This window comes from Salicola sp. Rm-C-2C1-2, from assembly GCF_040196175.1.
Taxonomy (GTDB): domain Bacteria; phylum Pseudomonadota; class Gammaproteobacteria; order Pseudomonadales; family Oleiphilaceae; genus Halospina.
This window is the reverse complement of record NZ_JBEFNF010000004.1, coordinates 173,015-229,320: the sequence shown is the minus strand read 5'-3', so window position 1 is coordinate 229,320 and position 56,306 is coordinate 173,015. Positions and strand designations below refer to the sequence as shown.

Sequence of the window (56,306 nt, the reverse complement as noted above, 5' to 3'; positions counted from 1 at the left end):
CACCCAGTACCTGTCTCCGCGCAATTCCGAAAACTTCGACATCAACATGAGTCTCTCCCTGGAGGGTATTGGCGCGGTTCTGCAGTCCAAGGATGGCTACACCAAAGTCAGCCGGGTTGTGCCCGGCGGCCCCGCGGCCGAGGAAGGTTCGCTGGGTACCGCCGACCGGATCGTGGGCGTAGCCCAGGAAGACGAAAAGATGAAGAACGTCATCGGCTGGCGCCTTGGCGAAGTGGTTGACCTGATCCGGGGCCCCAAGGGCTCCGAAGTACGGCTGGAAGTCATCCCAGCAGGCACCCAGAACGATATGAACACCCATGAGATCACCATTGTCCGGGATGAGGTAAAGCTCGAGGAACAATCCGCTCAGAGCGACATGCTTGAGATGCAGAATGGGGGCGAGCCCTGGCAGCTGGGCGTCATCGACATCCCCACCTTCTACGCGGATCTCAAAGCGGCGCGCCAGGGCGACGAGAACTACCGCAGCACTACCCGCGATGTCCGGGATCTGCTCCAGGAGCTCAAGTCGGACGGCATGGATGGGCTTGTCATCGATCTGCGCGGCAACGGCGGTGGTGCCCTGTCCGAGGCCAACCAGCTGGTGGGGCTGTTCATTGAGAACGGCCCGACAGTACAGGTTCGTGGCTCGGACGGTTCCGTTCAGGTGTTTGAGGATAACGGCAGTGATGTCGCCTGGGACGGCCCTGTAGTGGTACTGGTCAACAACCTCAGCGCCTCCGCTTCCGAGATCTTTGCTGGTGCCATGCAGGACTATGGCCGGGCACTGGTTGTTGGCGCACAGACCTTCGGCAAGGGCACCGTTCAGGCCATTCGGCCACTGAACCATGGCCAGCTCAAGATCACCCAGTCCAAGTTCTATCGGGTTTCCGGTGCCAGTACCCAGAATCGGGGCGTGGTACCGGATATTGAGATCGAGGACCGTATCCAGCGCGAGAACGTAGCCGAATCCGCTCTCGATGGCGCTCTGGCATGGGACGAGATCGACACTCTGGACTATCACCGCTATTTCGAGTTCAGTAACGTGCTGGAGACCGTTACCGAAAAACACCAGGCGCGTTTCTCCAAAGTGCCCGAATACAAACTGCGCCAGCGCGAACTGGAAATGCTTAACGAACGCCGGGACCGGACCTGGGTCAGCCTCAACGCCGAACAGCGCCGGGCGGATCTGGAAGCGTTCCGTGACAAGCAGCTCAGCATCGTGAACCGACGCCGCGAACTGCAGGACAAGGAGGCCTTCGAGTCCTGGCAGGCCTACGAAAAGGACGCGGAATCCCGCCCGGCCATGGCCCGGCGCAGCGATCTGGCAGACGAGGGGCCGGATTTTGTGGTGCGCGAAGCCGGCGCTATCCTTACCGACCTTCTGGCCCAGAGCGAGGAGTACGCCAGTATCTATAACGGGACCCCTGAAAAGGGGGCAGTGGCCGAGGAATAGAGCGGAGCAGGCGCCATGGCGAGCGACGACGAGAAATCCGAAGCGCTGGAAACCTTCCTGAAAGACTCATTGCATGCTCTGGAGTCGCTGGAAAAAGTTCAGGAACTGGACGACGAGGCCCAGGGTAGATCCAGTTTTCAGGATGCCACAGCGCCTGACCGGGATATCGCCAACGACGACGAACCCAACCTGCTTGATCGTCTGGCCGGTTACACCGGCTCCGCTTACAAGATCGCCCGGCGTACCACCGGCAACTCACTGAAGGTGGGCAAAAAGCTCATGGGCAGCCAGGACCAGCTGCGCATGATGCTGACGGCGGGCGAATCCCTCCGTGACCTGCGCGAAGTGGCGGGCCTTACAGTCAACGACCTGGCGCAATCGCTCAACCTGCGGGATAAGAGTCTGCTGGAAGCCGTTGAGGACGGAACCGCCGCCCTCCCCTTTGAACTCATCCTGCGCCTGGCCGCCGTGCTCGCACGCAACGACCCGGTTCCGTTCATCCTCAAGTACACCCGAGCCTACAGTCCGGACACATGGCGGGTCCTGAACGACTGGGGCGTAGGTCGCCTGCCGCTGCATTTCGAGCGCGAGCGTGAATTCATCAATATCTACCGGGGGCACGACGAAGCCCGGGAGCTGTCGGACGAAGGCTTTAAGCGCGTGCTGGAATTCACCCGCAAATCCTTCGAGATGTCGCTGCACTTCGTGGCCGAAGAGGAGGCGCGCCTCAACGAGGCCCTGAACGACCTGGACGCCGAACGCGAATCCACCAGTAAAGCCAACAGCAACAACAACCGATCCGACCGGTCAGGTCAGTGATTGCAGTGGCGCCATCTGATTGCCCGGCGCCTCACACACCCCCGTCTCCGTCACGATTACATCCACTAGTGATGCCGGCGTCACATCAAAGACCGGATTGAACACCGTCACCGAATTGGGCGCCAACCAGCGTCTTCCAGAACGCCGCAGCTCTTTACCATCGCGCTCCTCGATATCAATCCGATCACCACTGGGTGTCGCCCCATCCAGAGTTGAGGACGGGGCCACCACCATCATCCCCACCCCAAAATGCCGCGCCAGTATCGCCAGCGGCAGAGTACCGATCTTGTTCGCCACATCCCCGTTCGCCGTAATCCGGTCCGCCCCGACCACGACCCAGTCCACCTGCCCCTGCGCCATCAGCGTCGCCGCCGCGCCGTCTACATTCAGTGAGCACGGCATCCCCTCACGCTCACACTCCCAGGCCGTCAGCCGCGCCCCCTGCAGCCAGGGCCGGGTCTCATCCATATGCACGCAACCGAGCACACCACGGCTGAACAACTCCCGAACAACACCCAGCGCCGTCCCCTGCCCACCAGTCGCCAATGCCCCGGTATTGCAATGCGTCAGAATCCGCCTCGGCCCGCCACCCCCGCTCAGGATGCGGTCCGCACCAAGTACGCCCATCGCATGGTTCGCCGCCGCATCCTCTTCATGAATGCGTTGCGCCTCCGCCTCCAGAACCCGCACCAGCTCAGGCGCATCAGCCACCTGATCCAAGCACCCGCGCATGCGCTCCAGCGCCCACACCAGATTCACCGCCGTCGGCCGCGCCTGCGCCAGCCAATCAATGCTGGCCCCCAGCCGTGAATACCAATCCGACGCCCTCGCACACCCCCGGGCCGCAAGAACCACCCCATAAGCCGCCACAATCCCGATCGCCGGCGCGCCCCGCACCTGCATCTCATGGATCGCCTGGTAAACCCCCTCAACATCCGAATGCGCCCGCCATACCTCTTCAGCGGGCAACAGCCGCTGATCCAGCACCTCCAGCACCTCGCCATGCCATATGAAAGGGGTTACCTGACCATTTGTCATCAAACAGATTCCTCAATTAAAACGATAAAGCTGAAGCTGCACTCGACGGCGTACGCCATGGCCGCCGGCAACAAGCCAACAGTCTGGAGACCACGCAAAGCCATGGGCCCCAAAGCCACCATCCGTTATACTTTCGAGTCTGCAGCCACAGGGCACCACTCACAAGTCCCTGAAAGCCGAGACCCTAAACCAGCAACCGAGCACGCCATGAGCCAGATGCAACCAGTCGACCAACTCATCAGCGCCCGCTGGCTCCTGCCCATGACCGACCGGCAGGTTCTCGAACACCACAGCGTCGCCATCCAGGGCAACCAGATCCTCGACATCTGCCCCACAACCACCGCCCTGGAGCACTACCAGCCCAACGAGCACCGCGACCTCGGCGACCGGCTCCTGATGCCGGGGCTTATCAACGCCCACGGTCACGCCCCCATGACCCTGCTGCGCGGCCTCGGCAACGACCTGCCGCTGATGGAATGGCTCCAGGACCATATCTGGCCCGCCGAGGACCGCTTCGTGAACGAAGCCTTCGTCGCCGACGGCACCCAGCTGGCCATCGCCGAGATGCTGAGCACCGGCACCACCTGCTTTTCGGACATGTACTTCTTCCCCGAGACCATCGTGGAGACTGCCCAGCAGCATGGCATGCGTATCCAGGCCGCATTCCCAATCCTGGACTTTCCCACCCAGTGGGGCAGTGGCCCCGAGGAATACATCCAGAAAGGCCTGGCCCTCCATGACCGTGTGCGCAACAGCAATCTGGCCACCATCGCCTTTGGCCCGCATGCGCCCTACACCATCTCGGACGAGCCGCTCAAACGCATCGCCACCCTGGCCGAGGAAGTGGACCTTCCCATCCAGATCCACCTGCACGAAACCGCCGGCGAAGTGGACGACAGCATTCAGACCCATGGCCTGCGCCCGAGCCGGCGCCTGGCGGAACTGGGCCTGTTCTCACCCCGCACCCACTGCGTGCACATGACCCAGGTGGACGATCACGACGTCAAACTGCTGCGCGAAAGCGGCGCCCATGTGCTGCACTGCCCGGAAGCCAACATGAAGCTCGCCAGCGGCGCCTGCCCGGTGCAGCGCCTGCTCGACGCTGGCGTCAATGTGGCTCTGGGGACCGACGGCGCCGCCAGCAACAACAACCTGGACATGTTCGGCGAAATGCAGAGCGCCGCGCTTCTGGGCAAGCTGAGCACACTGGAGGCCGGCGCCACGGACGCCTACAGCGTCCTGCGCATGGCCACCATCAATGGCGCCCGCGCCATGGGCATTGATGACCGGGTAGGCACACTGGAGCCCGGCAAGCAGGCGGACATGATCGCCGTGGACCTGGGCGATCCGCTGGTCCAGCCCGTCTATGACCCGATTTCTCACCTTGTTTACAACACCAGCGGCCGCCAGGTCAGCCACACCTGGGTGGCTGGCGAGCTCAGAGTGATTGAGGGTGAGCTGCAACGCATGGACCTCCACGGCCTGAGTGAGCGGGTCAACCAGTGGCAACGCCACATCGCTGAAGCCGACAAACACTGAGGACAGTGCCATGAGCCCGAACGTTGACCAGAACGAAATCGCCAAATTCGATGCCATGGCCCAGCGCTGGTGGGATCCGGAAGGCGAGTGCAAACCACTGCATGAGATCAACCCCCTGCGCCTGGGCTACATTGAGCAGCACACCGGCAGTCTCAACGGCCAGACGGTACTGGACGTGGGCTGTGGTGGTGGCCTGCTCAGTGAGGCCATGGCGCGGCGTGGCGCGACTGTCACCGGCATCGACCTCAGCCGGGAAGCCGTGGGTGTGGCGGACCTGCATGCTCTTGAGGCCGAATTAACCGTGGATTACCGCGTAGAAGAGGTTGAAGCCCTGGCGCAAGAGCAAGCCGAGCGTTACGACACCGTCACCTGCCTTGAGGTTCTGGAGCACGTGCCGGACCCCGAAGCCACTATTGCCGCCTGTGCCCGCCTCCTGCGCCCCGGCGGCAGCCTGGTGGTGTCGACCATCAACCGCAACCCCAAGTCCTGGCTTTTCGCCAAGGTGGGTGCTGAATACGTGCTCAAACTGCTGCCCCGCGGCACCCACGAATGGAAGCGCTTCATCCGCCCCTCGGAGATGGACCGCTATTTCCGCCATGCCGGCATTGAAACCCGCAACACCACGGGCCTGGCCTACAACCCGGTCACCGGCCAATACCGTCTGGGGCGGGACATTGACGTCAACTACTTCATGCACGGCATCAAACCGGAGGCCGACGCGTGAGCCACTTCAATGCCATTCTCTTCGACCTGGACGGCACCCTGCTGGATACCGCACCAGACTTCATCTGGTGCCTTAACACGCAGCGTGCCCGCCACAACCTGACGCAGCTGGACGAGCACAGCATCCGCCGCGTGGTCTCCAACGGCGCGCGTGGGCTGGTCCAGCTGGGCTTCGGGCTGCGCCCGGAGGATCCCGGCTACGACGAATGCCACGCTGAGCTGCTGGCACTGTATACCAGCCACATCGCCGTCTGCACCCGGCTCTTCCCGGGTCTGACCGAAGTCCTGGCCCACCTGGATGCCCAGGGCGTACCCTGGGGGATCGTCACCAACAAAGCCAGCCAGTACACCCTGCAGCTGCTGGAGGAGATGGACCTGCTCCAGCGCTGCGCCAGCGTGGTCTGCCCGGATCACGTCACGCATACCAAACCCGACCCGGAGCCGGTATTGCTGGCTGCCGAGCAGATCGGTGTGGCGCCGGAGCACTGCCTCTACGCCGGGGACCACAGGCGTGATATCGAGTCCGGCCTGGCAGCCGGCATGACCACTGTGGCCGCGCGCTACGGCTATCTGGGCGCGGACGAGAACGTCGCGGAGTGGAACGCCCACCACATCATCGACCACGGCACTGAGTTTTTCACCATCCTTGATACCCACCAACCCGACACGGATTCCGCATGAGCGCAAAGACCGTCGAAAACTATCAACCGTCACCGGCCCTGTTGCAGGACCGGATCATCATGGTAACCGGCGCGGGTGACGGCATTGGCCGCGCCGCTGCCAGGACCTATGCGGCGCACGGCGCCACCGTCATCCTTCTGGGACGCACCATCAAGAAACTGGAACAGGTCTATGACGAGATTGAAGCGGCGGGTCACCCCGCCCCTCTGATCCTGCCGCTGGATATCGAGGGCGCCAAGGCGGAAGATTACAGCCAGGTGGTGGAACGCCTTGAAGAAGACTTCGGGCGCCTGGATGGGCTACTTCACAACGCCAGCCGTCTGGGCGACCGCACGCCTCTGGAGTACTACAACCCCGAGGAATGGGAGCGGGTCATGCGCACCAACGTCACCGGCGCCTTCCTGCTCACCCAGGCCATGATCCCGCTGCTGCGCGCAGCTCCGGACGCCTCGGTGATTCTCACCTCCTCCAGCGTGGGCCGCAAGGGGCGTGCCAACTGGGGGGCCTACGCCATCTCCAAGTTCGCCACCGAAGGCCTGATGGAAACCCTGGCCGACGAGCTGGACGACCAGCGTAACGCCGTGCGCGTGAACAGCCTCAATCCCGGCGCCACCCGCACCTACATGCGCCACAACGCTTATCCGGCGGAAGATCCGGCCAGCAATCCCGAGCCAGAAGCCATCATGGACGCCTACCTGTACCTGATGGGGCCGGATTCCAAAGGCGTCACCGGCGAACAGTTCAACGCCCAGATCAAGCGTTAAGCGCCGACCGATCCTCGCCGCCAAAGGCCTCGAGCAGCGCCGGCACCACCCGTGCCAGTTCCAGCGTCATCAGGCTGAAGGCGGCATCAAAACGGGCGATGCGGTCATCCCCGGCATCATCGTCAAGCTTTTCCTTCAGATCATCGCTGAACCGCAGCCGGCGCAGTGTCAGCTCATCGTCCAATACCAACGACAGCTGCTTCTCCCAATCCAGAGCCAGACGGGTCACGCTCATGGCATTGTCCAGATGGCTGCGTACCTCATCGCCACCCAGATCCACACCCTTGATGCGCACCACACCGCCCTGCTCCTCATCATCCCGGAGCTCACATTCATCCGCGACCACCAGCCCGGCCGGCGGATGCGCCTCGCCACGCAGCCACTGGGTCATGGTGAACGCCGGGGACTCATGCACAGCCGGCGGACGAACCGGCATGGAACCCAGCGTCTCACGCAGCTCCGAAAGCAGCGTCTCCGCCGCATTGCTGGCGGCCGAATCCACCACAACCAACTCCTGAGACGGTGCAATGTAGGCGTGAATAAAGCGCGACTTGGTGAATGCCCGTGGCAGCATCTCCAGCGTCACCTGCTCCTTGATCTCAGTCTTGTCCTTGCGCCGCAGCGGCTGCCCCCGCTCCTCCTCAGCCGCCGCTACGCGCTCATCCACCTCCTCGCGGATCACCGCCGGCGGCAACACCTTTTCTTCGCGGCGCAGACAAACCAGATAGCACTCCCCAGACGTAAACACCAGATCATCACCATCGCGGCCAAGGGGCGACACCCACCCCATCCGCTCCGTATCCTGGGGCCCACAGGGCTGGAAAGCACGCTTCGCCAGCGCCTCCTCCAGGGCCTCGGCGGACCACTCAAAGGCTTTGGTGATACGATAAAGACGCGCGTTACGAAACCACATGAACCAGATCCCCGGCATTGACCAAACAGGGCCGGGATTATCCGGGGGAACCCAATACCATGTCCACAGGCACCAGCCTTTATTTCTACATCACCGACAACTGCGAACTCTGCGAACAGGCCGAACAGATCCTCGTCCACACACCACTGGACACGCCCATGCCGGTGGATGTGGTCGACATCAGCGAGTCTCAGGAACTGGTAGCAAACTACGGCGAGCGCATCCCGGTTCTACGCATGGAACCCGAAGGCAAAGAACTGGACTGGCCGTTTTCGGCAGAAGATGTGATCGCGTTTCTGGGCAATCACTAAAGAATCCCAAGACGCGATCCGGGGCAAAGAGTGGGGGAGGCTTTTATGGGAAGCTCGATCGCCACGGATGGCGATCGCGCAGAGTCCAAGGATGGATTCATAGCGTTTCCCATAAAAGCCTCCCCCACTCTCTGCCCTGGCAATCGTGTTAGAATAAGACTAAGCAAATCTACGGGAGAATAGAAAATGTTAATGGTCGTCTCACCCGCCAAAAAACTCGACTACGAAAGCAAACTCCCCACCAGCAGCCACTCCCAGCCCTGGTTTCTGGAACACAGCCGGGAACTGATCGACGATCTCAAACAGCTGGAACCCCACCAGGTCAGCAACCTCATGGGCATCAGCCAGCAACTCGGGGAGCTTAACGCCCAGCGCTACCAGCAATGGCACACCCCCTTCACACCGGACAACGCCCGGCCGGCGGTGTTCGCGTTCAAAGGCGATGTCTACGAAGGCATGGCACCAGAGCGCCTCACTGAAAACGAACTGGACTTTGCCCAGCACCACCTGCGTATCCTCTCAGGGCTCTACGGCGTGCTGCGCCCGCTCGACCTGATGCAGCCCTACCGGCTGGAAATGGGCACAAAATTCCAGAACGCCCGAGGCAAGGACCTGTACGCCTTCTGGAAGAACACCATCACCGGCAACCTCAAGCAGGAACTCGAAGAAGACGACGGCGTACTGATCAACCTCGCCTCCACCGAGTACTTCAAGGCGGTGGACCACAAGAAACTGGGTGCCCGCATCATCACCCCCCAGTTCAAGGACTGGAAGAACGGCCAGTACAAGATGATCAGCTTCTACGCCAAGAAGGCCCGGGGCATGATGGCCGCCTACATCATCCGCAACTGCCTCACCAACCCGGAGGATGTGAAAGGCTTCGATACCGGTGGCTACGCGTTCAACGAAGAACTGTCCAGCGGCGACAACTGGGTGTTCACCCGGGGATGAGTCGCGCCCGCTCAGATCGGCGGCATCTCTCCATCCAGCCGATCCAGGTGCCAGTCCTCGGTGGGCTTGTTCAGGGGCAGTTTGAGAGCAACCACATCCTCCTCGTGATCATAGCTCACTGAGAACCCAAGGGCCCGGGCCATGCCCGCCATGGCCTCGTTGCCGGGCAGCACATGACCCACCATCTCAAGGGTGCCACGGGCCTTGCAGTAGCGGATCATCTTCTCCATCAGAATCCGGCCCAGGCCCTCGCCCCTCAGATCATCGCGCACCATCACCGCAAACTCGCACTGGATGTTGTCCGCATCCGTCCAGACCCGCACGGTGCCCAGGGTGCGCTCGGTACCGCTTTCCAGCCACTCGGTGGCGATGAACACCATCTCCCGGTCGTAATCAATCTGCACCATCCGGGCGATGTCGTCGTGGGAGAACCCATTGCGGTACTGGAAGAACCGGTAACGGATGGTCTCTGGTGACTGACTTTCATGGAACTCCAGATGCCCGGGTTCATCCTCTGCCCGAATGGGTCGTACCAGAACCTGGCGGCCAGACTTCAATGTGACCCACTCCTCCAGCTCCCGGGGATAGGGCTTGATGACCGGCCTCACGGGCTCTCCCAGATCAATCGCTACATCACAGGCCACCGCGCCATCGTTGTTGAACAGCAGCGGCAGGATCTCCAGGCCGCGGATTTCGGGAATATCGCTGTTGATCTGAGAGAGGGTCACCAGTACCTGGCACACCGCACGGATGTCCTCCTCCGGCTGGGTGCTGTACTCACGCAGAAGCCGATAGGCGTTACTGCGCGCCAGCAGCGCACGCGCCAGGTTCATGTTCAGCGGCGGCAACGCCACGCGCCGGTCCGCCATGATGTTCACCCGCGCGCCGGCGGAGCCGCACACAATGATCGGGCCAAACACCGCGTCCCGCGTAATGCCCAGGCTGAAGCCAATCCCGCCCAGGCCGGCGTCCGTCTGGTGCATGGCAAAGCCCAAGAAGCCACTGTTTGTGAAGTGCTTGCGATACTGCTCCATGAGCGTCTGGCAGGCGTCGGACACCGCAGCCTCGTCATTGAGCCGGCGGATGGTGTAACGGTAACGCCCGCGCCCGGAGGTCTCCTCCAGATAGGGATGGCAGCCGCGCTCATGCAGCAGTGTGATGTTCACCGGGCCACCCCACTCGCGGAAGGCCTCCACCGCCTCTTCTTCATCATCGCAATAGGCCGTCTCCAGCGTCTGGAGGCCGTAAGCGCTCATCAGCTGGCGAGCCTCACGATTGGTGAGGTGGTTGCGGCGGCTGCGGATCACCTTCTGCACCATCTCGTGCGCCTCCTGCCGGTCCATCTCCGGCTCCGGCCAGGACTCCGGCGTCTCCGCCAGAAGCCGCTGACCACGCTGGTGCTTCACGAAGTGCATGAACGCGCGAATGGCCTTCTCTGGCGAGAAGAAAGTAGGCACACCCGCCTCGTAGAAAGCATCCCGCGCATCCAGAACGGTACTCTGCCCCAACCAGCAGGTGAACACATTCAGCCGCTGGCGCCGCGCCACCTGCATCACCGAATCCGCGATATGCAGCGTGTCTTCCAGCAATGTGGGCGTGTACATCACCAGCACATTGGCAATGCCGGGGTCCTCGCCCAGAACCCGGAGCACCTCTGCATAAAGCTGTGGTGATGCCTCGTAGCCAAGATCCAGCGGGTTGCGCACGCTCAGGTAGCCGGGCAGGCGCTGCTCCAGTTTGGCCACCGTCGCCTCGGAAAACTCCGCCAGTTCACCGCCCTGGTAGATCAGCCGGTCAACGGCCAGCACCCCCGGGCCAACGCCGTTGCACAGCACCACCAGCTCCTCCCGGCGCACACGGCGCATACGCGACAGGCTCTCGAGGCCATCAAACATTTCGTCCAGCCCATTGACCCGCAGAACACCGGCACGCTGCAGCGCTGCATCGTAGATGGGGTCAGTCTGGGTGATGCCATCCGGCAGGGTGTGCGCCAGATACTCGGATTCCGGGTAGCGGCCGCTTTTCACCGCGATCACCGGCTTGGAGCGCGAAGCCGCCCGCACGGATGAGATGAACCGGCGTGGGTTCGGAATATGCTCGATGTGCAGCAGAATAGCCCCGGTTTTGGGGTCTTCCGCCAGATAATCAATAAGGTCGTCATGCGCGATATCCATGCCGTCGCCCAGGGTCAAAAGGCGCGAGAAGCCCACGCCCCGGGCAAAAGCCCAGTCGATCACGGCACTCGCCACCGTGCCGGACTGCCCCACAAAACCAATCTTACCCGGCAGCACCCCCATGTGGGCGTAGGTGGCGTTAAGCTGGGTATCCGGCGACATGATGCCGATAGTATTGGGCCCCAGAATCCGGATACCGGCTTTTTTGGCGGCATCCCGCACCGCGTACATCAGTGGCTCGCCATTGCGGCTGTAGGAGCGCGACATTCCCCCGGTCATCACCATGGCCGTGCGAACTCCGCATTCGCCCAGCTGGCGTACCAGCTTGGGCACCGTCTCCGGGGGCGTGCAGATGATCGCCAGATCCGGCGCCCAGGGCATGTGCTTGATGCGCCGCTCACAGCGAATGCCGTGCACCTTGTCATAACCGTGGCGGTTCACCACCAGCAGCTGGCCCGGATAATCTCCGGCCATGAGATTGCGCAGCACCATACCGCCCAGGCTTGTGGCCCGCTCAGAGGCCCCGATAACCGCTATGGAGCGTGGGTTGAACAGCGCATTGAGATGCCGGGTGGACATAAGCCCCTCTTCCAGATCCTTTCAGGATTCCCGATTGCCTTGCCACATTCGCTCTTGCGGCTCACAATCATTGACCAAAGTGTAACCTGCATGGCGAGGCGCGACGATGGCAACAGCTTACTTCCATCACCCGGACTGTGAAAGACATGACATGGGGGACGACCATCCAGAAAGCCCCCGGCGGCTCAGCGCCATCCGCGAGCATCTTCAGCAGACCGGGCTCTGGGAACAGCTGAGCCTCAACGAGGCGGAAGAAGCGGCTCACGATGAACTGCGCCGCGCCCACCCGGACAGCTACATCAACCAGCTTGAGCAGATGACGCCCAGCCAGGGCCGCGTCATGGCAGACCCGGACACCGCCATGAACCCACACACCTTCCGCTCCGCCAAGCTCGCAGCAGGTTCGGGGATCCAGGCCGTGAACCAGGTCCTGACCAACCAGGCCCGCAACGCCTTCTGCGCCGTCCGCCCACCGGGCCATCATGCCGAGCGCAGCCGCACCATGGGGTTCAGCTTTTTCAACAACATCGCCGTTGCGGCTCAGCACGCCCTCAGCTTTCATCACCTGGAGCGGGTCGTGATCCTCGATTTCGACGTGCACCAGGGCAACGGCACTGTGGACATCTTTCACCATGACCCACGCGTGCTGATGTGCTCCAGTTTCCAGCACCCGTTCTACCCGTTCACGCACAGCCACGGTATGCCGGGCCATATCCTCAACGTGCAGCTGGCTCCGGGCACTGACAGTGCCACTTTCCGCAAGGCCGTTACCGAAAGCTGGTTCGAGGCAATCACCGCGTTTGATCCGCAACTGATTCTGGTGTCAGCCGGTTTTGACGCGCACCAGCTTGACCCGCTGGCCGAAGTGAACCTGGCAACCGACGACTACGCCTGGCTCACACAGCAGATCACCCGTCTGGCCGGCGAGCTGTGCCGCGGGCGGGTGGTGTCAATGCTCGAAGGCGGCTACCATCTGCAATCGCTGACCGAAGGGGTCGAGGCGCACATCCGCGGGCTTCTGGCGGCCGGGAAGTGATCGCTACGGGGTGATTGCCGCCTCATAGCGGTTACTGAAAAGGCGCTCCAGCGTGCCATCGCGGTGCATGGCTTGCATGGCCTCGGCAATGGCTTGCGCCGCCTTGTCGCGGGACGACGTATGCGCCATGTAAATCTTGCCCTGCAACGTCTCCAGCGACAGTAAGGTGCGAACCGGCGAACGCTCTTTGCTGAGATCAACGCCACTCGGAATGGCAACATCGGTGGCCACCAACGCCCTGAGGCGCCCTCGATGCAACAGGTTCAGCCCGTGCGCGACGTTGTTCACCGGTACTTTGTTGATGGCCTCATTGGCTGCAAAGACGTGGCCGTACCAGGTGCCGCTGAGATACCCCACGTTCTCCCCGTTCAGATCACTCAACGCCTCGATGGACTGATCATCGACGCGCCCTAAAACCAACGCCTCGACTTCCACAAGATCCGCCACAGGCCGACCTATCTCGCTGATGCCAGGGGCTACGAAGGTGGGCACAAAATCCGCGTCTCCGTTCTCCATCTCAAGGATGGCCCGGCTGTGCGGGCGGATCTGATAACGGATGGGGATGTCGATACGCGTGCGGATGTCTTCGACCAGATCCACCAGAAGCCCCCGCCGCTCCCCCTCAGGGGTGCGCTCCGCCCAGGGCTCAATAGCAGCCAAGCTGAATACCACCGGCTCCATCGGTTTGGAGCCAACCTGCTGGCCAACGCCATGGAGCGAGACCAGCATCAGGAGCAAACCGTACAACAGGGCGCGCCGCATAGTGGCTCCATTCCTATAGCATGCCCTGCAGTAAAGCACAGAGACTGGAAGCCGTCAGCCCCTTATTCAGCCAGCGTCGCGCTGGCGCAGAAAGTCTACAGCCTCCTCGCGGATGCCTTCCCAGCCTTCCTTGATGGTGCGCAACAAGCCAGCGATCTCATCCAATTTCTCCACGTCATTGCGGACACTGGCCTCTAACAACCCGCGCTCCATGTAGTCATAGAGCGCTTCCAGATTGGCCGCCAGTTCACCGCCCTGTTCAAAGTCCAGAGCGCCACGCAGCCCACCAATGATCTCCATGGTTTTACCGATCAGGTTGCCCTTGCCGGCGTAATCCTTAGCCTGGATCCGATTCTTGGCCATATTGATGCGCTCCAGCGCACCGTCCAGCAACAGCTGGATCAGCTTATGCGGGTCCGCATCGGTAATGCTGGTCTGGGTGTTCACCTGCTGGTAAGCCTGCAGTGCGTTCATGATTCTACCCCTGTTGCGTTTTTTGATTGGTCGCCATCAAACATTAACGGTTATCCGCCACCACCACCCGAACTACTAAACTGCCGGCTGAGAAAGTCCTGGGTACTGTTGAACTGGGCAATGCGCGAATCGGCTGCGGTGAACCGGCTGGTGAGCCGGTCCCGGTAGGACTGGATCCGGTCATTCAGGTCTTCGCGCTGGTCTGCAATATCATCCAGCTCATTGTTCAAAGCTTCGGTTCGCGACCCCAGGGCCCCATCGGAATCAACAATACTGGAAACACGATCAGTAAGGCGCTCGCTAACGCCCTGAATGAATTTGACACTGCCCCGGTCACCCGTCTGACTGCCGTTAACCTCAACCTGAAGGCCGTTGGCGGCGTTGTCGCTGTTTGCCAGAAACAGAACCTGGCCGTCGCCTTCTGCTGTTGCCCCGTTGATCGTGCCCTGAACGTCCTGCCCTGCTGTCCCGGTCTGTGTCGACAGCCCCAGTTCGGACTCTGTATTGGTATCAACGCGAGTGATGGCAACGTTGGAATCACTGCCATAGCTGCCAGAAGTGAACGTAAGGCTGCCGCTGCCATCAACGCCAACGCTCACCTGCTTGTCGGCCGCGTTCAACGCATCATTGGCGTTAAGCTGGGTCTGGATCTCGCTAGCCAGTTCCTCACGGGTGTAGTCGCCAGCGGTGACATCAATACTGGCCGATGTCTCGCCATCCACTTCAAAACTCAGGCTGTTATTGTCTGCGTCCACGGTCACGCTCGCAGGCGTCTGCGTACTCGATACCAGCTGGCCCTGCTGCGCTGCTTGGGAGACGTTAATGGCGTACTCCCCCGGTTGGGTGTCGGAGCCGCTGCGCACAAACGACACCTGCGAATCCGTGGTGCGCCCCTGTTCCGCAAACAGCGCCGTCACATCATCCGGGTTGGCCTTGAGCTTGTCTTTGAACGTCTGGGCATCGAACTCCAGCTTGCCATTCTCAAAATTCGTGGTTATTCCCACATCAGACAGACTGCGCACGCCGGCGTTTTCCAGACCCGGCACGATCTGGTTCAACTCATTCTTGATCTGGTTCTCGATATTGCGGACCGTCGGATCCCCAGTCAGCAGGCTGCCGCCGTCCTCCTGGTTGTAGGCGGTAAGCTCATTAACCGCACCCTTGAAGGCATTGAACTTATCCACGAAGGCCTGGACCTTGTCCGCCACCGCCCCCGTATCCTGGGTCACATCCACGGAGGTGGTGCCGGTATCCTGGAGCTGGAAGGTGAGCCCATCGACCACGCCTTCAACATTGTTCGAGGAACGGGTTACATCAATACCATTGACCGACAGCTTGGCATCCTGGGCGGCAACGGTTTCGTCCAGATTCTTGGCGTTGGCGTTGAACGCAAACTGCGACAGGCCGGCGTTATCCGTATTGTTACCATCCGCGTCGGAAACCGACACTGTCACGTCATTGGCTGTACCGCTTTGTCTGGCGGACAGCGTCATGCGATAGCCACTGCCGGTATCCACGATACCGGCGGAAACACCCGCTTCGGACTCGTTAATGCTGTTCGCAAGCCCCTGGAGGGTGTCGTTACTGTCGTCCACGTTGATGGTCGTGCTCTGATCCCCGGTCTCGATCGTGAGACTGCCCTGGCCAACACTTGTTGAATCACGGTCCGTAAAGGTTCCAGAGGCCAGAGACTGACTCTGGGCCAGCTGCTGCACGTCCAGACTGTAACTGCCAGGGCTGGCATTGGTGCTATCCACCGACGCAGACACACTGCTGCCACTGGTATTGGCAGAGAAAGCACGCATTGCATCCGGTGACCCAAGCTCACTCATGGGCTGACGCAGGTCTGTCACGGCACTGCGCACTTTGCCGAACGCCGAAATCATCGCCTCGGTTTCTTGCTTTTCCTGATTCAACCGGTTTTCGGCTGGCCCGCGCTGGGCCTTGGTCAGCCTGTCAACCAGGTCCGAATTCAGAACACCGGATCCAACACCCAGCGATGATATACCACCCATGGCAGCACCCCCTTTCAAGGCCTGATTGCCATCCATTCCATTTAACGGCGAGCTCCGGCAAAACTTTGCCCTCATTTTGCCGGTATTATGTTACTGATTGTAAGCAGGCGCCGGATTTGCCGCTCCACACGCGCTCTAAAAACACGCTAACACTCCGTGTGCACACCCCGTGCCACTTCAATGCTTACCGCCCCGAACAAAAAACCGCCACCACCCCTGGGGCAATGGCGGTACGTTTAGCAGCTTCCTGAACGGTTTAGACGCGTATGTTGAGCAGTGCTATGGGTTCGTCCTGTTGCAGCTTCTCAGCCAGCTTCAGCGCCAGCTCATCCGGAATCTGGCGCACCACCTGATCCGTTTGCGGGTCAATGACCTTGACCACGGTCTGGCCCGTTTCATCGTGCACCTCGAACGCCAGATCCCGCTGAACGGATTGCACGAAGTCATTGAGCCGCGACACCGCGTTATCCAGTTCATCGCGCTGGTTCTGGTTCCGCGGTTGCCCGCGCTGCGCCTGGCGCGCTTCGGCCAATGCATCGCCAAGGCGCCTGTCATCACGACTCCGGGTATCACCAGCCGTGTTGTCAGCGTCCACTGGTGACGACGACCGCTCCGTTGCGCCCTGATTGCCATCAGGCCGCTGGTTCGGCGCCGGGCCATTAATGCTCCCTTCGCTCATACCCCACCTCGCCTGCCATCAAACGGCCGGGCCGCCACCCCGGGGATGGCGGCCGCCCTGGTGAGCCGTTTACTGCAGCAGCGACAGGGCCTGCTGGGGCGACTGATTGGCCTGGGACAGTACCGAGATGCCGGCCTGCTGCAGCACGTTCGCCTTCTGGAGCTTGGCCGACTCGGCAGCGAAGTCCGCATCCCGGATCCGGCTGTTGGCAGCGGACAGATTCTCGGACGTTGTCTCCAGGTTCGAGATGGTGGAATCAAACCGGTTCTGGGTGGCACCCAGTTCCGAACGGATGTTATTCACCTGATCCAGCGCCCGATCCACCTGATTGATGGCATCGTTAGCACCTTCGACCGTCGAAACGTCCACATTAGCCACAGATTTATCCGTATCAACGGACGTTGTGGCGGTTGAAAATCCCTGTCCTTCAGTGGTCGCAGTAGCCTGGTTAGCGACTACGTTGATGCTTTCGGAACTCTGTAGCTCCACTTGCGCGGTTGTTACGTTATCAGGGGATGTTGAATTAACGTTTGCAGAAGTTTGGAAAATATTGGCGGATGTTCCGGTTCCCTCTATCGCGATGTTGCGTCCATCCTCTGCCGTCAACTCCAACTGATTAGAATCGTTCAGCTCCGCCGTAACACCAGTTTGGTTACTCACATCATTAATGGCATCTTGCAACACCCCGGTCGAATCTCCAGAGGTCACATTGCTGCCACCGGTATCAATACCAACCCCGTTGATGGTGAATTCGGCTGATTTGACGTCAGTACCGCCGGCAATCGCCCCCACGGTTGTCACGTTTTCCTGCGCTTCAGCTGTTACGCCGCCCTCGATGTCGGAGTTATTGATCGCGTTTGCCACGGCAATCGCCGACGCTTGATCGGCTTCAGTTGATACGCCATCAGAACTCAGGTCAGAGCTGTTAATCTTGGTCCCATTAATATCAACATCAAGGTTGGTCCCATCAAGCGTACCAGTTGATATGCTATCCCCTGCCGTTACTCTGGTTGAAGAAACTTCAGCTACAGCACCCAAAGAGTCAGCGCTGGCGTCGTCAATGGACACATCAATGGTCTGGCCTTCATTGGCGCCTACCTGAAACTGCTTGCCGTCAAAGTTACCGTCCAGAATGTTCTGGCCGTTGAACTGGGTGGTGTCCGCAACCCGCTGGATTTCAGAAGTCAGCTCGCCCGCCTCATTCTGCAGCGATGCCCGGTCGGAATCGGTGTTGGTGCCGTTGGCGGCCTGGACGGCCAGTTCCCGCACACGCTGCAGCGAGTTGGTGGTCTCCTCAAGTGCGCCTTCGGCCGTCTGGGCCAGCGAGATGCCGTCGTTGGCGTTCCGGCTCGCCTGGTCCAAACCATTGATCTGGGCCTCAAAGCGGGTTGAGATGGCGAGGCCGGCGGCGTCGTCCTTGGCGGAGTTGATCCGCAGGCCGGATGACAGACGCTCCAGTGCCTCATTTTTAGTAGCTTTAGAGCTGTTCAGTTCGTTCTGCGCACTGAGGGACGCAACGTTGGTGTTAATACCGATTGCCATAACCCTTTCTCCTGCCTGTTACCGGTTTGGTTGTGGTCAGAGGCTCAGGCACCGGCGGAACCGGTACTGCTGCCTTCTGTGTTACTTAACGGCACCCGGCCCGGAAGCTTTAGGGGATTTGATGGGGAGTTTGTAAACGAGTGTTACAGGGCCATTATTGCAGAGGGGGGTCATTCCCGAAGACAACCTGCCGTCTTGTCAACGCCTCCATCGCTGTCTTACTTGGTCAATAGGTATATAACGTTCGTGCTTCTCCCGCGCCGACATGCCAGAACTTTCACTCCATCGACAGCGACGTTGCGCTGTCAGATAATCCCCCCTACCGCCCGAGCGCGTCATGGATTGCGCGACCGTCAAGGGGGACAGTGCAAGGCTGGCAATGCGACCAACACAGTATCTGACAACACATGGAAAAAACGGATGAGCAACGAGCAGACGGATGTGCGTTGGCTGCAGCGCCTAACCAACTTCCGTAAAGCCCTGGCCCGGCTTAACGACGCTGTGGAAACGGCACAGGCGCGCGCCCTTTCAGAACTGGAGAAACAGGGCGTCATTCAAGCGTTTGAGTACACCTACGAACTGAGCTGGAAGCTGCTGCTGAACGGACTGGACCATACAATGTCTCTGGAGGCGCAGCGTCATGGCTTCAGCGGCTGACCCAAGGTACACGTTCGGGCTTCCTGCCCATGCGCTGGAGCAGCTGAGAGCCTGCCTGGGGCGCTACCCGATTGAACGCGCCATTGTTTTCGGGTCCCGCGCCAAGGGGACCCATCGTTACGCCTCAGACATTGACCTCACTCTCATCGCCCCGGCAATGACCCACTGGCAGCTGCTGGAACTGGAGCAGGCGATTGATGACCTTCTGCTGCCCTGGAAGGTGGACCTTTCCCTGTACCATCACATTGATAACGAGGCGCTGAAAGCTCACATCGACAGGGTTGGGGAGCCACTGTCTTTAAATGGCACTGAGCCTAGCTGAATGCGCATCGCCGTCTTCGGCTACTCCCATTTCACCCGCCACTGCATCCAGGCCCTGCAGCAACTGGGGCACCGGATTGAGCTGTTCTGCCCGAGGGAGGACGAGGCGTTTCTGGCCCACTACGGGCTCACAGAGCTGGGTCTGCCTGTACACTGGTTTGAGACCACCGCAGCTCCGGCATGGCAGCAGGCGCTGGTTGCGTTTGAGCCGGATCTGGTTCTGTCCATCATCTTCAACCACCGGCTTCCGGAATCCGTCACGCAACAGGCCCGCCTGGGCGCGCTCAACGTCCACCCTGCCCCGCTACCAGCCGTAAGAACGGCAGCGGTCTGGTACTGGCCCCTGCGGCTGGGGCTGGCGCAGTCGGAGGTGTGCATCCACCACCTTACCTCTGAGATGGACCAGGGCCCGGTCGTGCTGCGCTTCCCATTCCGCCTGCACAGAGCGGAGACCCAGGGCACCCTCACCCGGCGATTGAATGCGCTCGCCCCCAAGGTGATGCACGCCCTCAACGGCCTGCTGGCAAGCGGCGCCATGCCGCAAGGCGAGCCTCAGGGCACCGGCACCACCTACCCGCCCCTTCGGGAGGAGGCGCTCTGGATTGATTTCAGCAACCCCACTGACTCCGTCCGCAATCAGGTGCGTGCCTGCACCCCTTACCATCCCGCCCAGGCCGTATTCAGGGGGGAGGTGATCGCCATCCATGAACTGGGTGACGAATCGGTGCCCGCCCCCTCGGATTGCTCACTCGGCGAGCTGCGACTCAATGAAGGCCTCTGGGTGCGCTGCGGTGCTGGCATGGTGGCGGTTACGATCCTGGCGGTTCCCGGAGCGGGCGTGTTCAGCGGTGAGCGGTTTGCAGCGCTGTTTCGTGTGGAAAACGGCGAATCGCTGGCCCCGCAGTAGTTACCGCCGGCTCACCCCAGCAACCGGGCAAGATCCAGTGAGGGCCTGGGCTCCCGATCTTTGTCAGGCTTGCCGGATACCGTCTATACAGCATAATATACAGTAACGCTGACTCATACCGACATGTATCGCCAACACAGCGCGATTAAAACAGCTTGAATACCGGAGCCATGGATGGATCACGACCAGAACTTCAAGAACCTGATACTCGACTACCGACAAGACGCCCTCACCTTCTTCGCGGCTGACGAAGCTGAGGCCATTGATGAGACCGTCACCGTCCGGCCTGTCCGCGAGCAGCAGCTCAAGCAGCGCCTCGGGGACCGTTTCCGCGAACTGGACGTTCCCCTGATGGCCACCTGGCCTGACGGGCGCCGGGAAGCTTTATTATTCGCGATTGAAGAGGAAACCCAGCCCTCCCGGTTTTCCATTCACCGGCTGGCGCACTACTGCCTGGATGTGGCGGAACTGGAGCAGGTGGATCGCATTGTGCCGGTCGTTATCTTTCTCCGCGCCGGGCGCGATATGCCTAGGACACTCACGCTCGGCAGCGAATACCGTACCTATCTGAATTTCCGCTATATTCCATGCGAACTCGCCCGGCTGCGAGCCGAGGATTACTTTGACAGCACCAACCCGGTGGCCCGGATCAACCTGCCCAATATGCAGTGGCCCCAGGAACAGAAAATCGAGATGTACGCGCACGCCATCCGCGGCCTGTTGGAGCTGGACAGCGATCCCAACCGCCGGGCCAAGTATATCGACTTTATCGACAGCTACACCGAGCTGACGGATAATGAACGTATAGAATATGATCAAAGATTCCCACAGGAGAGTAACGTTATGACGGGCATTGTTGGACGAGCGCGGGATGAAGGCATTCAGAAGGGGCTTTCACAGGGCCAGACCGAGGGGGAGCGCGCCCTTCTGACTCGCCTTCTGAAACGCCGGTTCGGCGAGCTGGATCCGGAAACACAACAACGACTCGACGAGGCCAGCACCGATGAACTGGAAAGGTGGGGCGAGAATGTTCTGGAGGCCCAAACGCTGGAAGAGGTATTTACGCGCCACTGAGTCACACTGAATGCGTATCGCTCTTTTGGGAGCGCGTGTTCAGCGGTAAGCGGTTGGCAGCACTGTTTGGTGTGGAAAACGGCGAATCGCTGGCCGTGCAGTAGCTACTCCCAGCTCATCCCAGCAACCGGGCAAGATCCAGAGAGGGCCTGGGCTCTGTTACCACCGTCTGTTCAATCAGAGTATGGCTGCCATCATCCCGCCGTTTGAAGGGGTCAAGATAGACATGGCCCTGAGGGTTGGCGATGCAGACCAACTCCAAGGGCCGCTCCTCCGTGGCACGTTTGGCAATCACGGCGGTTTCGCCATTCCTGAGCTGCACCAGCGCACCGGGTGGATGGATGGTGAGCGTGTTATAGAGCGCGCGGTAATGAGCTTTCTGAGGATCCTCGCGGGCGGCATCCAGCAGGTAGCGCAAGGCATCGTCCGTGCGGTAGCGGTCGCGGTAGGCGCGCCTCGTAATCAGCGCCACATACCGCTCCGCCAGCGCCAGTATCCGGGCGTGCTGGCTGATATCACGGGCCTGAAGGCCATCGGGGTAACCATTGCCGTCGCACTCCTCATGGTGCTGGCGAATGGCATTGGTGATGGGCTTATCCGTAATACCAGCGGCCGCAACCACCTCGGCACTGCGCTGCGGATGCCGGCGTATGATGACGCGCTGCTGCTCAGACAGCTTGGCGCGCGAGGCGTTCAATCGGTCCTGGAACGGCATGAGCGCGATATTGGCGCTGAGCGCCGCGGCAACAAGCTGCTGTAAGGCCTCTTCCCCGCACTCAAGCTCCGTGCCCACAAACCAGCACAACAGCGCATAGAACAGCGCCTGCTCATGCACACTGGGGCGAGCAGCGTACACATGGACCAACGCCAGACACGCATCGGGGTTGCTCATGCCCGCCAGCCGCACCCGCTGGACCAGATCCATCAGCCGCTGCCGGGCATCGTTCTGCCCCCGCGCCAGCGCATCCAGCGTCCGCTCCAGCGCCACCAGCAGGAAGCCGTATTCGGTAAAGGGATTGATGGGGCTGAGTGAATCCAGCGCCGCGCCCTCCGAGATGAAGCGCTCCTCCAGCCGCTCCGGCGGATGGTAATACCCCTGCGCCCGGAACCGCTCACACTCGCCTTCTGTCTGAACCACATGGCCCTGCGGCGCCAGCAGCGTATGGGTGGCGCTGTACAGCGGCCAAAGCAGCGGGCGGCCTACGTCAATAAGATCCGGCGCGACCTGAACGGGCTTGCTCGTCAAAACAAAATCCTTGTTCATTAATTCCGAGTAATTTAGTGAAGCTTAGCTCATAAAGGCCTCACACCACCACCCTGAATAAGCGGCAAAAGCCTGCCAACAATACGGCAGAGCACCGGCAGAATCACCTGTCACCACCTCAAACGAATCTCGATTTTCCATTTATAAACAGCAATCTGAAAACTCAGAACCAGAATTGGCACACCCTTCGCTTAACACGATTGAGACAAACAATCTTTGATCGAACCAGGGTCGGCACCGGCAACGCCCGGCCGGCAGATAGAGAGGACGGAGGAAAAAGCCATGCCTCAGATCATCAACACCAATATCGCGTCCCTCAACGCGCAACGGAACCTGGACCGGAGTCAGGGCGCACAGGACACGGCTCTGGAGCGCCTTTCCTCCGGCCTTCGGATTAACAGCGCGGCGGACGACGCAGCGGGGCTGGCCATTTCAACACGGTTTGAATCCCAGACCCAGGGTCTGGAGGTAGGGATCCGGAATGCCAATGATGGCGTTTCCCTGGCGCAGACCGCTGAAGGGGCACTCGGTTCCATGACCGAAAACCTGCAACGCATCCGCGAGCTTTCCCTGCAGTCGGCCAATGCGACCAACAGCGCTCAGGACCGGGAATCCCTGAACGCGGAGGTTCAGGAACTTAAAGCCGAAATCAAGCGGGTCTCTGAACAGACCAACTTCAATGGTACCAACCTGCTGGACGGTTCGTTTCAGAAGGCAACCTTCCAAATTGGTGCTAATCGGGGAGAAACGGTCGGGGTCGATATTGCAGGCACAACCCCCAACACTCTTGGCGCCGCGAAAACGGATGGCGTGACCTCTTTTCCTTCGGCTTCCGGCGATAATGATCGGGATATGGCCGGCGGTGATCTGGTCATTAATGGTATCTCAATCGACGCACCCGACGCGGCCGATGACAAAGATTCATTCAAGGACGCGGGCCAAAGTGCCATCGCCAGAGCCGCAGCAGTCAACGCCAAGAGCGATGACTCAGGCGTTAAGGCGGTCGTGAATGAAACCTCAGTCAGTGGCGCGGGTATTCAACCCAGCGCCAAACTCCCGGTCAATGCCGATGCCAACGATCCAGTAGTGATGGAATTGAACGGGAAAGAGATCGAGATGCCGAGCGGCACTGCCGGCCAAAGCGCAGAATCGTTCCTGAATTCGGTGGTCTCAAGCATCAATAAAAAGACGGACCAGACCAAGGTGGAGGCGTCCTTTTCCGGGGATCCTCGGGCTGGTGTTGAGTTGACGGCCCCAGACGGTGAGAACATAACCATTGATTTCAGCTCCAATACTAATGGCGACGCTGAAAACCCCGATGGAACAGGTATTGACACACAAGACATGGCGGCGCGTTATGGTTTGGCCGATACCAAGGCTGACGGCACCGATAATGACGCGAGCACGTTCCGGGGAACCTATACCCTGATCTCTGAGGATGGCAGTGATATTGATCTCAGCACTACCGGCGATATCAGCAGGGCAGGGTTCCAGGTTGGCAGCTTCAGCGGCAACAACAGCGGCACCGTCAGCTCCGTTGTGGGAGGCAGCGCCCTCGAGGGGGACGACCTGACAATCAACGGAACCACCATCGGCAGCAGTCGCTCGGGAGACGATACAGGATCACCAAACGTAACCGATCCAGCCTCAAGCGCCATTGCGAAAGCTGCGGCAATCAACCGCTCCTCCGATTCCACAGGCGTTACAGCCGAGGCGACTCCAACAATCCTTACGTCAGGGAACATCAACGAGAGCGGTATCACTGGCGAGGCAACCTTTAAGATCAATGGTGAAGATGTATCACCCTCTCTTGATGGAAGCGAAACCGCCACCGAGGCTCAACAGAAAATCGTTAACGCCGTGAACGATGCCGGTATTACCGGTGTTAGCGCCGAATCCTTTTCCACCGCGAGTGGTCGCTCCTTCCGCTTGATTGCGGAAGATGGGCGTAATATTGCAGTCACGGATCTAGACATCTCCAACCTTACCAACGGTGCAAGCGACCTAGGCCTAGAAAGCACGGCAACGCAGCCTATCGCCGGTAGCAATGCAGGTCAGGTACAGCGCGCCTCAGTGTCTCTGGAGTCAGCCGGTGCGATTGAAATCGGAACCCTCAGCGGCAAAACGGAGTCCTCCGGGTTTGAAGTCGGCACCTTCGGCGCCAATGAATCAGGGCAGCTTCTCCGAGACGTCGATATCTCGACAGTAGAGGGCGCTAATGACGCCATAACCTCGATAGACAACGCCCTGAATCAGGTCAACCGCCAGCGAGCCAACCTCGGCGCCATCCAGAACCGGTTCGAGTCTACGATCGAGAATCAGCAGGTCTCCTCCGAAAACCTGACCGCCGCCAATTCCCGGATCCGAGACGCGGACTTCGCCAAACAGAGCGCCGAACTGTCCCGAACCCAGACGCTCCAGCAGGCTGGCATCTCGGTGCTGAGCCAGGCCAACCAGCGGCCGCAGCAGGTGCTGCAGCTGCTCCAGGGTTAACCGAACAACGACTGAACCAATAAGGGGGCAACATGCAGGCGCAGACCCAACTGGAAGAGGTAACCCGCGAACAGGAAGCGGCCATGGCCCGACGCCTGCTGCAGGCGAACGAGCTGTACCGCTTCGCCAACAGCCCGGATACGGAGCCAGACATGCGCGGGCACGCCCGCCAGCAGGTGCGTGAGGCGCTCGATGTAGTGCTGACTGCGCAGCCAGAACACCCTGAGGCGTTGAACCTGTTGGGTCGCGTTGCCATGGATGAGGGCCAGCTCGCCCAGGCGGCTGAGTTGCTGGACCGCGCTCGCGTTGCGGCGCCAGCCTCGGGCCAGGTGCTGGCGAACCTGGGCTATCTGGCCCTGATGCGGGAGGAGCCCGAGCAGGCCGAGGTGCTGTTTGATGAAGCGCTCAACCAGGACCGCCAGTCCGCCCCCGCCTTCGCCGGCAAGGCCCACGCTCTGCGTCAGCAGCAATGGTTTGACCAGGCCTACCTTCACTATCGCTGCCTGCTGGATTGCAACCGCAACTGGGACTCGGTCTACGCCGGCATGCTTGAATGCGCCCGTCACCTGGATATCCAGAGGGCCGATTCAGCCCTGGCACACGACGCCATCCGCCTCCTTTCCCATCCGGGACTGCCCCACCAGGAGCTGAGCCGTTTCGTCACCCGCCTGTTACGCCAACAATATGCGGCGGATACAGGAGCCGGAGACTGGTTGCTGGATACCATCTGCACGGATGAGCTTCTGCTGCTGGCGCTGGAAACCACCCTGCTGGTGGACCCGGACCTGGAAAAACTGATTACCCGCGCCCGCCACGCCCTTCTGATGGAGGTGCGGGACACCGGCGAGCTCTACGAATCGCGCCAGCGCCTGGCCATGGCGCAAAGCCGGTACGCCAACCGTACCGGCTTTGCGCAGATGGTCACGGAGGAAGAAGAGGCTTTTTTACGAGAGCTGGATGCCAATCTCAAGGTGGAACTCCGTGCCCCGTTCCAGCCGGAAGAGGTCGCTGCCGGGCTGATCCTGCGCAGCCTCTACGGCGCGCTTTTCCATCAGCCTTACGCCCAGCACATCGGTCGGTTCACGTTAGAGGACTGGCCGCAAGGCATGCAGCCCCTGATGGCGGAAAGCTACTACCACAAGGCGGAAGAAGAAGCCTACAAGCAGCAGTTCCAGGAGAAACAGGACGAGCTGGCGCTGGCCCGCGAAGACCTGCCTCATGCCTGGCCCTGCTGGCATAACCTGCGTCTTCACCATGCCCAGCCGCTCAAGCAGGAACTGGCGCAAAGCCTTGGCATCGATACCAGTACCTGGCCGGAGACCGTACGCATCCTGGTGATCGGCGCCGGTTCGGGCCAGCATGCCATGGAGCTGGCGCACTACTTCACCGACGTGGAAGTGGTTGCGGTGGACGAGAACCTGGCCGGATTGGCTCACGGCAACCGCCTTGCGCGGGAGAAAGACCTGCAGAACATTGTCTTCTGGCCCTACTCACTAGCCACCCGCTTCATCCAGGACGGCAATCAGGTGCAGATGGTGGAGATCCGCCAGCTGCCCTCGGAAACCCACGAAGGCACACCGATCAAGACACTTGCCCAACAAGCGCTGGACAGCGGCGGGCTGTTGCACATCCATACCGGCGAACACGGTGCCAGCCGCGTGGACGTGGCCCTGCGGCGCATGATGGAACGGCATAAGCTGCAACCGACAACGGAAACGTTACGCCGCCTTCGCCGGATGATCCTGAACAACCCGAAACATCAAGCGTATCAGGCGCTCCTCAACGAGCCGGATTTCTACGCCACCGCCGGCTGCCGCAAGCGCTGGTTCTTCCCGGAAGACATCAGCCAGCTGGATGCGCTGATGGACAACCTGAGCAGTGAGGTGGACTGGAAGCTGCTGCGAGCCTGCGATACGGACGGCGCCAATCTGGCCACTGGCGCCGTAGTCAAACAGCTCCAGACTCAGGCCTTCGGCACGGGGGCCCAGAGCCTGGTGGGCCAGGGGCTGAGCCTGTACTTTCAGCGCAGGCGCTGAAAGCGTGCCCAGTCCTCGGGTTCATCAACATCCCAGAGCGGCTCCAGACATGCCACCTGGAACCCTTTCTGGTGGAGCACTTGCTGAGTCTGTTCCAGAACCTGCCCGCTCCCCCAGGCTGGCCCCTCCAGCATGCCGGGAACAGTCCTGCGGGCACCAATCAAAACAAAACCACCATCGTCAGACGGGCCGAGCACCACATCCGCCGTTTCCAGTGATTGCGCCGCCCGCCGCACGTACTGTGGCGTGACTGCCGGGCAGTCACTCCCAACGATCATGCCGGCCCCGGCGTGGGCGACCGCTTCCGCCAACGCATGGTTCATGCGTTCGCCCAGGTCACTGCCCTTTTGAACACGCTGGGGAATGCCACCCTTACGCAAACGACGCAGGACGCCCTCCGCCTCCCCTGGTGGTTCTGAAATCTCCCGATCCCACCAGAACGTAAGCGGGTAGCCACTGTCCATTAGGTTCTTCAGCACGGCCTCCGTCAGCGCAAGGTAAGCGTCCAACGCTTTGCCCTCACCCAGCTCGGCGGCGAGGCGGGTTTTGACCTCACCTTTTCGGGGCCATTTGGCGAACTGCATCACCGCAGGTGGATATTGCATTATTATTCGTCCCTGTTGCGATCCATATCAGCCGCGATAGCGCTGGGCCAGAACCTCCGGGGCCTCACCCCGCCAATAGCCCCAGCGCAGCCGCCACATTAACGCTATAGTACGCCAGGTACCGTTCACCTCCCAGCGCCGGCTGTCCGTGATTACCGAAGCAGGAATGCAATAAGGACGGCAATGGCGCCGCAACGTTTTGCTCAGCGCCACATCTTCCATGAGCGCAATGGGTTCGTAGCCGCCCACGTTTTCAAACAGGCCGCGCCGCACAAAAATGGCCTGATCGCCGGTGGCGACCCCTGTCAGTTGGGAGCGGCGATTCATGCACCAGGCAATCACTCGGAACAAAGGGCGGTGACCGGAAAGCTGCACATCAAAACGCCCCCAGCGGCGGTCGCTGGCCTCAAAACGCGCCAGCCATTGCAGCGCGTCACCAGGCAGGCGGGTGTCTGCGTGCAGAAACAGCAACAGATTGCCATTGGCCGCTGCCGCACCGGCATTCATCTGGCGGGCACGGCCCTGAGAGCCGACAACCCATTGGTCATGAAGACCGTCTGCCGCTTCCCGGGTGCCGTCGTCGCTGCCGCCATCCGCAAGGATCACCTCACAGCCACCCGCCCGAAACGACTGCAGCGCAGCTAGCGTACCCCTGATCGAGGCTGCCTCATTCAACACTGGCATGATGATGGAGATCTGCAAACGTACCCTCTAAGCCACGAGCAAACGGGCCAGTCTAGGCCCGCTTATTCAAAAACGGCAACCACCAGATTTGATGCCGGATGCAGAGCCCGCTACCATAGGCGCCTCTTTGCCCCTGTAGCTCAGCAGGATAGAGCGACGCCCTCCTAAGGCGTAGGTCGCAGGTTCGAATCCTGCCGGGGGCACCATCATCACGGGCAAACAGCTGTTACCTGGCTTTTGCTATTTCTTCCGCAGATCCACGCGATCCTCGTTATTATCTTTATTATCCCTGCCTTCTTCCCGGTTGAACTCCCATACGGTCATTACAACGCCGATGAGCATCAGGCCAAAAACGATTATTGCTGGGTAGATGAGGTCAAAAGTCATTTTTTTCTCCCCATCAGTGCACAAAGCTTAAAGTAGATTCCAAAGGTGAAAATCGAGGGAATCCAGATCGCAGTGAAGATTGCCTGCTCGCGATCATGCATCACGAACCAGAGGTAGGCCGATATCACGAATGAAATCGCTACCGCGAGAATGATGAAAAAGTCCGATTTTTGAAACATAGCGTTACTCCGGTTCCAGCCTTTTTTAAGTCAGGGGCCGTACTCAAGCCCCAGAAAGCCAATGGCACTGATCAGACAACCCGCTATTGCGACAGATCCCAACATTCGAACACCCGCAGACAGCCCAAACGCATAATCCTCAAACTGAAGCACGCCGAGAAAGCCCAGCAGCAACCCCGTAATACCCAGCAGTGTGACGGCAATCCCTATTCGACTGAGAAACCTGAAAATGCGTCTTGGCACAGTTACCGATCCGGTTGAACAAAACGTTGGCAGCCGGTTTGGCTACTGTGTGGATCATACGCTCAATGGTGGCGGGTGGATTGCTGACCGTAATGGCCTGATTCCTGCATACCGGAATTGGTACGACGGAAAACCGGCAAACCTATGCCAGGAGCGAACCGATCATGGGTATTCTGGATGCGGCACTGAACTTCGGCGCTAGAGCCCTTCAGGGCACCGAGACCAGCGGTGCGCAGCAGAAGGCACCGCAGCAGGCCCAGGAAAGTGAGGCTGTTCCACGCAAGACGGCCACCTCCATTGCTGACGAGCGCGTCACTCTCGAGAAACAGGGAGGCACCAATGTCAGCCTGGCCGATCTGCCCATGCAGGATTTCAAAAACGCCGTGGCGCGGGACAGTGGGTTTGTGAAGGAAACCATCGGTACCAAGCTGCAGGAGCTGGAAGTTGATCTGGGCACCCGCATGGCGGTCCGGCGTAACAATCTGGGTGATATTGAGATGGATGCCCAGATCGCACCGCAAACCCGGGATCGCATCGAGAACGATCTCAACCAGAACCGGGCTTTCAAGGCTGCTTTCAACCGCCTGAGCACCAACCAGCCGACGGTGGAGTACCTGGAAAATGTGTCACGCATTTCCCAGGCTTACGGGGAAGGCAATTCCATGCTGGAGAGTCTGGTGAGCGAGACCCCGGAGAATAACCGCCTCCAGGACATCGCTCACCGCTACCAGGAACTGCGTAAACAGGTTATGACGGATGAATCCGGCGCCGGTCAGGATCCGGCGGCTGATTTCGAAATCCGTTTCAATCAGCCGAACTGAAACGGCTCACGACTCCTGGAAGGGCGTGGGATCGCCCTTACCCTCGCGCAGAATCTGCGGCACCTCACCGCACAGGTCCACCACCGTGGTGGGCTCACGGCCACAGTAACCACCCTCAATCACCAGATCCACATGGTGTTCCAGCCGGTCACGGATCTCCTCAGCATCATTCATGGGCCATGCCTCACCAGGCATCAACAGGGTTGAGCTCATGATGGGCTCGCCCACTTCCCTCACCAGCGCCTCCACGATGCGGTTATCCGGTATACGGATCCCGATCTGGCGCCGTTTGGGATGCAACAGCCGCCGCGGTACCTCGCTGGTGGCGTCCATGATCCAGGTGTAGGGCCCGGGCGTGTGGGATTTGAGAAGGCGGAACTGGACGTTATCCACCTTGGCATAGGGGCCGATGTCCGAAAGGTCTTTACACACGAGGGTGAAATTGTGCTTATCGTCCAGATTGCGCAGCCATTTGATGCGCTCGGCCGCCTTCTTCTCGTCCAGAGCACAACCGAATGCATAGGCGGAATCGGTTGGGTAGGCGATTACGCCGCCCTTTTTCAGAATCTCCACGGCCTGGCGTATCAGGCGGGGTTGGGGGTTTTCCGGGTGGATCTCGAAGAACTGGCTCATGTCCGCCTCCTCAGCCTGTCTTGGATCCGCCCATGCAGGGCGGGGATTGCGGCGCTCCGCTCTCGCGGGACTGCCATTCGTCCGGCGTATATAGATGAAGCGTTAACGCGTGGACGCCCTGCTTCAACGGCTCATCCAGGGCCCCGTAGACGGCCTGGTGACGACCAACACGGCGTTTCCCCTCAAGCGCCCGCGCCACCATCACCACCTTGAAATGGGTCTCGGAGTTGGCCGGCACAGCGTGCTGATGGCTTTCATTCTCCACGGAGAGCACTTGCGGGCTGAAATGCTCCTTGAGAAGCGACTCGATCTGGGAATGCAGCGACATGCCACCTCCGGCGTCTACGAATTCGTTACAATACTGCCCTGAGTCTAGCACAGCGTCCGGCAGGAGCCCGAATGCGCCTCTATATCGCGGAAAAGCCCTCTCTCGCACGCGCCATTGCCACAGGCATTACCAACAGTCCCCAGCGTCGGCAGGGGTATCTGGACTGTGGTGGCGGTCTGTACGTGAGCTGGTGCGTGGGCCACCTGCTGGAGCCCATCGAACCTGGCGATTACCGTCCGGAATGGCGCCGCTGGCGCATGGATCTGCTGCCCATAATCCCGGATCATTGGCAGCGCCGCCCCAAAGAAGATGTTCGCGACCAGCTGGGCATTCTGGAACGCCTCACAGCCACGGCGGATGACGTCATCCATGCCGGCGATCCGGACCGCGAGGGTCAGCTGCTGGTGGATGAGGTGCTGGAGTGGTGTGGTGTCTCCGGGCCGGTACGGCGCGTGCTCATCAACGACCTCAACCCGCCCGCCGTACGCCAGGCCCTTGAGGCGGAAGCCAGCAACCAACGCTACGCGCCGCTCAAGGCCTCAGCGGAGGCGCGCCAGCGTGCGGACTGGCTTTACGGCATCAACCTGAGCCGCGCCTACACCCTCTACCATCAGCAACAGGGCAAGGAGGGCGTTTTCTCCGTGGGGCGGGTGCAGACACCGGTTCTGGGGCTGGTAGTCGCACGCGACCAGGCTATCAGGGATTTTGAGCCAACGCCCTGGTTCCAGCTGGACGCTGCCCTGGCGCCGCCGGCAACACCGGAGGCGCTGTTCCGGGCCCGCTGGCAACCTGGCGAGGCGCACGCCACGCACATGGATGAGGACGGCCGCCTCCTCAAACGCCAGCCTGCGGAGCAGGTAAAAACCAGAATCACCGCTCAGGACGGCGAGATCACTGATGCCCGCTTCCGTGAACGCAGCGAAGCCCCACCGCTGCCGCTGTCGCTTTCCATACTCCAGATCACGGCGGCCAAGCGTTATGGCCTTGGCGCGGAACAGGTGCTGGCTGCCGCCCAGTCTCTCTATGAGACCTATCGTCTCATCACCTACCCACGTTCGGACTGTCGCTATCTCCCCGAAGCGCACTGGAAAGATCGCCATGAGCTGCTCGAAGCTATCCGGCACAACCTCCCGGAGCTGGCGCCAGCCGGTGTGCCGGAGGATCCCAGTCGGAGCAGCCGGGCCTGGGACGACGCCAAGGTGGGCGCCCACCACGCCATTATCCCAACCCGGCGCGAGATGGATGTGCAGAAACTGAGTACCAATGAGCGCGCCGTCTACGACCTGGTGGCCCGTTTCTACCTGATGCAGTTCGAAACCGACGCCATCCACCGGGAAGGACACCTCAGCGCAACCATTGCCGGTGAGCATTTCCGCGCCCGCGAGACAGGCCTCCTTCACGCGGGCTGGAAGCGTCTGGAACCGGTTCGCCGCCGCCAGGAAGACGCCCCCCCCAAATCCCCCCTGCCCCGGCTTGAGCCCGGCACACCGGTGCACTGCCACGAAGCTCGTTGCCTGGAGAAAACCACCCGGGCACCACTGGCATTCACGGACGCCTCGCTGCTCTCAGCCATGACCGGCATCGCCCGCTTCGTGAAGGACGAGAGCCTGCGCCGTACTCTGCGTGAGACCGACGGCTTGGGCACAGAAGCCACCCGTGCGGCCATCATCCAGACCCTGTTCAACCGGGATTTTCTCTACCGCGATGGCCGTTCCATCCACGCGACGAACAAAGGCCGTGCCCTGATCGAGGGCCTGCCGGAAGATGCCACCACTCCGGACCGCACCGCTATCTGGGAGTCACGACTGGAGGCGATCCGCCAGGGCGATGGCGACACTGAGGCCTTCCTGGCCCAGCTTGCCGCCGACATTCGGACCCTGATCGAACCAGCCCGCAGCGCCTTCGCTCCACCGGAACCGGAGCAGACCGGTGTCCACTGCCCCCTCTGCCGGGCCCCCATGCGCCGGCGCAATGGGCCCTATGGGGAATTCTGGTCCTGCTCACGCTTTCCCGGGTGCAAGGGCACCCGTCGCATCGTGGAAGAGACGGAACCCCGGGCCGAAGCTCAGCCTCAAGCCGAGGGCACCAGCGATGGCATGGATCAGGCGCCGGTTCCCTGCCCTTATTGCTACGCGCCACTGGTGCGCCGCAATGGGCCTAAGGGTCCCTTCTGGGGCTGCAGCCGATACCCGGGATGCCGCACAACGGTGCCGGATCGTGAAGGGCGCCCCGATACAAAATCCGTTTGACGGGATTTCAAAAAAACCGGCTAATGCCTTGAGAAACCAGTGGCATTATTCCATGTTACCCTTAACAAGATTTCAACAACTGCAGCACAGGATTGGCCTGTGGAACGCTGTAGGGCGTGCGAATTACTGAAGGAACCCGGAGGGCTCAATGCGCATTGCACTGCTGGAGGATGAGCAGGAACAGGCAGACCGCATCGCGGAGCTGCTGGCCGAGGACGACAAACAGTGCGACTGTTTCACCACTGGGCAGGCGTTTCTCAGTGCGGTCAACCATAAGAGCTACGATCTGCTCATTCTTGACTGGCAGATCCCGGACATCGACGGGATCGAAGTTCTCCGTCAGGTCCGGCTGAATCTGGACTGGCCCATACCGGTACTCTTTGTGACCCAGCGTGTCAGCGAGCAGGACATCATCCAGGCCCTGGATGCGGGTGCGGATGACTACCTGTCCAAACCACTACGCCCCGGGGAGCTTCTGGCGCGGGTACGGGCACTGCTGCGCCGAGTGCATCCGGAGGTGGAGAAAGAGGAGCTGGTATTCGGGCCCTTTGTCATCGATACCACCAAGCGCTCCATCCACTGCCACGGTGAACTGATCGAACTGACTGACAAGGATTTCGATCTGACTCTGTTTCTGTTCCAGAACCAGGGTCGGCTGCTCACTCGGGAAATGCTCCTTGAGCGGGTCTGGGGCGTATCCAGTGACATCAATACACGGACCGTGGACACACACATGAGCCGCCTGAGACGGCGGCTGGGCATCAAGCCGGAGAACGGCTACCGCATCAAGACGATCTACCAGCGCGGTTATCGACTGGAAGCGGTGGACCAGGAGCCGGAAAGCGCCTGAAAGCAGGTAGGAATTCATGGGGCAGCAGGCAGTAGCATCCAGATCAGTACATCACAGGCCAGCACGTTTGTGGTCAGCCACTCTAACCGTACTGGTGCTGTGTGCCATGCCCGTTTACGGCGATGTTGCCCGCGGCTCCGACAATGCGCAACTGAGCCTCGCTCCCGCGCCTGTGGAATCCTGGGGCGACTGGACCTACACCATCAAACCGGATGACACCCCCGCCGCCATTGCCGACCGCTTCCTGACGCAGCGCCGCAATGCCGCCCAGCTGATGGGTTACAACGGGCGCGCTCAGGATGCGGCACTGGAACCCGGCGAGACCCTTCAGGTACCGGTTCAGTGGCTGCAACACCGCCCCAAACCAGCTACAACGACTTCGGTGCGCGGTAAAGCCTGGCGCACCAGCCACCCGGAGGGCAGCCGTAATCGACTGAACGAGGGAGATACACTGAACGTTGGCGATGGTGTGCGCACAGCCAGTGATGGCTATGCTCGCATTGAGCTGGCGGACGGCGCCACCCTGGCCATCGAGCCGGATTCGCGGCTGCGTTTCAACCGCCTGACCCAGTACGGTCAGGGCGCCATGGCCGATACCCGCTTGAGACTGGAGCGCGGTCGCATCGAGACCCGTGTGGAGGAAGGCAGCCGGGAGGATGGCTCGCGCTTTGAGATCCACACGCCCTCTGCTGTCGCCGCGGTCAGGGGTACCCGTTTCGGCCTGGAAAGCCGGGAAGATGGCACGCTTCTGGAGGTGCGCAAGGGCGAAGTCTGGTTCGGCACGCCTCAGGACGCCGAGGCGATCCGCGAAGGCTACTCTGCCTTCCTGTCCACCGATGCCGGTGCTGAGCCTGTTATCAAGCCGCTACCGCCTGCCCCACGCATCACATCTGGCACGGCTGCAGCACAGCAGCTGCCCGTGAATGTTGCCTGGGAGGCCCCGCGGGAGGTGGCACGTTTCCGCCTTGACCTATACCGGCGTGACGGTAACTGGGTGGCCAGTGAAACGGTCTCTGGCAACAGCCACTCATTTGCGGGGCTGACCAACGGCGATTACCGGCTGAGGCTTACCAGCTTGCGCGATGACCGACAGGGTGGCACCGACACACTCAAATTTGAGATCGGCCTGCAGGCACGGCCGGCGCTGCTCCAGAAACCCGCGCGTGACGCCACCCTTGAAGACAGCCAGCCGCACTTTGAATGGTCCCTGCAGGGGGATTCCGAGCAGGCCCGGGTGGAGGTGGCCCGCTCACCGCAATTCGAGAAAAGCGTAGCCGCCAGTGCTTGGGAAACGAGCGAAAGCGCGCACCTGAGTGAGCCATTGGAGCCCGGCCGCTACTGCTGGCGTGTGGCGACACGTGCCGGTGGCGACACCACGGCAACCAGCGCCGTGAACTGTTTCCAGCTTGCCGGCAAGCTGGAGGCAACCCGGGTGATCAGTGCCAACACCATCGATGACCGGGTCAATCTGTACTGGCAGAGCGTCGACAACGCTCAGGGCTATCGCCTGCAGCTGGCCAGGGACAGTGATTTCGAACAGATCGTCGAAGATCGTGAGGTCAGCGCCAATGAAGTGCGGCTGCGCCTGACGCCGGGAGAGCGTTATCATGTGCGCGTCAAAGGCTTGGCTGGCGAGCCCATGCGCAGTAACTGGGGAGAAGTGCGCGAAATCGCTGTAGAATGACCCCCTGAACGGAAGGGACTTCCCGTATTATGGAAACCGCCGAGCTGCTGCCCTCAAGACGCCTGGCCCGCTGGCATCTGGCCCTGCCCCTGCTGGCGGTGCTCGTGCTGCTGCTCAGCACCTCCGTCACCCAACGGCTTGATTTCTGGCTGCACGACACCTTGATCCGTCTGATGCCGGTCACGCCCCCTGATGAACTGGCGATCATCGCCATAGACGAGAAAAGTCTGGAAGCCCTGGGCCGCTGGCCATGGGCACGCCACCGCCACGCGAGCCTGATCAAACGGCTGGACGACGCGGGCGCCAGGGCCATTGCGCTGGACATTCTGTTCACCGAGCCATCGGATAACGGCCATGACGACCGTCGTCTCGCCGAAGCCATGAATCGCCATGGCGATGTGGTCCTACCTCTCCACATCTTCCCTGGAAACAGCGACATGCCTCTGCAGGAATTCCTCCCGACCGCCCGGCTGACCCGGGCTGCCGCGGCACTCGGTCATGTGCATGCGGCGTTGGATGATGATGGCATAGCGCGCACCCTGTTCCGACGCCAGGGCATGGGAGAAGCCACCTGGCCCAGCCTCGCGGATGCCCTGGCGCTGCAGACCGGAATTCAGCGTACCGCACCAGAGGCCATGGCGCAGGCAGCGCCCTATGTGAACGTGCGCAGTAACCGTGTCCACATACCCTTCACTCAACCGGGCGCGATTCCACGCTTTTCCTACATTGATGTGCTCGAAGGCCGCGTCCCCGATTCCCAACTCGCAGGCCGCGCTCTCTTTGTTGGTCACACCGCCGCCGGTTTCGGCGACGTACTGCCCACGCCTGTCTCCGGCAGCGGCACGCCCCTCACTGGTGTGGCGTTCCACGCCAACGCCTATGCCGCGATTGCCCAGGACCGGCTCATCCATCCGGGCTCGCTCTGGCCCGTAGCCGGCACCGGAATCGGGATTATTCTGCTGATCACGCTGGCTTTCCCACGCATGCGGCCGGCACGCACGCTCATGTTGAGCGCTACCCTGACCGCCCTGCCCCTGCTGCTCAGCGCTCTGGCCATGCGCTGGATCCAGATCTGGATGCCTCCCTCAGCCCCGGCGCTGGTGGCCGTACTGGCGTTCCCGATCTGGACGACAGAACGCTTGGCGTTGATGACCCACTTTCTCAACCGCCAACTGGACGCCCTGGGCCATGATCGCAACGTACCCACCCGCGAACTGGCGGATACGGCGCCAGCTCGCTTGCTGGAGCACCTGCAGGAACTGCTCGGTGCCCGTAACGGCTGGCTGGTCACTCAGGGCCAGCCCATACGCGGCCAGCCCCCGGCTACCACCAGCCACCTTCAGCAACCCGGCAAGTGGCAACACGAGGCCACCACCAGCCGTATCCGCTTTTATCGCAATGACGTCTGGCATGAACTGGGACTGGTCTGGCCAGGAAGTGGCGCAGACGAGCAACGGCGCTCGTATCTCGACCGACTGCCCCTGCATACCGGTGCCGCGGAACCCCCTATAGAAACCAGCCGAGAGCGACTGTCACGCCGAATCGAGCAAGTGCATTCAGCAGCTCTCAATCTGGCCGGCATGCGCCGCTTCATCGGCACGGGCTTTGAGCGCATGCCCGATGGCGTGATCGTGACAGACGCGGTTGGTGTGATCGAATTCGTTAACGCCCGCATCGCTGGATGGTTCAATACCCCCCGCGAAAGCTTGGCTGGCATGCCACTGGCGCGGCTGCTTGCCGGTGCAGCACTCGAAACAGATCCGCGCGCAGGAAAGAGCGACTGGCGCAGCCGGATTCTGTCAGTGCTGACTGAAGGCAAGCCGCTCACCGCGGAAATCCCACTCGGGCACCGCACCCTGCTGTTCCATCTAACGCCTTTCCGCCAGAATCGCTGGCGCCAGCCAGGCCTGATCGCGAACTTTTCAGACATCACGGACCTGCGCGAACGCCAGCGCCAGTACCGTGAGGCCATTGATTTCATTTCCCATGACATGCGTTCGCCGCTTGTATCGCAACTCGCCCTGCTCGACCAGCTGCAGCGTGAGAAACGCGATGCCGATCCGGAAACTCTGCAACAGATCGCCCGCCTGGCTCGCCGGAGCTACGAGCTGGCAGAGGAATTCGTGCAGCTTGCCCGCGCTGAGGACCTGACGGAAAAGCGCTTCTACGAATGCGAACTGCTCACAATTGCCGAGAACGCTGTGGATGCAGTGCAACAGCAGGCCGGCAGCCAGGGCATCCGCATCCAGCTGGACGGCGTGGAGGACCTGTGGCTCATGGGCAATGCCGAACTGCTGGAGCGGGCCGTGATCAACCTTCTGACCAACGCTCTGCAGTACAGCCCGGAGTCCACAGATGTGGCAGTAACAGTCGAAAAGGCGGGCGGTTATGGCGTGATGGCGGTAGCGGACCAGGGGCCGGGTATTGCTCCGGAGAATCAGCCCCTGGTATTCCAGCGCTTCCGCCGGCAGCAGGACCAGGAGATTGCCGGTACCCATGGCGCGGGCCTGGGCCTGGCCTTTGTGCAGACGGTGGCCGAGCGCCACAGTGGCACTGTGGACCTGGTCAGCACCATTGGGCGTGGCGCTACGTTCCGGCTTTATCTGCCCCTGCAGCCCTGACGCGGATCAGATCTGTTTGCTGGCCAGATCCGCTTTGCCGCTAAGATTGCCTTGTGTATCCCGGGTCTGGACCGTGAAGTGCCAGGTTCCTTCCGGTAAATCCTCAATCAGATACTCCATATCCACGCAGGTTTCACAGCCCACTTCCCGCGTATTACTCAGGTTCTCGGGATCCTGCCCCCAGGAGACCACGTAATGATCGATGCTGCCCACTTTGAGCGTTTCACCGTTTTCCCGCTGACTCGGCGCGTCCCAGCTCAACAGCGCACTGTCCGGCGCGAGCGAGGCTGCCTCCTGGCTGTTATCGGAACCGCCACCTCCCTGGCAGCCGACCAATACCAGACCAAGACTCAGGATGGCCGCATGGGTGAACGATTTTCTGGCGGTATATGACATCTTTTTACACCGGTTTTTTGACGATTCACCAATAATCGTACCGGCTAACTTTGTAAAAGTGTGTTTAATACAGCAGCCTTTTGATACGTTGAATGACGGGAGTCTGAGACCATGCACTCGGATGGTATCCATTATCAGCATCTGCTGCCACATGATGACAGCGCTCCGTTACTGAGCCTTTACCGACGCAGCATCGCAGCTGTGGATAATGGTCTCTATTCCGCCACACAACGCCATGCCTGGACCCAATGGGCCGCAGATGCCGCCAGCGCCGACGCCCAGCTGCGCCAGGGAGTAACAGTAGTGGCGTTTGCGGATGGCAGCGCCATCGGTTTTGCTCAGCTTTGCCCGCTTACCCTGATCAACATGCTTTATGTGGATGACGGCTGGCAGCGACACGGAGTCGGGAAAAGTCTCGTTATTCAGCTGGAAACAGTTGCCCGGGAGAACCGGGTCGCCACCCTGGTGACTCGGGCCAGCGACGCATCCCTGCCGTTATTCCTGCGTCTTGGCTTCCAGACGGTCAGGCGTGAGCAGGTGGTCGCAGGCAACGGCGTCAGCCTTATGCGCACCGTCATGCACAAGTCACTGATGCCGGAAACAACCACTTCTGAACCTTGATTCAGCGCACAATGCGTTGCATCGATCCTGTGCTTCCCCTCACACGACTGCCAAAAATGAACTAGTGTTTGTAAATAGACGTTACAGGGCGTATTGGACACTCAGCGGCAAAGGCATAATGCTGGTTGATCTTTACTGGATGGGCCGGCAAGCATCGGGAGGCAATACAGCGTGCTGCTCAAATCTCTCTGGCAATGGGGCAGACCGCAATCCGGGAAACAGCGGTTCCGGTTGCGGGACCATCTGACCTACACCGGCGACTATCACCTGGAGCGCCTCAGCAAACTGCTTGAGCTGCGTTATCGACGCCAATTCCCCTGGGACAGCGACGACACCATACGCGACATGATCCATTTCGCCTCCCGGGTTCAGGATCAGGACATACAGAGGGAATTGCTGCTGTTCTATCTCAACTGCTCACCGGAGGTGCAGGAATACCTCAAGACCGGAGGCATTGTTGACGCCTCTCATTACATCCACAATTGCCATCCCAACGGGGATGGTTCCAACTGACCCCGACCGTCACTCTTCCAACAGGAGGCATCCCATGGAATACCTTCACACCATGGTCCGCGTCAGTGACCTCGATGAGTCCCTGCACTTCTATTGCGAGCTTCTGGGCATGGAGGAGGTCAGCCGCCGTGACAGCGAGAAGGGCCGCTTCACCCTGGTTTTCCTGTGCGCCCCGGGTGATCGTGAATCCGCACATGCCAATAAATCCCCCATGCTGGAGCTGACCTGGAACTGGGATCCAGAGGAATACACCGGCGGGCGCAACTTCGGTCACCTTGCCTATCGGGTGGAGGACATCTACGGGCTGTGCCACCACCTGCAGGATAACGGGGTAACCATCAACCGCCCGCCCCGCGATGGCCATATGGCTTTCGTGCGCTCGCCCGACGGCATTTCCATTGAGCTGCTACAGAAAGGCGATGCACTGGAACCGATGGAACCCTGGGCCTCCATGGAGAACATCGGTAGCTGGTGATCACTCCAGAGATCTGAGTGTTTCCGCTGCAAGCTTTTCGAGCCCGGGCCAGTCCCGGGCCGCAATCCGATCTTCCGGCACCAGCCAGGTGCCGCCTATCGCCGCCACGTTCGGCTCCTTCAACCAGACAGCCGCGTCTTCGCCTTTAATGCCTCCGGTAGGTACCAGCCAGGCCTCGGCAAAGGGGCCGAGTAGCGAGCGCGCCATGGCAAGGCCACCACTGGCAACGGCAGGGAAAAACTTGAACCCGCGGTAGCCCAGGTCAAACCCGTTCAGCAGCTCTGTAGGTGTGGCGATGCCCGGAAGCAGCGGGATGCTGGCCGTAACGCCGTACTGCAGCAGGGAAGGGGAGGATCCCGGGGAAACGGCAAAGTCTGCACCCGCATCAATGGCGCCATGGTAATCCTCAATGGAACGCACCGTGCCTGCAGCCAGAACCAGTTCCGGGAACCGGCGGCGCAGACGCCGAAGGGCCGCCAGCCCCGAAGTAGTCCGCAGCGTTACCTCAAGACACCGTACGCCACCGCTGACCAGGGCATCAGCCACTGGCTCGGCGTCCGTCTCTTCATCCAGAGTTAGGATCGGCACCACTCTGGCTCGGCGCAGCCAGTGCTCCAGATCGCGCTGATGGTGATTGCCGCAGTCGCTGTGCATAGTCAGGGGCTCCAGAACACAGTAAGAGGGGCTGAAAACAGGCGGGCCACGGGGTATTGATGCCAATCCGCGCCGTCCGCCTCAGTCCGTTCCAGTAACGTACGCTTGGCATCACCCGTGATCAGCAGCGCCCGCTGCCCGGCTTCAGCCACCGCTGCCCAGTTCAGGGTCAGGCGCTCCACCGGTCCGGAACTGGCATGCGTAGCCACAACGGCCGGAGCAGCATCGTCCTGCAGTGCCAACATCGAGGCAGGGTCGCCGGGGAACCATGAGGCAGCATGTCCGTCCTCCCCCATCCCCAATACCGCTAGCGTGGGTGGCCAGGAGACGCGTGCTTTCAGGGCCGGCGCATCAAGGGGGCGATCCAATGGTACGAGCTGAGAGCAGCAGGCATGATCTGTCAGCAGATGATGGCGGATCAGCCATTCATTCCGGGAGTCCGGTTGCACCGCGCTGGCTCTTTCGTCCACGGGCATGATCCATACCCGCTCCCAGTCCAGGTCAAAACGGGCCAGGCGCTCAAAGAATCGGGCCGGCGATCGGCCACCGGAGACCAGCAGAGTGGCTGATGCCTTCTGCGCCAAATCGCGCTGCAGAGCACTGGCTACATGCGCCGCAAGCACCTGCGCCTGGGCATTACGGTCGTTGAACAGGTGCCATTGGGGTATGTTGGGGGTGGCGGCCATTGTTTTGCGCCCCGCTGTCATTCCAGCCAAACTGTAAGCCTTACCGTCTCACAGAACAGGCCCGGAGACCATGGAAAACAAGCCCGAAATACTGGACACCCAGCTGGTGGCGCGCAGCCGTCTGTTCGGCATCGAGGAAGTCCATCTGCGTTTTACCAACGGCACCGAGTGCCAGTTTGAGCGCCTGCGCACGCCGCCGATCGCGGGTATCATGTGCGTGCCGCTGCTGGATGATGACACCGTGGTGCTGATTATTGAGTACGGCGCAGGCACTGAGGAATACCACATCACTCTGCCCAAGGGTGGCTGTGAACACCGCGAGGATTGGCGTGAGACCGCCAACCGGGAACTGCAGGAGGAAGCTGGGTACCGGGCTGACGAGCTTGCCTGGCTCAAGGATATGACCCTGTCGCCGGGTTACATGGGCCACCACATCCGGGTGATCCTCGCCGAGGGGCTGACCGAGTCACACCTTCCTGGTGATGAACCCGAGCCACTGGAGGTTTTCACCTGGAAGCTCTCCCGGCTGGATGAGCTGGTAGCGCGAGGGGACATGAACGAGGCCCGGGTGATTGCCGCCCTGTACATGGCCAGAGACCTGAAACAGGGCGGGCAGCCGGTTCACGAGGCGTAGGCATACTCGCCACCGACGTCCAGAGCCCGACGATAGGCCGGCCGCTGCTGGTAGTGCTGCACATAGCGGGCGATGTTGGGATAACGGGGGCTGGCCAGCCCGGCTGCAACCACCGCCTCCAGCGGAAAGCTCATCTGGATGTCCGCTGCTGTGAGGCGCTCGCTCACCAACCAGTCATGGCGTGCCAGATGATCCTCCACAAAATCCAGATGCGAGGTGATCAGCGGGCCCAGAAACATTTTGTGCGTCTTGTCGACAATGCCTTTGGCCACAGGGCGCGCGAAGAAGGGCATGGGTCCTGTGCGAACCTTCTCAAACACCAACCGCATGACCAGCGGCGGCATAAGGGAGCCTTCTGAGTAGTGCATCCAGAAGGTCCAGTCCAGAAAGCCTTCGTCGCCCTCCTCGATCAGCAACCGCCGCTCCGGATCCTTACGCGCCAGGTAATCCACAATGGCCCCGGATTCGGCAACCACCAGCCCCTCATCTTCGATGACAGGCGATTTACCCAGGGAGTGAACCTGCTTGAGGCTTTCCGGCGCCAGGCTGGTTTTCGGATCCCGTTGGTGATGCTGGATACGGTATTCCATACCCAGCTCCTCCAACATCCAGAGAATGCGCTGGGACCTCGAATTATTGAGGTGATGCAGTGTGATCATGGATTGTTCCTGCTTGAATACGGCTGTGTGGGATGATTACGTCGAGTAGCAAACTACAGATCAACTGCGTTCGACCAACGTCTAATTGCGGCGCTTCCCTACGCCACGCACGCTCACCTGTAACGGAAGGCAGTAGTCGTTCCGGAACGAGCCTTGCTCAAGCTGTGCATAGAGGAGAAATGACAATGAACAAAAAACTCTCAGTGACTGCCCTCGCGATCGCCATCGGCGCCGCCAGCAGCGGCGTTCAGGCCCAGAGCCTGGAGGAGCGGATTTCAGCGCTGGAAAACTCGCCGTTGGCGGATACCAATCTTGATGTGGGCGGTTTCATCAAGCTGGACTCGCATTTCACACGGATGACAGACGGGGACTCTTCTGCTTCCCAAGAGTTCCTGGTTCCATTTGCAATCCGGGAAGGTGGCGATAACAGCAACATAAACTACAACACAAACGCTAAGCAGAGCCGGATCTTCTTCAAGACGACCACAGATACGGACATCGGAGAAGTCGGCACTTACATCGAAATGGATTTCCGAGGACAAGGCGGCAATGAAAACGTCGCAAACAGTTATGATCCTCGCCTTCGTCACGCCTTCATGACGTTCCAGAACTTCACTATTGGTCAGACCTGGTCCACCTTCCATGATGTGAGTGTACTGCCAGAGAACCTCGACTTTGTTGGCCCGGTTGGCACCATCTTTAACCGTCAGGCTCAGATCCGTTACAGCCCTGGTAACTGGGATTTCGCAATCGAGAATCCGCAGTCAAACCTGCAGGATGACCTGTATACAGGCAATGCGACGAACTTCGACAACGGCAGTATGCCGGATCTCGTTGCTCGTTATAACGTGCCCATGGACTCCGGTCACGCGAGTGTCGCGGTGCTGGGACGCGAAGTGTCCTACGAGGGTGATTTCGACTCAAACCAAGATTCCCGCGAAAAAGCCTACGGGTACGGCGTGTCACTTTCCGCCAAAATGCCGGTCGGGGACGAAGGCAGCGATATCAGGGCTCAGCTGAACGGCGGCAACCTGGGCCGTTACATCGCGCTTAGCGCTTTTGATCCGGGTTATATCGATAGTAACGGTGACGTAGAGCTCATTAACCAAATGGGTGGTTACGTATCATATCGCCAAGTATGGACATCTCAATGGCGCTCCAATTTCACCGTATCCCATGTTTCCTCGGATAACGATGATGAAATGGGCAATGTAATGAAGAGTGCGAGCAGCGCCCATGCCAACCTCATCTATTCGCCGATCTCCAATCTGGATCTCGGTGGCGAGGTCATCTGGGGTGATAAAGAAATGGAAAACGGCAGCAGCGGCGAACTGCACCGGCTGCAGTTCACCGCTACTCTCGGGTTCTGAGCGAAGAGCCCAAACGCTTCATCCGCGCTCCGTTTGGCCGCCACGTCCCGTGGCGGTCTTTTTGATGGTATCCAATGGCGTCAGAGTTCTGCGGATCATGACCCGCTGCGTGCCGTTGAGTTCCTCCAGCCGTTGCGCCAGATCATCCCGCACTTCAAAGCCCAGTGCTTCCAGCGCCCAGCATCCCAGGCGGGTGTATTCACCACGGAGGCTGTAGTACCAGTCCAGAAACTCGGGAACCCGGTCCTCAACGGGGCTGAAAAGGCTGGTCGACAACACACGCGCCTGTAGCATGAAGAGCCATAATGCACCAACACAGCCCAGCAATAACGCGGCATGAGCGGGCGCGTGATACTGCTCGGGCAGTGGTTTCAGCGGGGAATGACGCGCTTTCATGAACCTATTCTGACACAACCCTCATCGGGCATGGCAGACTAGTTCACGAGTGGATGGATGGGCTCCGGGACGGTGGGAGTGGCCTCCCAGACCCTGCCCCGGCTCAGCCGCGATTACTCTGCGGCTCGCTGTACGGCGATGTAATGGGTTACCTCGGTGCCGTCCAGCACAGGCGTCACTTTCCACTCGATGGTGAACGGCGAGCCATCTTTACGGTAATTGATAGTACTGCCGTGGAAGGTGCGGTGGTTGGTCAGGTCATCAGCCAATCGGTCCGTCACGGCTTTGTCGGTTTCCGGCCCCTGCAAAAGCCCCGGGGTCTTGCCCAGAACATCATCAGCCGAATAGCCGGTCAGTTCCGTGAACGCCTGGTTAACGTACACAACCACGGAATCCTTGGGGTCACTTGAGGCCTCTGTCACCATCACAGAATCAAAGGTGACGTTGGCAAGAGCCCTGAAAAGCGGCGATTGCAGCACTTCGTTTGAATCACTCATACAGTTCCTTTTGGCTTTCTGAGCCAATTTTGGTTTATGTAACGTGATATACGAACTCAGACCCGCCCTGTATCACCAACCTCCGCGCTCACTCAATCACCCATGCGACCCGCGCCCTGCAAGCCCATTCTTCCACCTGTTTCATTCATCCGACCACTGAGGCGTGCGCTTGTCGAGAAAAGCGTTGATGCCTTCTTCAGCGTCAGGCTTGAGAAGATTGTCGACCATAACGCTGGAGGCGTATTCATACGCCTCAGCAAGCGGCATTTCACGCTGCTTGTAAAACGCTTCCTTACCCGTTCTCAGGGTCATGCTGGATTTAGCGGCAATCGTCTGTGCAATCCCGTGGGTATAGTCACTGAGTTGTTCTTCCGGCACCGCTCGATTAAGCAGGCCAATTTCTGCAGCTCGCTCGGCACCCATCATCTCCCCCGTAAGGAGCATTTCCATGGCCGCCTTGCTTCCAACGTTCCGGGAAAGGGCCACCATCGGCGTCGAACAGAATAGGCCGATGGTGACACCGGGTGTTGCAAAACGGGCGCCAGGGGAGGCATAGGCCAGGTCACAGCTGGCAACCAACTGACAGCCCGCAGCGGTGGCAACGCCACCAACCTCCGCGATCACTGGTTTGGGGTTGTTGACGATTGCCTGCATAACACCACAGCAAGCGCTCATCGTTTCCTTGAAAAAGGCTCGGCCGCCATCCGGTGCCTGCCGCGCCCGGGTCATCTCCCTGAGGTCGTGACCGGCACTGAATGCTCGTCCATTAGCAGCCAGAATAATGACCCGCACCGAAGCATCTTCTGCAGCCTCATCCAGAGCCGTCCGCAGCAGGCTCAGCATGTTCATGGAAAGGGCATTGCGCCGCTCGGTATCATTCAGGGTCAGGCGCAGAATGCCCTCACTGTTTGTTTCACGTAAAAGGATGGGCTCAGCCAGTTCAATCTTGGGACACCGGTCCATCACCACTTTCATACCAGCCTGTTCAGCAATGCGCTCGGCTTCCTCATCATGGATTTCAAGCTGCGCCCAGAGCACTTTCGCTCCGATTTCCTGTGCTTCATGGGCAATACCTACCAGCTCACCGGATGGCCGGAACACCTCCACCATATCCACGGTCTGTTCGATGGATTTCAGGGAAGGATGAACCCTGAGCCCACAGATTTCAGTTACATCCGGGCGCGGGTTAACCGGTATCACATCGTATCCGGCAGCGAGCAGAAACTGCATGACCTGATTGCTTTCTTTGCTCGGTTCAGCGCTGGCTCCCACGATCGCAATGCTCTTGACTGCCCCCAGGATCTGCTGAACATAGCCATCAGAGTACTTGGCACCGTAACGGGCATTCGTCATCTGTCCCCCTCTGAAAGTAATTTATTCTGCTGATCCAGTCCTATTTGCTGGCTGCCAGAGGGTAGCCGGCTTCAGTCAGGCGCTCCGCCACAGCCTGAATATGAGCCGGGCCTACTTCGCAGCAGCCGCCGATGATGGTCGCGCCCTTGGCAACCCACTGAAGCACGTGGTCGGCGTAAGCTGCGGGGTTCAGATCTTTGCGGGCTTCCAGCACATCAACAGTGCCACCCGGCTCCAAAGCAGCCACAGAGGTGAAGGCGTTGGCGTAACCGCCAAAAGGCACGCCCAGTTCAGCAAGCACGTCCATTGCAGTGGTCAGCGCTTCCGGCACGGCGCAGTTAACCAGCACTGCATCAGCGCCGGCTACCACCACCCCCTGGGCCGCCTCCGCCAATGACTCACCGGAGCGCAGTCGTTCACCATCGCCGTCATCCACGGTGAACGCCGTCCACACCGGCAAACCGCTTTCCACCGCCGCACTTGTGGCCGCGCGCGCCTCGTGAGCAATGGACATGGTCTCGCAGAGAAAAAGATCCACACCACCCGCTTTCTGTTCCGCCACCATCTGGCGATACTCACGGAGACAGGCAGCCTCATTGTGGGCAACCTCAGGGCGATAACTCGCCACCAACGGCGGCAGGCAGCCAGCAATCCGCACAGACTGACCGCTTTCGTCGCACGCTTTACGTGCTGCCTTGAAAGCGGCGCTGTGCAGCGGCTCGAACAGACCTGGCTCGCCATCGCGAGCCAAACGGGTTGGCGTTGCGCTGTAGGTGTTGAGCGTGATGACGCGGGCACCGGCATCAATGAAGTCGCGATGGGCGTCCACTACCAGATTCGGTTCATCAAGCATGACCTGAGCCGACCACAGGGGCGAAGCGGGCTGGCTGCTACGCCGCCGAAGCTCCTGGCCCATGCCGCCGTCGAGCAGGACTACTGGCGCTTTTCCTGAGGTCATCACACGGTATCCTTTTGTTGGCATGGGATAGATAACTGATGCTCTGACCTTAGCCCCTTCTGAATAGCAGCTCAAGGCGAAACGCGCTGACCTCTGTAAATGCGAACGCTTTTGAAGCGGTGTGCCTTCTCGCCCTCGTATTCGCGATCATCAGCCGCCGGTGCCGTTTCTGCAACAACCCGACCGCGATAGATCTTATGCGGTGTTTCTTGCGCCGGCTCGGGTTCAGGTGGCTGTATCATCGTCTCAAGCTGCTCAAGCAGGCTCTTCAATTGCTGGCTTCGGGAGGCATCGGCGTAACCTTTGAGCTGAACAAACAGCTGATCGTTGGTTAACGATACCGATTCACCGAACTCCGAACGGATATGCCCCCGCATTGCCTTAATGATCGAGACCACTTTGCGATCAATGAGCCAGCTTTTATCCATGGTACTGCTCCGGTGATGATTTCACAGAGCAATGCAATCATCGTTCCGCCCCCGGGAGCCCCACAACGGGTTTAACAAAGGGTAAGCCCCCTGCTGGAACCGCAATGCTGCACCACCATAGGGAGCTCGTGCACCCGATTGGTTGACCCCTAGCCTCGCACGAGTGTGTTCTGAGACGCTCAAGCTTCTGACTCCTCAGCGACTTTTTGTGTTTGGTGATGGCGCTGATACTCTAGCAATAGGCCGTAAAGGGGAAGAGATGACGATGCAGGTGGAACAAGCGATCGATACACATGGCGCTGAAACCGTTTATCAAGCTGCCGCACAATACCTGGAAGGCGACACGACGGCCCTAGCGGCCGTGGGCCTGGAAGTCGAGAGTCTTGGGGAAGCGTGGCGTATTCAATCAATAGCCTGGCAATCAATGCCGCTGGAGGACCAGGCGGCGGAGTACCTGGAAAGCTACAGGGCTCTGGCTGGCTGCTAATGACTTAGGGCAACGACCTACCACATCAGGTCATCGGGGATCTCGAACCCCGCATACGGATCTTCCTCGTCATCGTCCTCTTTAGCTTTAGAACGCTCATGGAGAACAACGACCACTGACTCGTCACGCTCCTGGATCTTGCGGGCGATGCCTTCCGGGACCACCTCGTAGGCGCTTTCAAGACAGACGACCGCTAACTGCCCCCGAGCCAGGGCATCCACGGTCTGTTCGTCCACATACAGCTTCTTGACCTTGCTGTTATGCACGAACTGGTAAGGGGTTTCACCTTCTTTGCGGCTCAAACAGTTGGATTCCACCAGCTCGCGGATCTGCGCCTGAACCGCCCGTCGATGCGCTTCCTCCTCGCGCTGGCGGTTCAGTTCCCGATCCCTGGCAGCCTGCTTTTCCCGTGCCTGCCGGGCCCGCTCACGGGTTTCGTTGACCGATTGCGTTCCCTTGGGCTGCTGCTTGCGCTGCTTCTGCTGCTGTTTCTTTTCGTTTTTAACAGCCTTGGCCTGTTTCTCATCGGCCAGTCCCTGTTTCAGCAATTGGTCCTGGAGTGACGGCATTCCTGACGATCTCCCTGTTGAGTGAACGGATTTTTACTGCTGCATCGAGACGTGCACTTGAAATTACACATAGGAACGGTTTGGAGCAAGCCGAAACAGACCAATCAATGAACTGAATTATCACGGCTTGAGCTGCCAGGGAGGGGCGTGCAGCTCTCACCTGTCAGGAATACCGGAGACTTGCCACTAATCGTTCTGAGGCGCTCAAGCTTCTGCCCCACCACCTATCGGCTCGATGATGGATAAATCATTATAATCCGGCCTGTTCATCCTCGCGGTGACCGGCCAGCTTGCGAGTCGATCTGGGTCAAGGCGTCGCGTCACCCGCTTGATCTCCGCCCGTTCCACAAGCTCAGGATTCATCCAGTCGTATCGGGATTCCGGATCCAGAACCACGGGCTGGCGGTCATGGATAGGGCGCAGTTTCGGCGCAGCTGGCTCGGTCAGAATCGCCACCGAAAACCCTACTTCAAACTTCCTTAGTATATCCCGGCAAAGAATAGAACCTCGCTGGCGCCAAGTGAGGAGTCAGTGATGTAGTACGGTTGCTTACCGCTTTCGATGGCCAGCCACTCGAACCAGCCATCAGCGGGGATGAGGCAGCGTTTGTGCTGGAAGGCGTGGCTAAAAAAACGGCTCGTGGCCACTTTTTCCGCCCGAGCGTTGATGGGCCTCGGAGCGTCCTCACCGGCCCAGCTCGGCCGAAAGCCCCATTTCATCAAAGCGAATTCTGTTTGCTCTTCCCCCTGCCGAACCGTGCTGATCAGGGTTCCCGGAGCGATATTGTACCGCCCTGCTACCAGCTCCAGCGGGCGGCCACCGCCAAAATAGGCCTCAGCGACCCAGGGCATTGGTGTGTGGAGATCAAAACGGCCGCACATGACAGCTCGCCCAACCGGTCATACCGGAATCATACACTGCGCATTAGCTCCGCTGCCGTAAGCGACTGCCAGAGCTAGTCAACTCTAGATCAGGATTTGCGGTTCACCCCTTTAGCAAGCCTTTGTTACGCGCTCAGAAGCTGGCGCCATTGCGGCTCCGGTAACGGTCGGTTGTAATAAAATCCTTGGCCCAAAGTGCACCCCAGTTCCTGTAACGCCTCGACGTGATCCGCAGATTCGACCCCTTCAGCAACAACCTGGGCATCAATCTCGGACGCAACGGCAGCCACCGCTTTAACAATTGCTCGACCATAGGTGCCGCTGTCCAGCTGCCAGACAAAGCTCTTATCAATCTTGATTTCGTTGAAGGGGTAGTCCTTCAGGTAGCCCAGTGACGAAAAGCCAGTACCAAAGTCATCCAATGACAGTTTCACGCCAATGGTACTCAGCGCGTGCAGATCAGCTCTTAGGGCATGATTGCGCAGTTCAAAGATGCTCTCCGTAATCTCCAGCGTAAGCTGGCTCGGGTCAATTTCGAAGTCGGCCAGCGCTTTCTGCACGATGTCCGGCACAGAACCAAGCTTGAACTGGACCAGTGACAAATTAACCGACACCGGCTTGCAATCAAGACCCGCTGCCCGCCATGCCTTCAGATCACTGCAGGCTCTGCGTACGACCCACTCGCCGATTGGACCAATAAGCTGACTCTGTTCCGCCAGTGGAATAAAGTCCCCCGGTGGTACCAGCCCTTTCTCGGGGTGCTGCCACCGCAGCAACCCTTCCGCCGAGACGGTATCACCGCTGGCCAGATCAACTTTCGGCTGGTAATAAAGCACGAGCTCATCCCGCTCAAGCGCCTGACGGAGTTCACGGGTGGTGGAAACCATTGCTCGGGCTTGACGCTCAAGGGACTTGGTGTACTGCGTCCAGGTCACTGACAGATTCTGTTGACTTTGCCGTAATGCCAGTTCCGCATCATTCATCAAAGCATGGTCGTCGCGTCCCGATGCGCCAATACGCACATAGCCGAATGACACATCGATAAAGAGCTCAAACCCATCAATTTCGAAAGATCGATCAAAAACCGCTTCCAGCCGCTGGCGCCAAAGCGCGGGCGTGTGCTGTCTGTCAACAGGCAATAAAGCCATAAACTCGCCCCCACCCGGGTGTCCTGCGAGGCTAGCAGGTCCTACCTCCGCTGCCAGGCGCCGTGCCGCTTCCTGCAACACGCGATCCCCGATCTCATAACCCTGAGCGTTATTGATTTCCCGCAGTCCCGAAATATCGATCGACACGATCAGACTGGCTGGGTGCAGGCTTCCACCGGTACGAAGCTCCTCCAGTTCCCAAGCAAACCCTTCACGCGATAGAAGGCCAGTCAGACGGTCGTAATAAGCGGCCTTTTCGAGTGCTTTGCGGGCGTTATTAAGTTCGGTGTTGTCATTGATCGCAGCGACCACTCGCAGATCCTCCTCACCAAACCAGCTCAATCCGATTTCTGCATCGAACTCGGTGCCGTCCTGGCGAAGGCCCCTGACTTCGCGATTGACTCCCATTTGCCGAACCGAAGGCGTAGCGGAGAATGCGGCTCGCAACTGCGCATGCTTTTGCCTTAAACGCTCGGGAATAAGAGTTTCAACAGCCATCCCACTCAGTGTTTCCGTGACATACCCGAATAGCCGGCCGGCCTCGGCATTAGCGAGCTGGATTACGCCGTCTCGATCAACCACGAGCATGCCGGTTGGGGCGGCCTGGATGATGCGATTCAGGTCCTGTTCTGCGCTCTTGATGGCGGTTATCTCCTGAGACACGCCAAACCACTCCAGAAGATGGCCATCATCGTCAAGGACAGGCGTGATCCGATCCTGAAACCACCTTGGCGATTCGCTTCCGGCGGGAAGTTGATAGATCACGTCAAACGGTTGGGTGGTCTGCAGCGCCTCAACCCAACGACGGCGAAACGTTTCGGCTGCCTCAGGCTCCAGAGCGCTGCGTATGGTGGCCCAATCCGGCGTATCGCCCGATGAAGGTACTCCGGCGAGCACCAACCACGCCGGATCAACACCCTGAAGCTCTCCATCCGCATTCATATGCCAGATATAGCTATCCCCGGTCTCGATCAGGTTTTCATGGCGGCGCTTTTGCAAATCCAACGACTCAAGAGCGGCCTGCTCCTTGGTTACGTCCTCCTGTATACCGATGATATGGGAAATCGAGCCATCGGTGGCGCGAATGGGCCGCAAGCGGAGTCTGTTCTGGAACGCCTCGCCGTTGCGGCGGATATTGGTTAGCACGGTGGTGCACTCAACCCCGCGAGCCAGCGCGTTCCGGATCGTTTGGATGCCAGGCTGGTCCCGTAAATGCCCCTGGAGAAACCGGCAGTTGCGTCCCAGGGTTTCGGCGCGGGTATAACCGGTCATTCGCGCGAAGGCGTCATTAACATAGATCAGCGGGCTGCCCTTGAGGTTGGGGTTGGCAATGGTTACGCCGCATTCCACCTCAGACAGCGCCGATGCTATAAACGGTGCCTGTCTGAGGAGAATTAACTGGGTAGCCGTCTCATTGGCAAGTGTTTGAACAAGCGTGACCGCGCCATCAATATCGGCGGAGTGCCGCATGACAAACACGATAACGGTGGCCGCCTCATCCGGTAGGACGCCCAAAGGCTCCACACCAACCACGGAGGCTTCGTCCATCGTGCCATCGTCAGGCGGCTCGTCTGAACTGGGTAGTCCATCTGCTAACGCACATTGGACGACAGAGAGTTGCACAAGGCGCTGCCCCATCTGTTGATTACCAGCGCAGTGCACAGGCGACGTTTGACCTCCTACAACCACGGCCGCACATGCAACATCGAAAACCTGAAAAACAGCTTCAGCCAGATCACTGAGTAGCGTGCTCGACTTTTGCTTCACGGTCATCAATCACTCCAGGTAACTCGTTTGTAAGCAGCGTTTGACGGGACAAGTGACCTGCCTCAAGTAGCTTAACCACTTACTACTTAGTGATATCTCAAGTTTGACCCTGACCCAGTTTCAGTACCACCCATTGCAGGAAAGTCCGCCCGCGTATGAGTTGCGTTTTCTGCTATCGCCGTAAACTCGAGTTGTAGAACAGCTGCATGCAGTGGATGCGCAGCATCACCTGCAGTGGGTATGGCCGGCGGCCGTTTTCGCCCTTGGGATAGTAGCGGGCGACCTTGTTCTCCAGCTTCTTCCAGGGGATCAGCTGATCCATGCGCTCCAGGAACTTCTCGCGGCGGGTCTTGCGCTTTTTGTTCTGGTACTCGGCTTCGGCAAAGCTGATCTGGCTCATGGCGTGAGGACCTTCCCGATTGGTGGCTCTGGCGCTATTGTCGCAAATCCGGGGGCTTTTTCAGAGGTTCCCTAACGCTATCAGATGCCTGCTGCAGCGTGTAGGTGTCCGTCCAATACTCCAAAGCACTGTAGGTACCCACCGCAACCACGCCAGAGATCATGCCAGAAAGAAAAAAGCGGAAATTCGAGGATTTTCCATGATTGCTACCTTTTTACGTCCTTGGTTTAAATCGTTTTTGCTTTATTCATCAATGCGCTCCGGCGGTGATAACCGTATAGGATGTTTGGAAATCGCGCCAAGAAAGGCTTCGATGTCGTCCTTATCCCGTTCCGTCAAATCCAGTGGTTTGAGGAGTTCAGATGTTTCCGGAAACAGTGGATCATCCTCAAAGGCCTCTCTCGGTTCCGGTCGTGCACCACCCGCGGAATACATGTTCAGGACGGAATCCAGGCTCATGAACAGCCCATTATGCATCCAGGGGCCGGTCTGCGTGACGTCCCGCAGTGAGGGCGTTCGGAATGCCCCCACATCCTCCGGGTCACCCGTGATCTTGTACCGCCCCAGGTCTTCCCGGCGACGCCCGTAAAAGTGAAGGCCGATATTGTGGAACTTGCCGTCACTCAGCAGGGGGCCGGAGTGGCAGTTCATACACCGGCCCTTGGTTCTGAACTTGTGCAGCCCCCGTAATTCGGCCTCATCGAGCTGGTCGGAATCCCCCTTCAGGAAACGATCAAAGTCACTTTCTCGGCTTGTGACTGTGCGCACAAACGTCGCCAGCGCCTTCGCCATTTCCTGCTTTGTGACCTGGGCATCGCCGAAAACCGCCTTGAACCGCTCCCGGTAGCCCTCCAGGCGCTGCAGTCTGTCCGCCGCTTTTCCAGGCGCTGCGTTCATCTCGATCTCACTGGCAACCGCAATCAACGATTGGTCCTCCAGCGACTCGGCTGCCCCGTCCCAGAGAACGTGTTCGTGGTAACCCGCATTGATCAGCGTCTGGGCGTTGCGGTCGCCGCGTTGGCGGTCATGCCCGAACGAGCTCTCGCGCCCATCTCCCCACCCAAGATCGGGATCATGGCAATTCGCGCACGCGATCTGCTCTGAGCCTGAAAGGCGCGGATCAAAAAACAGATGTTTCCCCAGTTCCTCTTTGGCCTCGCTCCATGGATTGTCTTCGGGATAGGTCATCTCTGGAAGAAGGCCGAGTTCCTTGTGAACCACATCGTCGGCCAGGTACGGTTCAGGCCAGCACGCCTTTGGCTGGCTGTAGACGCGTCGAAGTTCTTCAGCATCTGCATCCTCAGGCAGACTCAGGCATACCTCTGCGGGCATCCCCTTTCCAAGAGGAAAGTCTGCTGGGGCGGAAAGGTTACTCCAGACAGTTTCCAGCGCCCTGCCTGCCTCAAGGTGGGGGAAAAGGGAAAACGTGAGCCACATGAGCAAGGCGCCCATGCCACTCCATGCTGCGCCTCTGAATAACCAGCCGGGGATCTTCATGGTTTGACGCATTCAACCGGATCAGAAAGTCAGGGTTCCACCGAGCCAGTACCGTCTTCCAATCTCGATACCGCCCTGCTTCTCTCCCACTGTGTGGGTGCGGCTGTTGAAGACATTGGAGACTTCCAGCTCGATCTGGAGGTTAAAGTGCTCTGAAATATCCTGGGAGAAATCCATTCGCAGGTCGGAGATGAAGGTCGATGGGCGCGTTTCCTCAACAAAGACGGGAAGCTGCTCCTCGCCCTGCTCCGTGATCACGGTCTCCCGGTCGCCACTGTCAACAATGTTGGTGAATGCCCCCCGGTAACGGCTGGACAGGCTCATGTTCAGCGAAGGGCTGAAGCGATAGGCCGCGGAAAGGTTAAGCACGAACGGACGGTTGAAGTCCTCACGCAGCACATCGAGCCGGGCCTCCCGGACCCGTTCTCCCCGAAACAGGACGAACTCGTTCTGCCCCGCCTCTTCCACACTGTCGTCAAAGGTCGCGTTGCTGGACTCCGACTCCGACCATGTGGTGCTCAGTCCGAGCGATGCCCTCTCCCATTGGCGACGCCATGACAGGGCGATGCTTTCATACTGGCTCTCGCCCTTGTTGGTCAGGAATCTCGGTTGCGTTCCGTCCTGTTGGGTTTCCCCGGTCTCCTGGGATAACTCATCCTGGTTGTCCCGCCGGGTGTACTGAAGCGATCCAACGCCACCGAGCAGACGCTGGCGCAGGCCGAGTACCACCTCGTCGCTGAACGGGGTATCCAGTTCCCTGGACTCAAAGCGGACACTGCCCTGCCCGGTGTCGGACTCCCAGTCATTGACCACATTCTGGGTAGCGCCACGGAACTCCCGCACGAATGGCTCCCGGGCCTCCCGCAGCTTGTAGGTCATAAGGGCACCGCTGTAATAGCGGTTGAAACCGGCAGTGAGCACGGTTTGGTCTGTGCCGAAGAGATCGTAGCGCCCTCTCGTGCGCCAGGCGACATCGTGGTTTTTCAGGAAATCGTTGTAGTCATAGCGCAGACCCAGCGTTAAGCGCAGACGGTCAAAGTCCGTTGTGGCCTCGGAATAAAGGGCGTATTCCTGCAGACTGACTGTCACATCATCCGCCGGATAGCGCGTGCGCTGGCGGAAGTATTGTTCCCCATCCACGCAGTCGACCTCACGACCACGGCACTCAATGTCCGGATTCACGCGGGCATCCTGGTACACGAACAGTGTTTCGGGCCGGACAAAGTTCAGCCGCGAGAAGTCAGCCTGGGCGCCATACTGAAGGGCCCAATCCTTTCTCAGAGCACTCACGGGATTCGGTTCCACGTTGAGAGATGTCCTCAGTCCGGTCTGCTCCTTGTCCAGATTCCCGAAACCGCCCTGGTTGCTTGTCGAGGTGCCCCCGAGATTGCCCCAGTCCCTGCTGCGGGTTCGTGCCCAGTTGAAAAA

The 56,306-nt window shown here is 59.9% G+C and carries 57 protein-coding genes and 1 tRNA gene (2 of these 58 running past the window's edge); 27 read left to right on the top strand and 31 right to left on the bottom strand.

Annotated features, from left to right (window positions below):
- Window positions 1-1,453, top strand: the 3' portion of a protein-coding gene (locus AAF659_RS09595) for a carboxy terminal-processing peptidase (RefSeq protein WP_349751524.1). Its footprint begins 680 nt before the window's first position; the window shows 1,453 of its 2,133 coding nt (coding positions 681-2,133); its start codon lies off the left edge, out of view; its stop codon occupies window positions 1,451-1,453.
- A gap of 15 nt (window positions 1,454-1,468) precedes the next feature.
- Window positions 1,469-2,272, top strand: coding sequence for a helix-turn-helix domain-containing protein (locus AAF659_RS09590; protein ID WP_349751523.1), 804 nt, complete (start codon window positions 1,469-1,471; stop codon window positions 2,270-2,272).
- Here AAF659_RS09590 and mtnA read toward each other — a convergent pair.
- Window positions 2,261-3,310 (bottom strand): S-methyl-5-thioribose-1-phosphate isomerase, encoded by a 1,050-nt coding sequence (mtnA, locus tag AAF659_RS09585; RefSeq protein WP_349751522.1) that lies wholly within the window; start codon window positions 3,308-3,310, stop codon window positions 2,261-2,263. The genes AAF659_RS09590 and mtnA overlap by 12 nt on opposite strands.
- A 207-nt stretch (window positions 3,311-3,517) precedes the next feature.
- On the opposite strand from mtnA, the gene AAF659_RS09580 reads away from it, so the two are divergent.
- The 4 genes from AAF659_RS09580 to AAF659_RS09565 are packed head-to-tail and all read left to right on the top strand — an operon-like array spanning window position 3,518 to window position 7,017.
- Entirely contained in the window at window positions 3,518-4,849 is a 1,332-nt protein-coding gene (locus AAF659_RS09580) for a TRZ/ATZ family hydrolase (protein ID WP_349751521.1), read from the top strand.
- A 10-nt stretch (window positions 4,850-4,859) separates the two neighbouring features.
- Window positions 4,860-5,573, top strand: coding sequence for a bifunctional 2-polyprenyl-6-hydroxyphenol methylase/3-demethylubiquinol 3-O-methyltransferase UbiG (gene ubiG / locus AAF659_RS09575; protein ID WP_349751520.1), 714 nt, complete (start codon window positions 4,860-4,862; stop codon window positions 5,571-5,573).
- Entirely contained in the window at window positions 5,570-6,253 is a 684-nt protein-coding gene (locus AAF659_RS09570; protein ID WP_349751519.1) for an HAD-IA family hydrolase, read from the top strand. Before ubiG ends, AAF659_RS09570 begins: the two co-directional genes overlap by 4 nt.
- On the top strand, window positions 6,250-7,017 hold the full coding sequence (locus AAF659_RS09565) for a YciK family oxidoreductase (protein ID WP_349751518.1): 768 nt from the start codon (window positions 6,250-6,252) through the stop codon (window positions 7,015-7,017). The genes AAF659_RS09570 and AAF659_RS09565 overlap by 4 nt, the downstream gene beginning before the upstream one ends.
- On the opposite strand, the gene rdgC is transcribed toward AAF659_RS09565, so the two are convergent.
- Window positions 7,007-7,930, bottom strand: a complete 924-nt coding sequence (rdgC, locus tag AAF659_RS09560; protein WP_349751517.1) for a recombination-associated protein RdgC — start codon at window positions 7,928-7,930, stop codon at window positions 7,007-7,009. The two genes, AAF659_RS09565 and rdgC, sit on opposite strands and share 11 nt — an antisense overlap.
- Before the next feature lie 59 nt (window positions 7,931-7,989).
- On the opposite strand from rdgC, the gene AAF659_RS09555 reads away from it, so the two are divergent.
- Both AAF659_RS09555 and yaaA read left to right on the top strand, forming a co-directional pair.
- Window positions 7,990-8,241, top strand: coding sequence for a glutaredoxin family protein (locus AAF659_RS09555; protein WP_349751516.1), 252 nt, complete (start codon window positions 7,990-7,992; stop codon window positions 8,239-8,241).
- Between the two features lie 186 nt (window positions 8,242-8,427).
- A complete protein-coding gene (gene yaaA, locus AAF659_RS09550) occupies window positions 8,428-9,192 on the top strand; it encodes a peroxide stress protein YaaA (protein WP_349751515.1) in 765 nt (254 codons plus the stop codon).
- An 11-nt stretch (window positions 9,193-9,203) separates the two neighbouring features.
- Here yaaA and AAF659_RS09545 read toward each other — a convergent pair whose 3' ends face one another.
- Window positions 9,204-11,945 (bottom strand): bifunctional acetate--CoA ligase family protein/GNAT family N-acetyltransferase, encoded by a 2,742-nt coding sequence (locus tag AAF659_RS09545; RefSeq protein WP_349751514.1) that lies wholly within the window; start codon window positions 11,943-11,945, stop codon window positions 9,204-9,206.
- 106 nt (window positions 11,946-12,051) lie between these two features.
- Between AAF659_RS09545 and AAF659_RS09540 the strand changes: the two genes are divergently transcribed.
- The gene (locus AAF659_RS09540) at window positions 12,052-12,981 is read left to right on the top strand and encodes a histone deacetylase family protein (protein WP_349751513.1); all 930 of its coding nucleotides are present in this window, start codon (window positions 12,052-12,054) and stop codon (window positions 12,979-12,981) included.
- Window positions 12,982-12,984: 3 nt separating this feature from the next.
- On the opposite strand, the gene AAF659_RS09535 is transcribed toward AAF659_RS09540, so the two are convergent.
- From AAF659_RS09535 to AAF659_RS09515, 5 genes are all read right to left on the bottom strand, one after another.
- Window positions 12,985-13,743: a substrate-binding periplasmic protein gene (locus AAF659_RS09535; protein ID WP_349751512.1), complete on the bottom strand. Its 759-nt coding sequence runs from the start codon at window positions 13,741-13,743 to the stop codon at window positions 12,985-12,987.
- A 66-nt stretch (window positions 13,744-13,809) separates the two neighbouring features.
- A complete protein-coding gene (gene fliS / locus AAF659_RS09530) occupies window positions 13,810-14,217 on the bottom strand; it encodes a flagellar export chaperone FliS (protein WP_349751511.1) in 408 nt (135 codons plus the stop codon).
- A gap of 50 nt (window positions 14,218-14,267) precedes the next feature.
- Window positions 14,268-16,232, bottom strand: coding sequence for a flagellar filament capping protein FliD (fliD, locus tag AAF659_RS09525; RefSeq protein WP_349751510.1), 1,965 nt, complete (start codon window positions 16,230-16,232; stop codon window positions 14,268-14,270).
- Between the two features lie 256 nt (window positions 16,233-16,488).
- Window positions 16,489-16,911 carry a flagellar protein FlaG gene (locus AAF659_RS09520; RefSeq protein WP_349751509.1) on the bottom strand — a complete coding sequence of 141 codons (423 nt, stop codon included), beginning with the start codon at window positions 16,909-16,911 and terminating at the stop codon, window positions 16,489-16,491.
- A gap of 69 nt (window positions 16,912-16,980) precedes the next feature.
- On the bottom strand, window positions 16,981-18,453 hold the full coding sequence (locus AAF659_RS09515) for a flagellin N-terminal helical domain-containing protein (RefSeq protein WP_349751508.1): 1,473 nt from the start codon (window positions 18,451-18,453) through the stop codon (window positions 16,981-16,983).
- Window positions 18,454-18,873: 420 nt separating this feature from the next.
- Between AAF659_RS09515 and AAF659_RS09510 the strand changes: the two genes are divergently transcribed.
- From AAF659_RS09510 to AAF659_RS09495, 4 genes are all read left to right on the top strand, one after another.
- A complete protein-coding gene (locus AAF659_RS09510; RefSeq protein WP_349751507.1) occupies window positions 18,874-19,110 on the top strand; it encodes a nucleotidyltransferase substrate binding protein in 237 nt (78 codons plus the stop codon).
- Complete coding sequence (locus AAF659_RS09505; RefSeq protein WP_349751506.1) at window positions 19,094-19,432, top strand: nucleotidyltransferase family protein; 339 nt, start codon at window positions 19,094-19,096, stop codon at window positions 19,430-19,432. Before AAF659_RS09510 ends, AAF659_RS09505 begins: the two co-directional genes overlap by 17 nt.
- Window positions 19,433-20,338 (top strand): methionyl-tRNA formyltransferase, encoded by a 906-nt coding sequence (locus tag AAF659_RS09500; protein ID WP_349751505.1) that lies wholly within the window; start codon window positions 19,433-19,435, stop codon window positions 20,336-20,338.
- A gap of 174 nt (window positions 20,339-20,512) precedes the next feature.
- Window positions 20,513-21,412, top strand: coding sequence for a DUF4351 domain-containing protein (locus tag AAF659_RS09495; protein WP_349751504.1), 900 nt, complete (start codon window positions 20,513-20,515; stop codon window positions 21,410-21,412).
- 115 nt (window positions 21,413-21,527) lie between these two features.
- Here the strand turns inward: AAF659_RS09495 and AAF659_RS09490 are convergent, their stop codons facing one another.
- Entirely contained in the window at window positions 21,528-22,658 is a 1,131-nt protein-coding gene (locus AAF659_RS09490; protein WP_349751503.1) for an HD-GYP domain-containing protein, read from the bottom strand.
- Between the two features lie 300 nt (window positions 22,659-22,958).
- Here AAF659_RS09490 and AAF659_RS09485 point away from each other — a divergent pair, with 300 nt between their 5' ends.
- Together AAF659_RS09485 and AAF659_RS09480 are read left to right on the top strand one after the other, a co-directional pair.
- Window positions 22,959-25,169 carry a flagellin N-terminal helical domain-containing protein gene (locus AAF659_RS09485; protein ID WP_349751502.1) on the top strand — a complete coding sequence of 737 codons (2,211 nt, stop codon included), beginning with the start codon at window positions 22,959-22,961 and terminating at the stop codon, window positions 25,167-25,169.
- A 32-nt stretch (window positions 25,170-25,201) separates the two neighbouring features.
- Window positions 25,202-27,205: a hypothetical protein gene (locus tag AAF659_RS09480; RefSeq protein WP_349751501.1), complete on the top strand. Its 2,004-nt coding sequence runs from the start codon at window positions 25,202-25,204 to the stop codon at window positions 27,203-27,205.
- Here AAF659_RS09480 and AAF659_RS09475 read toward each other — a convergent pair.
- Window positions 27,190-27,810, bottom strand: coding sequence for a TIGR04282 family arsenosugar biosynthesis glycosyltransferase (locus AAF659_RS09475; RefSeq protein ID WP_349751500.1), 621 nt, complete (start codon window positions 27,808-27,810; stop codon window positions 27,190-27,192). The genes AAF659_RS09480 and AAF659_RS09475 overlap by 16 nt on opposite strands.
- A 27-nt stretch (window positions 27,811-27,837) precedes the next feature.
- Window positions 27,838-28,512 carry a TIGR04283 family arsenosugar biosynthesis glycosyltransferase gene (locus tag AAF659_RS09470; protein ID WP_349751499.1) on the bottom strand — a complete coding sequence of 225 codons (675 nt, stop codon included), beginning with the start codon at window positions 28,510-28,512 and terminating at the stop codon, window positions 27,838-27,840.
- 111 nt (window positions 28,513-28,623) lie between these two features.
- On the opposite strand from AAF659_RS09470, the gene AAF659_RS09465 reads away from it, so the two are divergent.
- Window positions 28,624-28,700, top strand: a tRNA-Arg gene (locus AAF659_RS09465).
- A 34-nt stretch (window positions 28,701-28,734) separates the two neighbouring features.
- Here the strand turns inward: AAF659_RS09465 and AAF659_RS09460 are convergent.
- A complete protein-coding gene (locus AAF659_RS09460) occupies window positions 28,735-28,881 on the bottom strand; it encodes a hypothetical protein (protein WP_349751498.1) in 147 nt (48 codons plus the stop codon).
- A 209-nt stretch (window positions 28,882-29,090) separates the two neighbouring features.
- Window positions 29,091-29,303 (bottom strand): hypothetical protein, encoded by a 213-nt coding sequence (locus AAF659_RS09455; RefSeq protein WP_349751497.1) that lies wholly within the window; start codon window positions 29,301-29,303, stop codon window positions 29,091-29,093.
- 164 nt (window positions 29,304-29,467) lie between these two features.
- On the opposite strand from AAF659_RS09455, the gene AAF659_RS09450 reads away from it, so the two are divergent.
- Entirely contained in the window at window positions 29,468-30,124 is a 657-nt protein-coding gene (locus AAF659_RS09450; protein ID WP_349751496.1) for a hypothetical protein, read from the top strand.
- A 6-nt stretch (window positions 30,125-30,130) separates the two neighbouring features.
- On the opposite strand, the gene AAF659_RS09445 is transcribed toward AAF659_RS09450, so the two are convergent.
- The gene (locus tag AAF659_RS09445) at window positions 30,131-30,757 is read right to left on the bottom strand and encodes an L-threonylcarbamoyladenylate synthase (protein WP_349751495.1); all 627 of its coding nucleotides are present in this window, start codon (window positions 30,755-30,757) and stop codon (window positions 30,131-30,133) included.
- 10 nt (window positions 30,758-30,767) lie between these two features.
- Window positions 30,768-31,085 (bottom strand): BolA family protein, encoded by a 318-nt coding sequence (locus AAF659_RS09440; protein ID WP_349751494.1) that lies wholly within the window; start codon window positions 31,083-31,085, stop codon window positions 30,768-30,770.
- A 71-nt stretch (window positions 31,086-31,156) separates the two neighbouring features.
- Here AAF659_RS09440 and AAF659_RS09435 point away from each other — a divergent pair, with 71 nt between their 5' ends.
- From AAF659_RS09435 to AAF659_RS09420, 4 genes are all read left to right on the top strand, one after another.
- Complete coding sequence (locus AAF659_RS09435) at window positions 31,157-33,334, top strand: DNA topoisomerase III (RefSeq protein WP_349751493.1); 2,178 nt, start codon at window positions 31,157-31,159, stop codon at window positions 33,332-33,334.
- A gap of 148 nt (window positions 33,335-33,482) precedes the next feature.
- Window positions 33,483-34,184, top strand: a complete 702-nt coding sequence (locus AAF659_RS09430) for a response regulator transcription factor (RefSeq protein WP_349751492.1) — start codon at window positions 33,483-33,485, stop codon at window positions 34,182-34,184.
- Window positions 34,185-34,290: 106 nt separating this feature from the next.
- Entirely contained in the window at window positions 34,291-35,868 is a 1,578-nt protein-coding gene (locus tag AAF659_RS09425; RefSeq protein WP_349751491.1) for a FecR family protein, read from the top strand.
- Window positions 35,869-35,897: 29 nt separating this feature from the next.
- Entirely contained in the window at window positions 35,898-38,489 is a 2,592-nt protein-coding gene (locus tag AAF659_RS09420; RefSeq protein WP_349751490.1) for a CHASE2 domain-containing protein, read from the top strand.
- A gap of 6 nt (window positions 38,490-38,495) precedes the next feature.
- On the opposite strand, the gene AAF659_RS09415 is transcribed toward AAF659_RS09420, so the two are convergent.
- Complete coding sequence (locus AAF659_RS09415; protein ID WP_349751489.1) at window positions 38,496-38,885, bottom strand: fibronectin type III domain-containing protein; 390 nt, start codon at window positions 38,883-38,885, stop codon at window positions 38,496-38,498.
- A gap of 111 nt (window positions 38,886-38,996) precedes the next feature.
- Here AAF659_RS09415 and AAF659_RS09410 point away from each other — a divergent pair, with 111 nt between their 5' ends.
- From AAF659_RS09410 to AAF659_RS09400, 3 genes are all read left to right on the top strand, one after another.
- Window positions 38,997-39,506, top strand: coding sequence for a GNAT family N-acetyltransferase (locus tag AAF659_RS09410; protein ID WP_349751488.1), 510 nt, complete (start codon window positions 38,997-38,999; stop codon window positions 39,504-39,506).
- A gap of 171 nt (window positions 39,507-39,677) precedes the next feature.
- Complete coding sequence (locus AAF659_RS09405) at window positions 39,678-40,019, top strand: hypothetical protein (RefSeq protein ID WP_349751487.1); 342 nt, start codon at window positions 39,678-39,680, stop codon at window positions 40,017-40,019.
- 34 nt (window positions 40,020-40,053) lie between these two features.
- Window positions 40,054-40,494, top strand: a complete 441-nt coding sequence (locus AAF659_RS09400) for a VOC family protein (RefSeq protein ID WP_349751486.1) — start codon at window positions 40,054-40,056, stop codon at window positions 40,492-40,494.
- Here AAF659_RS09400 and eda read toward each other — a convergent pair whose 3' ends face one another.
- Both eda and AAF659_RS09390 read right to left on the bottom strand, forming a co-directional pair.
- Window positions 40,495-41,148, bottom strand: a complete 654-nt coding sequence (eda, locus tag AAF659_RS09395) for a bifunctional 4-hydroxy-2-oxoglutarate aldolase/2-dehydro-3-deoxy-phosphogluconate aldolase (protein WP_349751485.1) — start codon at window positions 41,146-41,148, stop codon at window positions 40,495-40,497.
- A gap of 2 nt (window positions 41,149-41,150) precedes the next feature.
- Entirely contained in the window at window positions 41,151-41,834 is a 684-nt protein-coding gene (locus AAF659_RS09390; RefSeq protein WP_349751484.1) for a 6-phosphogluconolactonase, read from the bottom strand.
- Window positions 41,835-41,904: 70 nt separating this feature from the next.
- On the opposite strand from AAF659_RS09390, the gene nudE reads away from it, so the two are divergent.
- Complete coding sequence (gene nudE / locus AAF659_RS09385; RefSeq protein ID WP_349751483.1) at window positions 41,905-42,468, top strand: ADP compounds hydrolase NudE; 564 nt, start codon at window positions 41,905-41,907, stop codon at window positions 42,466-42,468.
- Here the strand turns inward: nudE and AAF659_RS09380 are convergent.
- On the bottom strand, window positions 42,456-43,127 hold the full coding sequence (locus tag AAF659_RS09380) for a glutathione S-transferase (protein ID WP_349751482.1): 672 nt from the start codon (window positions 43,125-43,127) through the stop codon (window positions 42,456-42,458). The genes nudE and AAF659_RS09380 overlap by 13 nt on opposite strands.
- Window positions 43,128-43,312: 185 nt before the next feature.
- On the opposite strand from AAF659_RS09380, the gene AAF659_RS09375 reads away from it, so the two are divergent.
- On the top strand, window positions 43,313-44,497 hold the full coding sequence (locus AAF659_RS09375) for a DcaP family trimeric outer membrane transporter (RefSeq protein ID WP_349751481.1): 1,185 nt from the start codon (window positions 43,313-43,315) through the stop codon (window positions 44,495-44,497).
- An 18-nt stretch (window positions 44,498-44,515) separates the two neighbouring features.
- Here the strand turns inward: AAF659_RS09375 and AAF659_RS09370 are convergent, their stop codons facing one another.
- The 5 genes from AAF659_RS09370 to AAF659_RS09350 all read right to left on the bottom strand — a co-directional run bounded on the left by AAF659_RS09370 (window position 44,516) and on the right by AAF659_RS09350 (window position 48,129).
- Window positions 44,516-44,893: a hypothetical protein gene (locus tag AAF659_RS09370; protein WP_349751480.1), complete on the bottom strand. Its 378-nt coding sequence runs from the start codon at window positions 44,891-44,893 to the stop codon at window positions 44,516-44,518.
- A 113-nt stretch (window positions 44,894-45,006) separates the two neighbouring features.
- Window positions 45,007-45,390, bottom strand: coding sequence for a PAS domain-containing protein (locus tag AAF659_RS09365; protein ID WP_349751479.1), 384 nt, complete (start codon window positions 45,388-45,390; stop codon window positions 45,007-45,009).
- Between the two features lie 141 nt (window positions 45,391-45,531).
- The gene (locus AAF659_RS09360) at window positions 45,532-46,743 is read right to left on the bottom strand and encodes an enoyl-CoA hydratase (RefSeq protein WP_349751478.1); all 1,212 of its coding nucleotides are present in this window, start codon (window positions 46,741-46,743) and stop codon (window positions 45,532-45,534) included.
- 40 nt (window positions 46,744-46,783) lie between these two features.
- On the bottom strand, window positions 46,784-47,701 hold the full coding sequence (locus AAF659_RS09355) for a homocysteine S-methyltransferase family protein (RefSeq protein WP_349751477.1): 918 nt from the start codon (window positions 47,699-47,701) through the stop codon (window positions 46,784-46,786).
- A 71-nt stretch (window positions 47,702-47,772) separates the two neighbouring features.
- Window positions 47,773-48,129 (bottom strand): hypothetical protein, encoded by a 357-nt coding sequence (locus tag AAF659_RS09350; protein WP_349751476.1) that lies wholly within the window; start codon window positions 48,127-48,129, stop codon window positions 47,773-47,775.
- A 265-nt stretch (window positions 48,130-48,394) separates the two neighbouring features.
- Between AAF659_RS09350 and AAF659_RS09345 the strand changes: the two genes are divergently transcribed.
- Window positions 48,395-48,616, top strand: a complete 222-nt coding sequence (locus AAF659_RS09345; RefSeq protein WP_349751475.1) for a hypothetical protein — start codon at window positions 48,395-48,397, stop codon at window positions 48,614-48,616.
- 17 nt (window positions 48,617-48,633) lie between these two features.
- Here AAF659_RS09345 and AAF659_RS09340 read toward each other — a convergent pair whose 3' ends face one another.
- From AAF659_RS09340 to AAF659_RS09310, 7 genes are all read right to left on the bottom strand, one after another.
- Window positions 48,634-49,185 (bottom strand): DUF2058 domain-containing protein, encoded by a 552-nt coding sequence (locus AAF659_RS09340; RefSeq protein WP_349751474.1) that lies wholly within the window; start codon window positions 49,183-49,185, stop codon window positions 48,634-48,636.
- Between the two features lie 204 nt (window positions 49,186-49,389).
- Window positions 49,390-49,641: an SOS response-associated peptidase family protein gene (locus tag AAF659_RS09335; RefSeq protein WP_349751473.1), complete on the bottom strand. Its 252-nt coding sequence runs from the start codon at window positions 49,639-49,641 to the stop codon at window positions 49,390-49,392.
- Between the two features lie 23 nt (window positions 49,642-49,664).
- Window positions 49,665-50,066: an SOS response-associated peptidase gene (locus tag AAF659_RS09330; RefSeq protein WP_349751472.1), complete on the bottom strand. Its 402-nt coding sequence runs from the start codon at window positions 50,064-50,066 to the stop codon at window positions 49,665-49,667.
- Between the two features lie 125 nt (window positions 50,067-50,191).
- Window positions 50,192-52,762: a sensor domain-containing protein gene (locus AAF659_RS09325; protein WP_349751471.1), complete on the bottom strand. Its 2,571-nt coding sequence runs from the start codon at window positions 52,760-52,762 to the stop codon at window positions 50,192-50,194.
- A 391-nt stretch (window positions 52,763-53,153) separates the two neighbouring features.
- Window positions 53,154-53,381 carry a transposase gene (locus AAF659_RS09320; protein WP_349751470.1) on the bottom strand — a complete coding sequence of 76 codons (228 nt, stop codon included), beginning with the start codon at window positions 53,379-53,381 and terminating at the stop codon, window positions 53,154-53,156.
- Between the two features lie 243 nt (window positions 53,382-53,624).
- Window positions 53,625-54,713 (bottom strand): cytochrome-c peroxidase, encoded by a 1,089-nt coding sequence (locus AAF659_RS09315; protein ID WP_349751469.1) that lies wholly within the window; start codon window positions 54,711-54,713, stop codon window positions 53,625-53,627.
- A gap of 186 nt (window positions 54,714-54,899) precedes the next feature.
- A protein-coding gene (locus AAF659_RS09310; RefSeq protein WP_349751468.1) for a TonB-dependent receptor plug domain-containing protein crosses the window boundary here: on the bottom strand, window positions 54,900-56,306 show its 3' portion. It continues 1,011 nt past the right edge of the window; the window shows 1,407 of its 2,418 coding nt (coding positions 1,012-2,418); the start codon falls outside the window, past its right edge — the gene reads right to left on this strand; its stop codon occupies window positions 54,900-54,902.

Coding starts and splice junctions, on each gene's coding strand:
- AAF659_RS09540 (WP_349751513.1), top strand. CDS start 12,052: ATGGCAACAGCTTACTTCCATCACCCGGACTGTGAAAGACATGACATG.
- AAF659_RS09435 (WP_349751493.1), top strand. CDS start 31,157: ATGCGCCTCTATATCGCGGAAAAGCCCTCTCTCGCACGCGCCATTGCC.
- rdgC (WP_349751517.1), bottom strand. CDS start 7,930: ATGTGGTTTCGTAACGCGCGTCTTTATCGTATCACCAAAGCCTTTGAG.
- nudE (WP_349751483.1), top strand. CDS start 41,905: ATGGAAAACAAGCCCGAAATACTGGACACCCAGCTGGTGGCGCGCAGC.
- AAF659_RS09320 (WP_349751470.1), bottom strand. CDS start 53,381: ATGAGCCAGATCAGCTTTGCCGAAGCCGAGTACCAGAACAAAAAGCGC.
- AAF659_RS09360 (WP_349751478.1), bottom strand. CDS start 46,743: ATGACGAATGCCCGTTACGGTGCCAAGTACTCTGATGGCTATGTTCAG.
- AAF659_RS09440 (WP_349751494.1), bottom strand. CDS start 31,085: ATGTCGCTGCATTCCCAGATCGAGTCGCTTCTCAAGGAGCATTTCAGC.
- AAF659_RS09450 (WP_349751496.1), top strand. CDS start 29,468: ATGGGTATTCTGGATGCGGCACTGAACTTCGGCGCTAGAGCCCTTCAG.
- AAF659_RS09555 (WP_349751516.1), top strand. CDS start 7,990: ATGTCCACAGGCACCAGCCTTTATTTCTACATCACCGACAACTGCGAA.
- AAF659_RS09475 (WP_349751500.1), bottom strand. CDS start 27,810: ATGCAATATCCACCTGCGGTGATGCAGTTCGCCAAATGGCCCCGAAAA.
- AAF659_RS09340 (WP_349751474.1), bottom strand. CDS start 49,185: ATGCCGTCACTCCAGGACCAATTGCTGAAACAGGGACTGGCCGATGAG.
- AAF659_RS09545 (WP_349751514.1), bottom strand. CDS start 11,945: ATGTCCACCCGGCATCTCAATGCGCTGTTCAACCCACGCTCCATAGCG.
- AAF659_RS09420 (WP_349751490.1), top strand. CDS start 35,898: ATGGAAACCGCCGAGCTGCTGCCCTCAAGACGCCTGGCCCGCTGGCAT.
- AAF659_RS09345 (WP_349751475.1), top strand. CDS start 48,395: ATGCAGGTGGAACAAGCGATCGATACACATGGCGCTGAAACCGTTTAT.
- AAF659_RS09485 (WP_349751502.1), top strand. CDS start 22,959: ATGCCTCAGATCATCAACACCAATATCGCGTCCCTCAACGCGCAACGG.
- AAF659_RS09355 (WP_349751477.1), bottom strand. CDS start 47,701: ATGACCTCAGGAAAAGCGCCAGTAGTCCTGCTCGACGGCGGCATGGGC.
- AAF659_RS09425 (WP_349751491.1), top strand. CDS start 34,291: ATGCCCGTTTACGGCGATGTTGCCCGCGGCTCCGACAATGCGCAACTG.
- AAF659_RS09480 (WP_349751501.1), top strand. CDS start 25,202: ATGCAGGCGCAGACCCAACTGGAAGAGGTAACCCGCGAACAGGAAGCG.
- AAF659_RS09590 (WP_349751523.1), top strand. CDS start 1,469: ATGGCGAGCGACGACGAGAAATCCGAAGCGCTGGAAACCTTCCTGAAA.
- AAF659_RS09315 (WP_349751469.1), bottom strand. CDS start 54,713: ATGCCCGCAGAGGTATGCCTGAGTCTGCCTGAGGATGCAGATGCTGAA.
- AAF659_RS09325 (WP_349751471.1), bottom strand. CDS start 52,762: ATGGACGAAGCCTCCGTGGTTGGTGTGGAGCCTTTGGGCGTCCTACCG.
- AAF659_RS09430 (WP_349751492.1), top strand. CDS start 33,483: ATGCGCATTGCACTGCTGGAGGATGAGCAGGAACAGGCAGACCGCATC.
- AAF659_RS09375 (WP_349751481.1), top strand. CDS start 43,313: ATGAACAAAAAACTCTCAGTGACTGCCCTCGCGATCGCCATCGGCGCC.
- fliS (WP_349751511.1), bottom strand. CDS start 14,217: ATGAACGCACTGCAGGCTTACCAGCAGGTGAACACCCAGACCAGCATT.
- AAF659_RS09370 (WP_349751480.1), bottom strand. CDS start 44,893: ATGAAAGCGCGTCATTCCCCGCTGAAACCACTGCCCGAGCAGTATCAC.
- fliD (WP_349751510.1), bottom strand. CDS start 16,232: ATGGGTGGTATATCATCGCTGGGTGTTGGATCCGGTGTTCTGAATTCG.
- AAF659_RS09510 (WP_349751507.1), top strand. CDS start 18,874: ATGAGCAACGAGCAGACGGATGTGCGTTGGCTGCAGCGCCTAACCAAC.
- AAF659_RS09580 (WP_349751521.1), top strand. CDS start 3,518: ATGAGCCAGATGCAACCAGTCGACCAACTCATCAGCGCCCGCTGGCTC.
- AAF659_RS09380 (WP_349751482.1), bottom strand. CDS start 43,127: ATGATCACACTGCATCACCTCAATAATTCGAGGTCCCAGCGCATTCTC.
- AAF659_RS09410 (WP_349751488.1), top strand. CDS start 38,997: ATGCACTCGGATGGTATCCATTATCAGCATCTGCTGCCACATGATGAC.
- AAF659_RS09500 (WP_349751505.1), top strand. CDS start 19,433: ATGCGCATCGCCGTCTTCGGCTACTCCCATTTCACCCGCCACTGCATC.
- AAF659_RS09460 (WP_349751498.1), bottom strand. CDS start 28,881: ATGACTTTTGACCTCATCTACCCAGCAATAATCGTTTTTGGCCTGATG.
- eda (WP_349751485.1), bottom strand. CDS start 41,148: ATGCACAGCGACTGCGGCAATCACCATCAGCGCGATCTGGAGCACTGG.
- AAF659_RS09350 (WP_349751476.1), bottom strand. CDS start 48,129: ATGGATAAAAGCTGGCTCATTGATCGCAAAGTGGTCTCGATCATTAAG.
- AAF659_RS09445 (WP_349751495.1), bottom strand. CDS start 30,757: ATGAGCCAGTTCTTCGAGATCCACCCGGAAAACCCCCAACCCCGCCTG.
- AAF659_RS09520 (WP_349751509.1), bottom strand. CDS start 16,911: ATGAGCGAAGGGAGCATTAATGGCCCGGCGCCGAACCAGCGGCCTGAT.
- AAF659_RS09565 (WP_349751518.1), top strand. CDS start 6,250: ATGAGCGCAAAGACCGTCGAAAACTATCAACCGTCACCGGCCCTGTTG.
- AAF659_RS09365 (WP_349751479.1), bottom strand. CDS start 45,390: ATGAGTGATTCAAACGAAGTGCTGCAATCGCCGCTTTTCAGGGCTCTT.
- AAF659_RS09515 (WP_349751508.1), bottom strand. CDS start 18,453: ATGGCAATCGGTATTAACACCAACGTTGCGTCCCTCAGTGCGCAGAAC.
- AAF659_RS09390 (WP_349751484.1), bottom strand. CDS start 41,834: ATGGCCGCCACCCCCAACATACCCCAATGGCACCTGTTCAACGACCGT.
- ubiG (WP_349751520.1), top strand. CDS start 4,860: ATGAGCCCGAACGTTGACCAGAACGAAATCGCCAAATTCGATGCCATG.
- AAF659_RS09495 (WP_349751504.1), top strand. CDS start 20,513: ATGGATCACGACCAGAACTTCAAGAACCTGATACTCGACTACCGACAA.
- yaaA (WP_349751515.1), top strand. CDS start 8,428: ATGTTAATGGTCGTCTCACCCGCCAAAAAACTCGACTACGAAAGCAAA.
- AAF659_RS09330 (WP_349751472.1), bottom strand. CDS start 50,066: ATGTGCGGCCGTTTTGATCTCCACACACCAATGCCCTGGGTCGCTGAG.
- AAF659_RS09400 (WP_349751486.1), top strand. CDS start 40,054: ATGGAATACCTTCACACCATGGTCCGCGTCAGTGACCTCGATGAGTCC.
- mtnA (WP_349751522.1), bottom strand. CDS start 3,310: ATGACAAATGGTCAGGTAACCCCTTTCATATGGCATGGCGAGGTGCTG.
- AAF659_RS09415 (WP_349751489.1), bottom strand. CDS start 38,885: ATGTCATATACCGCCAGAAAATCGTTCACCCATGCGGCCATCCTGAGT.
- AAF659_RS09505 (WP_349751506.1), top strand. CDS start 19,094: ATGGCTTCAGCGGCTGACCCAAGGTACACGTTCGGGCTTCCTGCCCAT.
- AAF659_RS09535 (WP_349751512.1), bottom strand. CDS start 13,743: ATGCGGCGCGCCCTGTTGTACGGTTTGCTCCTGATGCTGGTCTCGCTC.